Annotated in this window: 41 protein-coding genes, 9 tRNA genes, 4 rRNA genes, 1 other RNA gene, 2 pseudogenes and 1 other annotated feature (1 of these 58 running past the window's edge); of the genes and pseudogenes, 51 read left to right on the plus strand and 6 right to left on the minus strand. The window is 32.3% G+C overall.

The features are described from left to right. The 26 genes and pseudogenes from dnaA to G9F71_RS00130 form a co-directional block, all read left to right on the plus strand. On the plus strand, nucleotides 1-1,029 hold a 1,029-nt coding region (dnaA, locus tag G9F71_RS00005; protein WP_224617358.1), incomplete at its 5' end, for a chromosomal replication initiator protein DnaA. A gap of 271 nt (nucleotides 1,030-1,300) precedes the next feature. Continuing rightward, nucleotides 1,301-2,410, plus strand: coding sequence for a DNA polymerase III subunit beta (gene dnaN, locus G9F71_RS00010; protein ID WP_164949260.1), 1,110 nt, complete (start codon nucleotides 1,301-1,303; stop codon nucleotides 2,408-2,410). Nucleotides 2,411-2,448: 38 nt separating this feature from the next. Continuing rightward, complete coding sequence (locus G9F71_RS00015) at nucleotides 2,449-2,655, plus strand: RNA-binding S4 domain-containing protein (protein WP_124998850.1); 207 nt, start codon at nucleotides 2,449-2,451, stop codon at nucleotides 2,653-2,655. Nucleotides 2,656-2,797: 142 nt separating this feature from the next. Continuing rightward, nucleotides 2,798-3,889 (plus strand): DNA replication/repair protein RecF, encoded by a 1,092-nt coding sequence (recF, locus tag G9F71_RS00020; RefSeq protein WP_164949259.1) that lies wholly within the window; start codon nucleotides 2,798-2,800, stop codon nucleotides 3,887-3,889. Nucleotides 3,890-3,929: 40 nt separating this feature from the next. Then, nucleotides 3,930-4,193 carry an extracellular matrix regulator RemB gene (remB, locus tag G9F71_RS00025; protein WP_124998854.1) on the plus strand — a complete coding sequence of 88 codons (264 nt, stop codon included), beginning with the start codon at nucleotides 3,930-3,932 and terminating at the stop codon, nucleotides 4,191-4,193. A gap of 20 nt (nucleotides 4,194-4,213) precedes the next feature. Next, a complete protein-coding gene (gene gyrB / locus G9F71_RS00030; RefSeq protein WP_164949258.1) occupies nucleotides 4,214-6,118 on the plus strand; it encodes a DNA topoisomerase (ATP-hydrolyzing) subunit B in 1,905 nt (634 codons plus the stop codon). Between the two features lie 89 nt (nucleotides 6,119-6,207). Continuing rightward, on the plus strand, nucleotides 6,208-8,736 hold the full coding sequence (gyrA, locus tag G9F71_RS00035) for a DNA gyrase subunit A (RefSeq protein WP_164949257.1): 2,529 nt from the start codon (nucleotides 6,208-6,210) through the stop codon (nucleotides 8,734-8,736). 534 nt (nucleotides 8,737-9,270) lie between these two features. Further along, nucleotides 9,271-10,788, plus strand: a 16S ribosomal RNA gene (locus G9F71_RS00040). Between the two features lie 318 nt (nucleotides 10,789-11,106). After that, a 23S ribosomal RNA gene (locus G9F71_RS00045) occupies nucleotides 11,107-14,032 on the plus strand. 115 nt (nucleotides 14,033-14,147) lie between these two features. Then, nucleotides 14,148-14,264 (plus strand): 5S ribosomal RNA (gene rrf / locus G9F71_RS00050). Together the 16S, 23S and 5S rRNA genes with 2 tRNA genes alongside form the textbook arrangement of a ribosomal RNA operon. Nucleotides 14,265-14,271: 7 nt before the next feature. Then, nucleotides 14,272-14,348, plus strand: a tRNA-Ile gene (locus G9F71_RS00055). Nucleotides 14,349-14,351: 3 nt separating this feature from the next. After that, a tRNA-Ala gene (locus tag G9F71_RS00060) sits at nucleotides 14,352-14,427 on the plus strand. Between the two features lie 136 nt (nucleotides 14,428-14,563). Further along, the gene (locus G9F71_RS00065; protein WP_164952018.1) at nucleotides 14,564-15,058 is read left to right on the plus strand and encodes an HDIG domain-containing metalloprotein; all 495 of its coding nucleotides are present in this window, start codon (nucleotides 14,564-14,566) and stop codon (nucleotides 15,056-15,058) included. A 126-nt stretch (nucleotides 15,059-15,184) separates the two neighbouring features. Further along, on the plus strand, nucleotides 15,185-15,700 hold the full coding sequence (locus G9F71_RS00070) for a transcription repressor NadR (RefSeq protein ID WP_164952017.1): 516 nt from the start codon (nucleotides 15,185-15,187) through the stop codon (nucleotides 15,698-15,700). 49 nt (nucleotides 15,701-15,749) lie between these two features. After that, the gene (locus tag G9F71_RS00075) at nucleotides 15,750-16,916 is read left to right on the plus strand and encodes a DUF362 domain-containing protein (protein WP_164952016.1); all 1,167 of its coding nucleotides are present in this window, start codon (nucleotides 15,750-15,752) and stop codon (nucleotides 16,914-16,916) included. Nucleotides 16,917-16,921: 5 nt separating this feature from the next. Beyond that, nucleotides 16,922-19,633 (plus strand): UPF0182 family protein, encoded by a 2,712-nt coding sequence (locus G9F71_RS00080; protein WP_164952015.1) that lies wholly within the window; start codon nucleotides 16,922-16,924, stop codon nucleotides 19,631-19,633. Nucleotides 19,634-19,895: 262 nt separating this feature from the next. After that, on the plus strand, nucleotides 19,896-22,115 hold the full coding sequence (locus G9F71_RS00085) for a hybrid sensor histidine kinase/response regulator (RefSeq protein ID WP_164952014.1): 2,220 nt from the start codon (nucleotides 19,896-19,898) through the stop codon (nucleotides 22,113-22,115). 92 nt (nucleotides 22,116-22,207) lie between these two features. Next, nucleotides 22,208-23,605: an NAD(P)/FAD-dependent oxidoreductase gene (locus tag G9F71_RS00090; RefSeq protein WP_164952013.1), complete on the plus strand. Its 1,398-nt coding sequence runs from the start codon at nucleotides 22,208-22,210 to the stop codon at nucleotides 23,603-23,605. Nucleotides 23,606-23,651: 46 nt separating this feature from the next. Beyond that, nucleotides 23,652-23,870, plus strand: a pseudogene (locus G9F71_RS00095) (DUF1667 domain-containing protein); the annotation flags it as partial. Nucleotides 23,871-24,008: 138 nt separating this feature from the next. Continuing rightward, nucleotides 24,009-24,210, plus strand: a binding site (T-box leader). 102 nt (nucleotides 24,211-24,312) lie between these two features. Further along, a complete protein-coding gene (gene serS / locus G9F71_RS00100) occupies nucleotides 24,313-25,596 on the plus strand; it encodes a serine--tRNA ligase (RefSeq protein ID WP_164952011.1) in 1,284 nt (427 codons plus the stop codon). A gap of 217 nt (nucleotides 25,597-25,813) precedes the next feature. After that, nucleotides 25,814-25,904, plus strand: a tRNA-Ser gene (locus G9F71_RS00105). A gap of 32 nt (nucleotides 25,905-25,936) precedes the next feature. Next, nucleotides 25,937-26,027: transfer RNA gene (locus G9F71_RS00110), tRNA-Ser, on the plus strand. Nucleotides 26,028-26,143: 116 nt separating this feature from the next. After that, nucleotides 26,144-26,234: transfer RNA gene (locus G9F71_RS00115), tRNA-Ser, on the plus strand. A 32-nt stretch (nucleotides 26,235-26,266) separates the two neighbouring features. Continuing rightward, nucleotides 26,267-26,357: transfer RNA gene (locus tag G9F71_RS00120), tRNA-Ser, on the plus strand. 178 nt (nucleotides 26,358-26,535) lie between these two features. After that, nucleotides 26,536-27,081: a GNAT family N-acetyltransferase gene (locus G9F71_RS00125; RefSeq protein ID WP_164952010.1), complete on the plus strand. Its 546-nt coding sequence runs from the start codon at nucleotides 26,536-26,538 to the stop codon at nucleotides 27,079-27,081. Between the two features lie 33 nt (nucleotides 27,082-27,114). After that, a tRNA-Arg gene (locus G9F71_RS00130) sits at nucleotides 27,115-27,191 on the plus strand. A 717-nt stretch (nucleotides 27,192-27,908) separates the two neighbouring features. On the opposite strand, the gene G9F71_RS00135 is transcribed toward G9F71_RS00130, so the two are convergent. After that, on the minus strand, nucleotides 27,909-28,427 hold the full coding sequence (locus tag G9F71_RS00135; RefSeq protein WP_164952009.1) for an HTH domain-containing protein: 519 nt from the start codon (nucleotides 28,425-28,427) through the stop codon (nucleotides 27,909-27,911). Nucleotides 28,428-28,988: 561 nt separating this feature from the next. Here G9F71_RS00135 and G9F71_RS00140 point away from each other — a divergent pair. Continuing rightward, a complete protein-coding gene (locus tag G9F71_RS00140) occupies nucleotides 28,989-31,451 on the plus strand; it encodes a leucine-rich repeat domain-containing protein (protein ID WP_164952008.1) in 2,463 nt (820 codons plus the stop codon). Between the two features lie 17 nt (nucleotides 31,452-31,468). After that, nucleotides 31,469-31,600 (plus strand): hypothetical protein, encoded by a 132-nt coding sequence (locus tag G9F71_RS27100; RefSeq protein WP_263488058.1) that lies wholly within the window; start codon nucleotides 31,469-31,471, stop codon nucleotides 31,598-31,600. Nucleotides 31,601-31,644: 44 nt separating this feature from the next. On the opposite strand, the gene G9F71_RS00145 is transcribed toward G9F71_RS27100, so the two are convergent. Beyond that, nucleotides 31,645-31,812, minus strand: a complete 168-nt coding sequence (locus G9F71_RS00145) for a hypothetical protein (RefSeq protein ID WP_164952007.1) — start codon at nucleotides 31,810-31,812, stop codon at nucleotides 31,645-31,647. Between the two features lie 340 nt (nucleotides 31,813-32,152). Between G9F71_RS00145 and G9F71_RS00150 the strand changes: the two genes are divergently transcribed. Next, nucleotides 32,153-34,420, plus strand: a complete 2,268-nt coding sequence (locus G9F71_RS00150) for a methyl-accepting chemotaxis protein (RefSeq protein ID WP_164952006.1) — start codon at nucleotides 32,153-32,155, stop codon at nucleotides 34,418-34,420. 19 nt (nucleotides 34,421-34,439) lie between these two features. On the opposite strand, the gene G9F71_RS00155 is transcribed toward G9F71_RS00150, so the two are convergent. From G9F71_RS00155 to G9F71_RS00170, 4 genes and pseudogenes are all read right to left on the minus strand, one after another. Next, nucleotides 34,440-35,324, minus strand: a complete 885-nt coding sequence (locus tag G9F71_RS00155; protein WP_164952005.1) for a phosphatidylserine decarboxylase — start codon at nucleotides 35,322-35,324, stop codon at nucleotides 34,440-34,442. Between the two features lie 21 nt (nucleotides 35,325-35,345). Beyond that, nucleotides 35,346-36,947 carry an ABC1 kinase family protein gene (locus tag G9F71_RS00160; protein ID WP_164952004.1) on the minus strand — a complete coding sequence of 534 codons (1,602 nt, stop codon included), beginning with the start codon at nucleotides 36,945-36,947 and terminating at the stop codon, nucleotides 35,346-35,348. 101 nt (nucleotides 36,948-37,048) lie between these two features. After that, nucleotides 37,049-37,363 (minus strand): phasin family protein, encoded by a 315-nt coding sequence (locus G9F71_RS00165; RefSeq protein WP_164952003.1) that lies wholly within the window; start codon nucleotides 37,361-37,363, stop codon nucleotides 37,049-37,051. A gap of 115 nt (nucleotides 37,364-37,478) precedes the next feature. Next, nucleotides 37,479-38,866: pseudogene (locus tag G9F71_RS00170) on the minus strand (pyruvate carboxylase subunit B). 209 nt (nucleotides 38,867-39,075) lie between these two features. On the opposite strand from G9F71_RS00170, the gene G9F71_RS00175 reads away from it, so the two are divergent. The 22 genes from G9F71_RS00175 to G9F71_RS00280 form a co-directional block, all read left to right on the plus strand. Next, a tRNA-Arg gene (locus G9F71_RS00175) sits at nucleotides 39,076-39,152 on the plus strand. 177 nt (nucleotides 39,153-39,329) lie between these two features. After that, nucleotides 39,330-40,004 carry a response regulator transcription factor gene (locus G9F71_RS00180; protein ID WP_164952002.1) on the plus strand — a complete coding sequence of 225 codons (675 nt, stop codon included), beginning with the start codon at nucleotides 39,330-39,332 and terminating at the stop codon, nucleotides 40,002-40,004. Then, nucleotides 40,001-41,032, plus strand: coding sequence for a sensor histidine kinase (locus G9F71_RS00185; protein ID WP_224626115.1), 1,032 nt, complete (start codon nucleotides 40,001-40,003; stop codon nucleotides 41,030-41,032). Before G9F71_RS00180 ends, G9F71_RS00185 begins: the two co-directional genes overlap by 4 nt. A gap of 175 nt (nucleotides 41,033-41,207) precedes the next feature. Next, a complete protein-coding gene (locus tag G9F71_RS00190; RefSeq protein ID WP_164952000.1) occupies nucleotides 41,208-41,978 on the plus strand; it encodes an ABC transporter ATP-binding protein in 771 nt (256 codons plus the stop codon). A gap of 21 nt (nucleotides 41,979-41,999) precedes the next feature. Next, on the plus strand, nucleotides 42,000-43,925 hold the full coding sequence (locus tag G9F71_RS00195) for an FtsX-like permease family protein (protein WP_164951999.1): 1,926 nt from the start codon (nucleotides 42,000-42,002) through the stop codon (nucleotides 43,923-43,925). A gap of 92 nt (nucleotides 43,926-44,017) precedes the next feature. Next, nucleotides 44,018-44,458: a nucleoside deaminase gene (locus tag G9F71_RS00200; protein ID WP_164951998.1), complete on the plus strand. Its 441-nt coding sequence runs from the start codon at nucleotides 44,018-44,020 to the stop codon at nucleotides 44,456-44,458. 20 nt (nucleotides 44,459-44,478) lie between these two features. Further along, nucleotides 44,479-44,694, plus strand: coding sequence for a (2Fe-2S)-binding protein (locus tag G9F71_RS00205; RefSeq protein WP_164947177.1), 216 nt, complete (start codon nucleotides 44,479-44,481; stop codon nucleotides 44,692-44,694). 251 nt (nucleotides 44,695-44,945) lie between these two features. Continuing rightward, a complete protein-coding gene (locus tag G9F71_RS00210) occupies nucleotides 44,946-45,707 on the plus strand; it encodes a DeoR/GlpR family DNA-binding transcription regulator (protein ID WP_164947178.1) in 762 nt (253 codons plus the stop codon). Nucleotides 45,708-45,721: 14 nt separating this feature from the next. Next, nucleotides 45,722-46,660, plus strand: coding sequence for a 1-phosphofructokinase (pfkB, locus tag G9F71_RS00215; RefSeq protein ID WP_164951997.1), 939 nt, complete (start codon nucleotides 45,722-45,724; stop codon nucleotides 46,658-46,660). A gap of 6 nt (nucleotides 46,661-46,666) precedes the next feature. After that, entirely contained in the window at nucleotides 46,667-47,113 is a 447-nt protein-coding gene (locus G9F71_RS00220; RefSeq protein ID WP_164951996.1) for a PTS sugar transporter subunit IIA, read from the plus strand. A gap of 33 nt (nucleotides 47,114-47,146) precedes the next feature. Then, nucleotides 47,147-48,529, plus strand: a complete 1,383-nt coding sequence (locus tag G9F71_RS00225) for a PTS fructose transporter subunit IIC (RefSeq protein WP_164951995.1) — start codon at nucleotides 47,147-47,149, stop codon at nucleotides 48,527-48,529. A 127-nt stretch (nucleotides 48,530-48,656) separates the two neighbouring features. Next, nucleotides 48,657-48,923 carry an HPr family phosphocarrier protein gene (locus G9F71_RS00230; protein WP_164951994.1) on the plus strand — a complete coding sequence of 89 codons (267 nt, stop codon included), beginning with the start codon at nucleotides 48,657-48,659 and terminating at the stop codon, nucleotides 48,921-48,923. A gap of 109 nt (nucleotides 48,924-49,032) precedes the next feature. Then, a complete protein-coding gene (gene ptsP / locus G9F71_RS00235; RefSeq protein ID WP_164951993.1) occupies nucleotides 49,033-50,745 on the plus strand; it encodes a phosphoenolpyruvate--protein phosphotransferase in 1,713 nt (570 codons plus the stop codon). A gap of 109 nt (nucleotides 50,746-50,854) precedes the next feature. Then, nucleotides 50,855-51,619, plus strand: a complete 765-nt coding sequence (gene lgt / locus G9F71_RS00240; protein ID WP_164951992.1) for a prolipoprotein diacylglyceryl transferase — start codon at nucleotides 50,855-50,857, stop codon at nucleotides 51,617-51,619. 123 nt (nucleotides 51,620-51,742) lie between these two features. After that, a tRNA-Ser gene (locus tag G9F71_RS00245) sits at nucleotides 51,743-51,832 on the plus strand. A gap of 10 nt (nucleotides 51,833-51,842) precedes the next feature. After that, nucleotides 51,843-52,108: signal recognition particle sRNA large type (gene ffs, locus G9F71_RS00250), an RNA gene on the plus strand. 272 nt (nucleotides 52,109-52,380) lie between these two features. Further along, the gene (gene dnaX, locus G9F71_RS00255; protein ID WP_164951991.1) at nucleotides 52,381-53,997 is read left to right on the plus strand and encodes a DNA polymerase III subunit gamma/tau; all 1,617 of its coding nucleotides are present in this window, start codon (nucleotides 52,381-52,383) and stop codon (nucleotides 53,995-53,997) included. Between the two features lie 205 nt (nucleotides 53,998-54,202). Continuing rightward, nucleotides 54,203-54,541 (plus strand): YbaB/EbfC family nucleoid-associated protein, encoded by a 339-nt coding sequence (locus G9F71_RS00260; RefSeq protein ID WP_164947185.1) that lies wholly within the window; start codon nucleotides 54,203-54,205, stop codon nucleotides 54,539-54,541. A gap of 43 nt (nucleotides 54,542-54,584) precedes the next feature. Further along, the gene (gene recR / locus G9F71_RS00265) at nucleotides 54,585-55,181 is read left to right on the plus strand and encodes a recombination mediator RecR (RefSeq protein ID WP_125006108.1); all 597 of its coding nucleotides are present in this window, start codon (nucleotides 54,585-54,587) and stop codon (nucleotides 55,179-55,181) included. Nucleotides 55,182-55,243: 62 nt separating this feature from the next. After that, on the plus strand, nucleotides 55,244-55,522 hold the full coding sequence (locus tag G9F71_RS00270; protein ID WP_125006110.1) for a DUF2508 family protein: 279 nt from the start codon (nucleotides 55,244-55,246) through the stop codon (nucleotides 55,520-55,522). Between the two features lie 101 nt (nucleotides 55,523-55,623). Then, entirely contained in the window at nucleotides 55,624-55,878 is a 255-nt protein-coding gene (locus tag G9F71_RS00275) for a pro-sigmaK processing inhibitor BofA family protein (protein ID WP_125006112.1), read from the plus strand. 697 nt (nucleotides 55,879-56,575) lie between these two features. Then, a 16S ribosomal RNA gene (locus G9F71_RS00280) occupies nucleotides 56,576-57,671 on the plus strand; it runs 422 nt beyond the window's last position.

Below are 57,671 nucleotides of genomic sequence, written 5' to 3' on the forward strand. Positions count from 1 at the left end.
ATGTCTGCAACACTAAACCCAAAGTATACATTTGATTCTTTTGTAATTGGAAATAGTAATAGATTTGCCCATGCTGCGTCTCTTGCTGTAGCCGAATCACCTGCTAAGGCCTATAACCCGCTATTTATTTATGGAGGCGTTGGTCTTGGAAAAACACATTTAATGCATGCTATTGGTCATTATATATTATCAAATAACCCAAAATCCAAGGTTGTTTACGTTTCTTCTGAAAAATTTACAAATGAACTTATAAATTCTATTAAAGATGACAAGAACGTAGAATTTAGAAATAAGTACAGAAATGTAGATGTACTTCTAATCGATGATATTCAATTTATTGCAGGAAAAGAACGTACACAGGAGGAATTTTTTCATACATTTAACGATCTTCATGAAGCAAATAAGCAAATTATCTTATCTAGTGATAGACCTCCTAAAGAGATCCCAACCCTAGAGGATAGGCTGCGTTCTAGATTTGAATGGGGTCTTATAGCTGATATACAACCACCTGATTTTGAAACTAGAATCGCCATACTAAAGAAGAAAGCAGATGTAGAAAATTTAAATATTCCAAATGAAGTAATGGTCTATATTGCTACTAAAATAAAATCCAATATACGGGAACTAGAAGGTGCTCTTATTAGAATAGTAGCTTTTTCTTCTCTAACTAATAAAGAAATTGGAATAGATTTAGCATCCGAAGCACTTAAAGATATTATTTCTAGTAGAAATTCAAAGCAAGTAACTATTGAGCTAATCCAAGATATAGTTTCTAGCTATTTTAATTTAAAAGTTGAGGATTTTAAATCTTCAAGAAGAACTAGGAACATAACCTTCCCAAGACAAATCGCAATGTATTTATGTAGAAAGCTTACAGATATGTCACTGCCTAAAATAGGTGAGGAATTTGGAGGCCGCGATCATACAACTGTAATCCATGCCTGTGAGAAAATTTCAAAAGGTCTTAAAGAAGATGAAAATTTGCAAGATAACGTAGCAGAACTCACTAAAAAGATAAGTCAAAAATAGTAAATTTTTTTTACTAACAGGTGTTGATACTATTTATATATAATCCTGTGTATAAAATAATACATAAAACCTAGCTGTGGGTATTGTGGATAACTATGATTTTTTTTTGCATACTTATCCACAAATAGTTTTACCTAGCTTTGTTGCTGTGTAAAGCCTAAGATAGGTTCCTAACATATCAACAGGCCCTACTACTATTACTACTATTTTTAGATTATTATCTTACCTATCTTTAATAAATTTCCCATGTGGATAAGGAGGTCTTTTTTTTATGAAATTTATATGTGAAAAAAATATATTACAAGAAGCAATTTCAAATGTTCAAAAAGCTATTACTGGAAAATCAACTATGCCTGTACTTCAAGGTATCTTACTGGTTGCTAAAGACAGCGAAGTAACTCTTATAGGATCTGATATTGACTTAAGCATTGAAGCCAAGATTACTGCAGAAGTTATAGAAGAGGGAAGTGTAGTATTAGATTCAAAGCTCTTTGGTGAAATAATAAGGAAATTACCTAATAATACAATTGAGATAACAACAGACGATAATAATGCTATTAAAATAGTTTGCCAAAAATCCTATGCTACTATAATTCATATGAACAGTGAGGACTATCCTAGTTTACCTAATATAATAGAAAATATGATTTTTTCAATTTCTCAAAAAGTGTTGAAGAACATGATGAAAGGTACTATTTTTGCAGTTGCTCAAGATGAAACTAGACCAATTCTTACAGGAGTCCTATTTGAAATAAAAGATAAAAGGCTTAATCTTGTAGCACTAGATGGTTATAGAGTTGCATTTAGAAGTGAACCAGTAGATAACGATTCTTTTATAACTGCTGTAATTCCAGGCAAAACATTAAGTGAAGTATCAAAAATATTAGAAGAAACAGATGAGCCCGTTAATATAACTTTCACACCAAACCATATACTATTTAATATTGGGAAAACAAAAGTTATATCAAGATTACTAGAAGGTGAATTCATAAAATATAATTCGATAATACCTGAAGAATATAATTTAAAAATAACAGCTAAAAGATCTGAATTATTAAACTGTATAGAAAGAGCTTCTCTTATGGCAAAAGAGGGAAATACAAATTTAGTTAAATTTAACATAGAAGAAGATAATATGATAATCACTTCTAATTCTCAATTGGGAAAATCAAGAGAAGAAATTAATATAATTTTGCAAGGAGAGCCTCTTCAAATTGCATTTAATTCAAAATATCTAATAGAACTTCTTAAAATAATGGAAGAGGACGAAATACTTATGGAATTTTCTAGTGGTGTCAATCCTTGTGTAGTAAGAAATAAAGAAAAAAATAATTGTACCTATATGGTATTGCCAGTAAGAATAAGAGCTACAAATAATTAAAAAAGTTATAATAATAATTAAGAAAAGAAGGTTTTAAAATGAATGAAATAAAAATTGAAACAGATATAATAAAATTAGATTCTTTTCTAAAGTGGGCTGGAATAGCTTGTTTAGGAACAGAGGCAAAATACTATATCAAAAATCAAGATATCAAAGTTAATGGTGAAATAGAAACTCAAAGGGGTAAAAAATTAACCAAAGGCGATATAATAGAATTTAATGGTGAAGGTTATAAAATAGTTTAAAATTATATGAATGCACCGGAAAATTTTTAAATATTATCCGGTGCACAATTTATGTCTATAATTTTTTTAATTATGTGAATTTATTTATACATAATAAATAATAAAATTATATATATATGTTATAATTGTATTAGGTGATTGTATGCATATAAAATATTTACAGCTTCTAAATTTTAGAAATTTTGACGGGTTATTTATAGAATTAAATAAAGGAACTAATGTATTTGTGGGAGATAATGCCCAAGGTAAAACAAATATTCTAGAAGCAATTTATTATTGTAGTTTAGCTAAATCTCACAGAACCAATAGAGATAAAGAATTAATAAACTGGAATGGCACAGAAGCATATATAAAGCTTTATGTATGCAAAACTAGACTCGATAAAAAGATAGAAATAAAAATTTTTAAAGAAGGCAGAAAAGGCGTTAATATAAATTCTATAAAGGTTCAAAAATTGTCAGAATTGGTAGGAAGCTTCAATGTTATTATGTTTTCTCCTGAAGATTTAAGTATTGTTAAAGATTCTCCATCATATAGACGAAAATTTTTAGATATAGAACTATGTAAGTTAAGCCGCCGCTACTACCACAGCTTAACCCAATATAAAAAAGTTTTAAATGAGAGAAATCTGACTATAAAGAAATGGAACACAAACAGTGATATTATAGATGTATATGATAAACAACTTAGTGAATTTGGTGCAATCATAATAAAAGATAGAGTTAATTATATAGAGAAATTAAACCAAAAAGGAAAAATAATACATAGTGATATAACATCTAAAAGTGAAGAAATAGAAATTAAATATTTAACACCTATTAAGGATTTAGATAATATACAAGAAAATTTATATATGCTCCTATGTAAGAATAGAAAAAGAGATATAGAAACTAAAACTACATCAATAGGTCCACATAGAGAGGATTTTTCTATAGAGCTTAATGGCACCGATGCTAAGACATTTGGATCTCAAGGACAACAGAGAACTGTAGTTTTAACCATTAAATTTGCAGCTCTGGCAATAATAAAAGAACTAACTGGAGAATACCCAGTATTATTACTTGATGATGTTTTGTCTGAATTAGATACAAAAAGGCAAGAATATATATTAAATTCTATAAAAGAAGTTCAAACATTAATTACTTGTACTGGAACTTTCGATATAAGAAAATATTTAAAACCTGAAAATAAGATATTTGAGGTTATGGCGGGTAAATTAAAAGAAATTACATAGATTCAAATAAGGTACAATGTATTATTAAGGAGGATATTATATGTTTTTACATTTAGGAGAAAATGTAGTAGTACCTATAAAGGACATTATAGGTATATTTGACATGGAGACTACTATGTATAGCTCGGACACTATTCAATTTTTAAGAATGGCTGAAGAAGATGGTTTTGTAGAAAGGATAACAAAAAATACTGCTAAATCATTTGTTATTGCAGAGGTAGATAAAAAAAGTAAAATATATCTATCACCCATATCATCGCAAACGCTATGTAAGAGAACAGAAACTGTATATTATGCGCTGTAGATTAGATTAGGAGGATATACATGGAAATAAATAATATTTATGACGAGAGTCAAATACAAGTACTTGAAGGATTAGAAGCAGTAAGAAAAAGACCTGGTATGTATATAGGAAGCACCAGTATTCGTGGACTTCATCATCTAGTTTATGAAATTGTAGACAATAGTATAGATGAGGCAATGGCAGGTTTTTGTAAAAATATTGATGTATTTATACATCCAGATAATTCTATAACTGTTATAGATGATGGTCGAGGTATGCCTGTAGGAATGCATCATAAAATGAAGATACCTACTGTAGAAGTTATAATGACCGTACTTCATGCAGGGGGAAAATTTGGTGGTGGAGCGTACAAAGTATCTGGTGGTCTCCATGGTGTTGGGGCGTCTGTAGTTAATGCACTGTCTGAAACTTGTGAAGTTGAAGTTAGTGTTGATGGAGAAATATGGAAACAAACATTTTCAAAGGGAAAAACTACTAGTACACTAGTAAACATAGGAACAACGCAGGAACATGGAACAAAAATTTTCTTTATGCCTGATGCAGAAATTTTTGAGGAGATTGATTTTGATTATGAAACAGTATCTCAAAGACTTCGCGAACTCGCTTTTTTAAATAAAGGTATAAGAATAACACTTACAGATGAGAGAGAAGATAAAAAACAAGAATTTTTATATGAAGGTGGAATAAAATCCTTTGTAGATTATCTAAATAGAAATAAAGGTAAAATCCACGATACTATATACATTGAAGGACGTAAGGATGAGTATATTGTTGAAATAGCATTGCAATACAATGATACATACACTGAAAACTTATTTTCTTTTGCTAATAATATAGATACAGTAGAAGGTGGAACACACCTAGTTGGTTTTAAGTCTGCTTTAACAAGAATAGTAAATGATTATGCTAAAAAATTTGGTTTCTTAAAAGAAAATGATAAAAATCTATCTGGTGAGGATGTACGAGAAGGTCTTACTGCAGTAATATCTATAAAGCTTACAGATCCTCAATTTGAAGGTCAAACAAAAACTAAACTTGGAAATAGTGAAGTAAGAGGCATAGTTGATGGAATAGTTGGTGAGGCTATCAGTAATGTTCTAGAGGAAAATCCAGAGCTTGGTAAAAAAATAATAGATAAATCATTAAATGCAGCTAGAGCTCGTGATGCAGCAAAAAAAGCAAGAGAACTTACAAGACGAAAATCTATACTTGAAAGTACCACTCTTCCTGGAAAATTATCAGATTGTGCTTCAAAAGATCCTATGGAATGTGAAATATACTTGGTCGAAGGAGATTCCGCTGGAGGATCTGCAAAACAAGGTAGAGATAGAAAATTCCAAGCTATACTTCCTCTTAAAGGAAAAATAATGAATGTTGAAAAGCAAAGAATTGATAAGATGCTGGCATCACTGGAAATTAGAGCTATGATAACAGCGTTTGGTGCTGGTATAGGTAAGGATTTTGATGTAAAAAAAATAAGATACGATCGTATTATTATTATGACAGATGCGGATGTAGATGGAGCACATATTAGAACGCTACTACTAACATTCTTTTATAGATATATGAAAGAGCTAGTAGAAGAAGGACACGTATATGTAGCTCAACCGCCACTATATAAGGTTACTAAAGGTAAGAAAGATCATTATGTATATTCTGATCTAGAGTTAAAAAATTATCTCCTTGAAATCGGTGGAAAAGATAATAACACTGATATCCAAAGATACAAAGGTCTTGGAGAAATGGATGCACATCAACTTTGGGATACAACAATGAATCCAGAGGAGCGAGTTCTGCTTCAAGTCCATGTAGAGGATGCGATGGCAGCCGACGAAATATTTACTATTCTTATGGGTGATAAAGTAGAACCTCGTCGCGAGTTTATACAAGAAAATGCTAAGAAAGTTCTTAACTTAGATATATAGTAGGTTAGTGTAATTACCGAAACACATGGAAAAATATTTTATTATTTTTTATGTGTTGTTAAAATATATTGTTTGAAGAGGTGTAACAGATGAATAATCAGGGAAAAATTAAACCTATTGATATAAGGTCCGAAATGAAAAAATCCTATATAGATTATGCTATGAGCGTTATAGTAAGTCGTGCTCTTCCAGATGTACGAGATGGACTTAAACCTGTTCATAGAAGAATATTATTCTCTATGCATGAACTAGGGTTAACACCAGAAAAGGGATATAGAAAGTGTGCCAGAATTGTTGGAGACGTTTTAGGTAAGTATCATCCACATGGTGATACTGCAGTATATGGGGCACTCGTTAGAATGGCTCAAGACTTTTCTCAAAGGTGTATTTTGGTTGATGGTCATGGAAATTTTGGTTCTGTAGATGGTGATGGAGCAGCTGCAATGAGATATACAGAAGCTAAAATGAGTAAAATTACAACACAGATGCTTCGTGATATTAATAAAGAGACAGTAGATTTTGTCCCTAACTTTGATGAAGAAGAAAAAGAACCATCAGTTTTACCATCAAGATTCCCCAATCTTCTAGTTAATGGATCAACAGGAATAGCCGTAGGTATGGCAACCAATATACCTCCCCATAACTTAATAGAAGTTATAGATGGAGTATTAATGCTTATTGAAGATTCAGAAGTTGAAATAAGTGAGTTAATGACAAAAATAAAAGGTCCAGATTTTCCTACAGCAGGAATTATTCTAGGGAGAGCGGGAATAAAAAGTGCTTATGAAACAGGACGAGGAAGAATCCTGGTAAGGGCTAAAACAGACATTGAAGAGAATAAGGGCAGGAATTCAATAATAGTAACAGAATTACCTTATCAAGTTAATAAAGCAAGACTTATAGAAGGTATTGCAGATTTAGTAAAAGATAAGAAAATAGATGGAATATCTGACCTTCGAGATGAATCAGATAGAGAAGGTATGAGAATTGTTATAGAATTAAAAAGAGATGCAAATTCTAATATAGTATTAAATAGGCTATTTAAGCATACTAGGATGCAAGACACTTTTGGGGTTATAATGATAGCTCTTGTAAATGGAGAACCGCAAACACTAAATTTAAAACAGTGTTTAGTTTATTATTTAGAACATCAAAAAGATGTAGTAAGAAGAAGAACTCAATTTGATTTAGATAAAGCTTTAGCTAGAGCCCATATCTTAGAAGGTATGAAAATAGCACTAGACCATATTGATGAAGTAATTCGTTTGATAAGAGCATCTAAAAGCATTAGTGAAGCCAAAGAAAGTTTAATAAATGCGTTTGAACTATCAGAAAAACAAGCCACTGCCATTGTTGAAATGAGACTTGGAAGACTTACAGGTCTTGAAAGAGATAAGATTGAAGATGAGTATAACGAAATAATGAAAACTGTTAATTATTTAAAAGGAATCTTAGCAGATGAAACAGTATTACTTAACATAATAAAAGATGAGCTTATAGAGATTAGAAATAAATATGGTGATACTAGAAGAACAGCAATAGAAAAAAATCCATATAGCATAGATGAGGAAGATTTAATCCAAGAGACAGATGTTGTAATAACATTAACTCATGCAGGTTATATAAAGAGACTTCCAGCTGATACTTATAGTGCTCAAAAAAGAGGGGGTAGGGGAATACAAGGTGTTACTACAAAAGAAGATGACTTTGTAGAACATATTTTTATAACCTCCACTCATAATAATCTTTTGCTATTCACAAACAAAGGAAAAGCTTTTAGATTAAAGGCATATGAAATTCCTGAGGGTGGAAGAACGGCTAAGGGAACAAACTTAGTAAATATTATACCACTAGCAAATGACGATAAAATTCAAGCAGTTATATCTCTTAAAGAATTTACAGAGGATAATTTTCTTATAATGGGAACAAAACATGGTTTAATTAAAAAAACATCACTTGATAAATATTCTTCTATAAGGAAGAATGGTTTAAATGCAATCAATTTAAGAGAAGATGATGAACTAATCGGAGCTGCGATAACCACTGGAGATAGTGAAATGCTATTTGCTACAAAAAATGGTTATTCTATAAGATTTAGTGAAAAAGATGTAAGAGGTATGGGAAGAACTGCAACTGGAGTTAAGGCATTAACTTTGAGACAAGATGACATCGTAGTGTCTATGAATATTGTTAAGCCTGAAGAAGAACTGTTAGTTATAAGTGAAAAGGGCTTTGGAAAAAGAACCCTAGTTTCGCAATACACACTTCAACATAGAGGTGGTAAAGGCGTAATAACTTATAAGGTATCAGAGAAAACGGGAAAACTTGTAGGTGCTAGAATAGTAAAAGACGGAGATGAAATGATACTTATAAACAGTAATGGTGTTGTTATAAGGTTGAATGTATCTGGAATATCAACTACAAGTAGAAATACCATGGGAGTTACTTTAATGAAGAATGGAGAAGGAGATAATATCGTTGCTATAGCTAAAATAAATTGTAGCGATGAAATTAATTCAGAGGAGAATCCTTTACTAGAAGAAATTGAAGAAACGCCTTTTAAGGCAGAAGAAGACTTAGATATAAATGATGATACAACTTCTGAAACAGAAGATTAAAACGTAATATTATAAAATTAAAGTACTTATCTCAAAAAAATGGGATAAGTACTTTTTTTATTTATAATATAATGAACCTAGCGTATCTTAAACAGTAAAATAGAGAAAAATGAAGCTATATATAGAAAAATGAGTTTAATCTACTAAGAAATAGAGTTAATTGAAACATATGATGGGATATATTTGGTACAATACTCCTTGTCGTCACGAAGAAGAAACAATGGCGGTTTAGTTTTAAAAGTTAAGTAGTTTTCTAAAATTAAAATAATATTTTAAAAAACAGAAAAATATATTGACAAATTAAGAATTAAATAGTAGAATTGTAGAAGTCGTCACATGATGGCAAAGCAAGTTGGTCTTTGAAAATTAAACAGAGAAATAGGTAAAATAGCGAAATAATATTTCGTTAGACCAGTTAATTACTTTAGATAAAAAAGTAATTTTAGTCGTAAGACTAAAAAGTATGTAATGAGCTTGCTAACCAGCTTAACAGTTGGCGCAGATTATTCATTTCAAATAAAAAGTGTAAACTTTTAAATTGAGAGTTTGATCCTGGCTCAGGACGAACGCTGGCGGCGTGCCTAACACATGCAAGTCGAGCGATGAAACCCTTCGGGGTGGATTAGCGGCGGACGGGTGAGTAACACGTGGGTAACCTGCCTCAAAGAGGGGAATAGCCTCCCGAAAGGGAGATTAATACCGCATAATATGTTTTGATCGCATGATTGAAACATCAAAGGATTTTTCTTCGGAAAATTCCACTTTGAGATGGACCCGCGGCGCATTAGCTAGTTGGTGAGGTAACGGCCCACCAAGGCAACGATGCGTAGCCGACCTGAGAGGGTGATCGGCCACATTGGAACTGAGACACGGTCCAGACTCCTACGGGAGGCAGCAGTGGGGAATATTGCGCAATGGGGGAAACCCTGACGCAGCAACGCCGCGTGAATGATGAAGGCCTTCGGGTTGTAAAGTTCTGTCTTCTGGGACGATAATGACGGTACCAGAGGAGGAAGCCACGGCTAACTACGTGCCAGCAGCCGCGGTAATACGTAGGTGGCAAGCGTTGTCCGGATTTACTGGGCGTAAAGGATGCGTAGGCGGACATTTAAGTCAGATGTGAAATACCCGAGCTTAACTTGGGTGCTGCATTTGAAACTGGGTGTCTAGAGTGCAGGAGAGGTAAGTGGAATTCCTAGTGTAGCGGTGAAATGCGTAGAGATTAGGAAGAACACCAGTGGCGAAGGCGACTTACTGGACTGTAACTGACGCTGAGGCATGAAAGCGTGGGGAGCAAACAGGATTAGATACCCTGGTAGTCCACGCCGTAAACGATGAATACTAGGTGTCGGGGGTCGAACCTCGGTGCCGCAGTTAACACAATAAGTATTCCGCCTGGGGAGTACGATCGCAAGATTAAAACTCAAAGGAATTGACGGGGGCCCGCACAAGCAGCGGAGCATGTGGTTTAATTCGAAGCAACGCGAAGAACCTTACCTAGACTTGACATCCCCTGCATAACCCAGAGATGGGCGAAGTCCTTCGGGACAGGGTGACAGGTGGTGCATGGTTGTCGTCAGCTCGTGTCGTGAGATGTTGGGTTAAGTCCCGCAACGAGCGCAACCCTTATCATTAGTTGCTACCATTTAGTTGAGCACTCTAGTGAGACTGCCCGGGTTAACCGGGAGGAAGGTGGGGATGACGTCAAATCATCATGCCCCTTATGTCTAGGGCTACACACGTGCTACAATGGTGAGTACAAAGAGATGCAAGACCGCAAGGTGGAGCCAAACTCAAAAACTCATCCCAGTTCGGATTGTAGGCTGCAACTCGCCTACATGAAGCCGGAGTTGCTAGTAATCGCGAATCAGCATGTCGCGGTGAATACGTTCCCGGGCCTTGTACACACCGCCCGTCACACCATGAGAGTTGGTAACACCCGAAGTCCGTGAGGTAACCGTAAGGAGCCAGCGGCCGAAGGTGGGATTGATGATTGGGGTGAAGTCGTAACAAGGTAGCCGTAGGAGAACCTGCGGCTGGATCACCTCCTTTCTAGGGAGTAGATGCAAAGACTTCGGTCGATGCAACAAGAAGAATAATTAATTTTATTTTTCAAAATGTCTACTGTAATTACTCGTAACCTATTCTCTGTTTAATTTTGAGAGACTAATTTTAGTTAACTCTTTGGAGTTGACTAATAGATAGTTTTTCTAAAAATGTTCTTTGAAAATTGCACAGTGAAATTAAAGTTGTTTTAATAAGTTAAAGCCATGTAAATGGTGTATAGATGAATTTAATACAATTTCGCAAAATGAATTAAAACGTTTATGTAAATAAACGAAATTATCTATGCAAATAGATAAAGATAAAGGTTAAGCTACAAAGGGCGCATGGCGAATGCCTTGGCACTAGGAGCCGAAGAAGGACGCGTTAAGCTGCGATAAGCTTTGGGTAGGCGCAAATAGCCAGTGATCCAAAGATTTCCGAATGGGGGAACCCACATAGTAACAACTATGTACTGCATACTGAATAAATAGGTATGCAGAGGTAGACCCGGGGAACTGAAACATCTAAGTACCCGGAGGAAGAGAAAGAAACATCGATTTCCTAAGTAGCGGCGAGCGAAAGGGAAAGAGCCCAAACCTAGGTCTTTGACCTAGGGGTTGAGGATAGATCATAAATACTGCAATTCCTTAATTGAAGATAGCTGGAAAGCTGCTCCGCAGAAGGTAATAGGCCTGTAAATGAAAAGGAAAAACAGTCAGATCTAATCCAGAGTACCACGAGACACGTGAAACCTTGTGGGAAGCAGGGAGGACCACCTCCCAAGGCTAAATACTACCTAGTGACCGATAGTGAAGAAGTACCGTGAGGGAAAGGTGAAAAGAACCCCGGAAGGGGAGTGAAATAGAACCTGAAACCGTGTGCCTACAACCGGTCGGAGCACTTTTTATGTGTGACGGCGTGCTTTTTGTAGAACGAGCCAACGAGTTACGATATGTAGCAAGGTTAAGTACTTAAGGTACGGAGCCGAAGGGAAACCAAGTCTGAATAGGGCGCTATAGTTGCATGTCGTAGACCCGAAACCGGGTGACCTATCCATGGCCAGGATGAAGCGGAAGTAAAATTCCGTGGAGGTCCGAACCACGTTGGTGTTGAAAAACCATGGGATGAGCTGTGGATAGCGGAGAAATTCCAATCGAACTCGGAGATAGCTGGTTCTCCTCGAAATAGCTTTAGGGCTAGCGTCGATTAATTGAGTAATGGAGGTAGAGCACTGAATGGGCTAGGGGCTGACAACAGTTACTGAACCCTATCAAACTCCGAATGCCATATACTTTTATTTCGGCAGTCAGACTGCGAATGATAAGATCCGTAGTCAAAAGGGAAACAGCCCAGACCATCAGCTAAGGTCCCAAAGTGTAAGTTAAGTGGAAAAGGATGTGGGATTTCTAAGACAACTAGGATGTTGGCTCAGAAGCAGCCACTCATTCAAAGAGTGCGTAATAGCTCACTAGTCAAGAGATCCTGCGCCGAAGATGTCCGGGGCTAAAACTTACCACCGAAGCTATGGGTGTACACTATGTGTACGCGGTAGAGGAGCTTTCTGTACTGGCTGAAGTCATACCGTAAGGAGTGGTGGACGGTACAGAAGTGAGAATGTTGGCATAAGTAGCGAGAGTTAAGTGAGAATCTTAACGGTCGAAAACCTAAGGTTTCCTGAGGAAGGCTCGTCCTCTCAGGGTTAGTCGGGACCTAAGCCGAGGCCGAAAGGCGTAGGTGATGGACAATCGGTTGATATTCCGATACCACCAATGGACGTTATTAGAAATGGGATGACGCAGGAGGATAAGATGTGCACACTATTGGATGTGTGTCTAAGCATTTAGGCGGAGCAAGCAGGCAAATCCGTTTGCTCTTAACGCTGAGATGTTATGGGGAAGGGAATTTATTCCTGAAGTATCTGATTCCACGCTGCCAAGAAAAGTCTCTATCGAGGATATTGGTGCCCGTACCGCAAACCGACACAGGTAGGTGAGGAGAGAATCCTAAGACCATCGGAAGAATTGCTGTTAAGGAACTCGGCAAATTGACCCCGTAACTTCGGGAGAAGGGGTGCCTACGAAAGTAGGTCGCAGAGAATAGGCCCAAGCAACTGTTTAGCAAAAACACAGGTCTCTGCTAAAGCGAAAGCTGATGTATAGGGGCTGACGCCTGCCCGGTGCTGGAAGGTTAAGGGGATTACTTAGCGCAAGCGAAGGTATGAACTTAAGCCCCAGTAAACGGCGGCCGTAACTATAACGGTCCTAAGGTAGCGAAATTCCTTGTCGGGTAAGTTCCGACCCGCACGAATGGCGTAATGATTTGGGCACTGTCTCAACAGCACATCCGGCGAAATTGTAGTGCCAGTGAAGATGCTGGCTACCCGCGATTGGACGGAAAGACCCCGTAGAGCTTTACTGTAGCTTAGCATTGAATTTCGGTATTGTCTGTACAGGATAGGTGGGAGACTGAGAAACATGGGCGTCAGCCTGTGTGGAGTCATCCTTGGGATACCACCCTGACAGTACTGAGGTTCTAACTGGAGGCCATGAATCTGGTCACAGGACATTGTTAGGTGGGCAGTTTGACTGGGGCGGTCGCCTCCAAAAAAGTAACGGAGGCGCTCAAAGGTTCCCTCAGCGCGGTTGGAAATCGCGCGAAGAGTGCAAAGGCAGAAGGGAGCCTGACTGCGACACCTACAAGTGGAGCAGGGACGAAAGTCGGACTTAGTGATCCGGTGGTACCTCGTGGGAGGGCCATCGCTCAACGGATAAAAGCTACCTCGGGGATAACAGGCTGATCTCCCCCAAGAGTCCACATCGACGGGGAGGTTTGGCACCTCGATGTCGGCTCGTCGCATCCTGGGGCTGAAGTAGGTCCCAAGGGTTGGGCTGTTCGCCCATTAAAGCGGCACGCGAGCTGGGTTCAGAACGTCGTGAGACAGTTCGGTCCCTATCCGTCGCGGGCGTAGGAAATTTGAAGGGAGCTGTCCTTAGTACGAGAGGACCGGGATGGACAAACCTCTGGTGCACCAGTTGTCACGCCAGTGGCATCGCTGGGTAGCTATGTTTGGAAGGGATAAACGCTGAAAGCATCTAAGCGTGAAGCCCACCCTGAGATGAGATTTCCCATAACTCGCACGTAAGTGCGGTGTTAGTAAGACTCCTGGAAGAACACCAGGTTGATAGGTTAGAGGTGTAAGCATGGTAACATGTTCAGCTGACTAATACTAATAAGTCGAGGGCTTGACCTTAATATATATAAAGCGAAAATTTCACTGTGCAATTTTGAGAGAATATCTCATAAAGTGTATTGACAAGTTAGCAATAACTTGATATACTCTTAATGTAAGGATTATACCTTATAAATCTGGTGATTATGGCATGAAGGTAACACCCCTTCCCATACCGAACAGGTAGGTTAAGCTTCAATGCGCTAATGGTACTGCAGGGGCAACCTTGTGGGAGAGTAAGTCATCGCCAGGTCATGTATGGATCTTTAGCTCAGTTGGTTAGAGCTACCGGCTCATAACCGGTCGGTCCGGGGTTCGAATCCCTGAAGGTCCACCATACGGGGATATAGCTCAGCTGGGAGAGCACCTGCCTTGCACGCAGGGGGTCAAGGGTTCGATTCCCTTTATCTCCACCAAAAAAACAGTCCAATATGGACTGTTTTTTATTTTGTTTAAAATTAATCTGAAATTTAATTTTTTATAGATTTATAACAAAAAAAGTATTACAATATAACAGTAATAATATAATTTATTTGTGAAAGGGGTTTGATGATGTCGCTATATAGATTAAAGCAGTTTTACTGGTCAATGGTTTCTAGGATTAATGATGAAGATATAGATTTTCTTAAAATGCATTTAGAAACTTATGAATTGCAATTATTCCATCAATTACCTATTCATGAGCAAAAACACTCTATAAATGTAGCTAGGGATGTAAAATTAACTTGTAATCAAAGAGTATTACAATCAGAAAATTTGATAAAAGTTGCGCTGTTACATGATATAGGTAAAATATATAGTAATATGAATCCAATAGACAAATCTATAATGGTTATAGTAGATAATATAACAAATGGAAAAATTAAATTACATAAGAAGAGTAAAAATGTTAATATGTACTATAATCATGGAGATATAGGATATAATTTATTAAGAAAATATGGTTATGATGATAGGTTTTTGTTTTTAGTAAAAAATCATCATAACAATAATATAACGCAAGATATAGAATTAAACTTATTAAAAGAATGTGATGATAGAAATTAAGAAGCTAGCGAATAGTTTCTTTTTTATTACCATAATTTAGTGGTATAATTTAGTACTATAAGAAATTATTTCTAAAATATATAAAAAGTGATAGAATGTAATTAATACAAAAAATAGGAGGGGAAAATGAATTCAAAGCAAAGAAGAGAATATATTAAAAATTTATTAATTAAAAATAATGCTACATATAAAGGTCAGTTTTTAGCAGAGGAATTAGGCGTTACAAGACAAGTTATAGTAAAAGATATTGCAATTACAAGAGCAGAGGGAGTAAATATAATTGCAACTCCGGAAGGGTATTTAATACCCAATGAGGAAAGTAATTATGTGAAAAGAGTAATAGCTGTGGCGCATAGCCGAGATGACATATATAATGAGCTTGAATGCATTGTTAAGTTTGGTGGAATAGTAGAGGATGTAACCGTAGAACACTCTTTATATGGTGAAATAAGAGCAATGCTTATGATAAAAACATTAATGGATATTGAAAGATTTACAAAAAAATTTAAAGAGTTTAATGCACAGCCCTTATCTGCGCTAACTAAAGGAGTACATTTGCATACTATAAGAGCCGATAATGAGGAAATTATAGAAAGTATTATAAAAGAGCTAAAAGATAAAAATTATTTGATTTCTGATTAGTGTACCTTTAGATAATATTATTTAAATTAATCACAAAGGAGTGAAACTAATGGAAAATGTTGCGCTTTTAAAATGTATGGAATATGATGTTGATTTAGTAGAAAAAAAACTGCGACAAGGCTTTGAACTACTGGGTGGAAATGATTTTTTAACGAAATTAATACCAAAGGATAGTAAGGTGCTTTTAAAGCCTAATATGTTAAGTATTGAGAATAAAGAATCACCGGTAGTAACTCATTATGTTGTTTTTGAAGCAGTTATTAGAATTATTATGGAATATTCTAATGATATTAGCTTTGGTGATTCACCTGGCTTTGGAGATTCAAGAAAAGCAGCAGAGCGTTGTGGACTTATGGAAGTTGCAAATAGATATGGAGTTAAATTTGAAGACTTTAAAGAATCAGTGCATGTTAAATTAGATAATTCTATTTTATGTAAATCTTGGGATATAGCTAAAGCAGCTTTTGAGGCAGACGTTGTAATATCATTACCAAAGCTTAAAACACATGCTATGGCATATTATACTGGTGCTGTAAAAAATCAGTTCGGATGTATACCAGGAACTCAAAAGGCAACTTGGCATACAAGAATGCCTGATGCAAATAATTTTTGTAAGATGCTACTAGATTTGAATACTGCTGTTGGAACTAATTTTGCTATTTTAGACGGCATAATAGCGATGGAAGGTAATGGGCCTAAAAGTGGAAATCCATATAAAATGAATACTTTAATTATGGGAAAATCTTTAACTGCGGTGGATTCTACTGCTGTTAGACTTATAGGTTATGACAACCCTCTAGATACACCTGTTTTAAAAGAGGCATATGATAGCAAATGGGGAGTAGTACTTCCAGAGGATATAAATATACTTGGTGAAAAATTGGAATCTATGAAAGCTAAGAATTTTAAACTTTGTAGAAAAGGAGGTAATTTCTATTTTATAAATCCAAAAGTAACTAATTTTCTAAGAGGAATGATAGCTCCAAATCCAACACTTATAATAGATAAATGTATAGGGTGTGGAAGGTGCAAGGAGGTTTGCCCAGAGAAACCATCGGCAATTGATATGGTAACACAAGGACACATATCAAATCCTAAATGGAACATGAATCAATGTATAAGATGTTTCTGCTGTCAGGAATTATGCCCAGTAGGTGCAATTGAAACTAAATATTCAAATTTAGGTAAATTATTATCAAAATTAGATAAGAGGTGATTGTTATGAAAAAAAACACGACGATAGCTATAATAATAGGAATTATATTAATAGGAATAGCTTTTTTAGGTAATATAGTTAATTTAGCTATAAATATACAGTGGTTTAGGGAAGTAGGATATTTATCAGTATACTTTACTAAATTAACATGGATTTTAAAAATAATGGTTCCAGTATTTATAGTGTCTTATATTGCAATATGGACATATTATAAAGCTTTTAAAGTTAGTATTTTAAGATTCAAAAAAGTTGTTGAAGTAAATAAGAACAAAGAAAAATTGGAATATAAAATCAGTATTTTAATAAACATTATAATTTCTTGTATAATATCCATAAGCTTTTCATCTAACTATTGGTATAAAATACTTCAGTTTTCAAATGCTACAAGTTTTAACACCTTAGATCCATTATTTAAAAAAGATATTTCTTTTTTTATTTTTAAACTTCCATTAATTGAATCATTATATCAAATGTTCATAATTTTGCTAGGCGTGATTGTAATTATTACGGTAGTAACATATCTTATACTAAATGCAAAGGATCATATATTAAGCATAAATAAAGGAACTACATTTTCTAGATTTAAAAACTTTAATAACGGAATAACTAAATTTGCAGGAAGACAACTTGCTATAGTATCTTCACTAATATTATTGATGCTATCTTTGGGATATATAATAAAAGCATGGCAGTTAGTATATTCGCCAAGAGGAATAGTTTTTGGAGCAAGCTATACAGATGTACATGTAACATTAAGGTTTTATCAAATAATAGCAGTAGCATCTTTTATCGCAGCCGTAATTACGTTTATAAGCCTTATATCACATAAATCAAAACCAATGGTTATATCTATTATTGTGATTGCACTACTAATATTTGGAGAAAATTTAGCATCAACTGGAGTTCAGAAATTTGCGGTTCAGTCAAATGAAAAAACTTTAGAAAAACCATATATTCAATATAATATAGATAATACAAGAAAAGCTTTTAACATTGATAACATAAAAGAAGTGCCTTTTGAAATAAAAAATGATTTAACTAAAGAGGATATTAATTCAAATAAAGATACTATTGATAATATAAAAATCAATTCTTTTAAACCAGCACTAGAGTTTTATAATCAATTTCAATATATGAGATTTTATTATGGTTTTAATGATATAGATATTGATAGATATAATATCAATGGGAAGTACACTCAAGTGTTTATTGCACCAAGAGAAATTAATTTAAACTCACTAAAAGATAATGCGAACACTTGGCAAAATAGACATTTAGTCTATACTCATGGATATGGAGTGGTTATGAGTAAAGTGAATTCCGTAACAAGTGAGGGACAACCGGATTTTGTTATTAATAATATCCCCTTAGAGAATAAAACGGGTTTAAAATTAGATAATCCTAGAATATATTTTGGTGAAAGCACCAATGATTATAGTGTAGTCAATACAAAGATTGGAGAGCTAGATTACCCTAAAGGCGGAGAAAACCAGATGAACAACTATGCGGGGAAGGCTGGTATAGAGATGAATATGGCAAATAGAATTTTGTTTGCTATAAATAAAAAAAGCACTAAGTTTTTATTGTCTAACGATATAACCTCTAATAGTAAAATATTAATTAATAGAAATATAGTTGAAAGAGTAAATAAAATTGCTCCATTTTTAACATATGATAGCGATCCATACACTGTAATAAATGAAGGGAGATTATATTGGGTTATAGATGCATATACAACTTCTAATAAATATCCTTTTTCACAGCCGGAGAGCGGCGTGAATTATATTAGGAACTCAATTAAGGTTGTTATTGATGCAGTAGATGGAACCCCTAAATTTTATATAGTTGATAAAAACGATCCTATAGCAAATGCTTATTCAAATATATTTCCAAAACTATTTTCGGATTCAGAGTCAATTCCTAGTGGCATAAAAGAACACTTTAGATATCCAGAAGACATATATAATTTACAATCTAATGTACTCGGAAGATACCACGTAACAGATCCAGGAGTATTTTATAATGGAGATGATGTATGGTCTATAGCAACTAACCAAGTGAAGGTTGAGGGTAAAAAGGAGAAAAATGAGGCCTCTTACCTAATAATGAAATTACCAAAGGAAAACAAAGAAGAAATGGTTTTACTTGAATATTTCAACACAAAAGGCAGAGACAACATGGTAGCTTTACTGGGAGCAAGGATGGATGCTGATAATTACGGAAAAATGGTTTTATATAAATTTCCACCAAAGGAAACAGTATATAGCCCAGTACTATTTAAACAAAGGATGAATCAGGACACAATAATATCGAAAGAACTATCACTTTGGAATACCCAAGGTTCAGAAGTTCAATTTGGAGAAACCACAATTATACCAATTAAAAATTCACTACTTTATATAGAACCTATGTATTTGAGGGCTAAAGGGGAAAAAAGTATCCCAGAGATGAAAAAAATTGTAGTGTCTTATGGTGGTAAAATAATTTTAGCTAATAACATAGAGTCAGCACTCCAGCAGATATTTGATTATACTGATAAAAATAATGCATCAAAAGTTGAAGTTAACTCAAATGTAGATACAAAAGTATTAGAAAATATAAAAATTGCTAAAGATTTATATAACAAGGCAATAGAATCTCAGAAGAAGGGAAATTGGACTGAATATGGTACATTTATAAAACAATTAGGTGATATATTAGATAAAATAAGTAAGTAAAATATATCTAAATTTATTTAACATAATGTAACTATATTAAAAAATTTATGTGTTTTATAAGTGATTTATATTACATTGTATCAGCATAAAATGATAACTTAGGGCATATATACTTATATGCCCTTATTTTTATGTTATAATTTCATTTAATTTATATAAAAATGAATAGAATAGAACGGATAAAGTATAAAACAAAGGAATTTGAAATAAAATGTCGAATATAATTATGTATACGAGAGTATGGGAGTATGAGGGGTATATTATGAAATATATAAACAATAATTTGTATAAAGATGGTAAAAATTCATTATGTATAGGTACAGATGTTTTAAATATAAATAATTTACCTAAGATAATAAAAAAATACATTTATGATGCTCTTATAAACGGAGAAAAAATTATATTTTTTACAGATGATATATTCTATAAAAATATTGGAAAGAATTTTAACAGCGATGAAGAATTCATAAGGCATAATATAAATATAGGTAAATTCAAAATAAAAACATATAATATTACTGCATTTCATTATGAATATAAAGAATTTATAGATATTATAGATATTATTTCTGTTGCTAAACAAAAATTGAAAATAATATGGGATTTTAAAAATGTAATTAAAAGAGCTTATAAATTAGAAACTGTAATTAAATGTGTTGAAAAAATAATAGAGTGTTCAAAAGATAATGTTTCTAATATGGTTTATATTGAAAACAGTGGTTACAGTTTTAATAGGTTATATAGATTTACTGATTTATTTGAAAAATTAATTATTATAGACAGAAATAAAGAAATGGAATTTAGAAGCAAAGATGAAATAGAAAAAGCAATATGGATGCTTCAGTCTAATTCACAGTTAAAATATCAAAATAAAAATTTAGTTTTATTTAATGATGTTTTTTCTAATATACCTAAAAGTACGGATGAAAATGAATTCAAAAAAATTATAATGAGTAAAATTAAGGACGTATGTGATGTGGATTTTTGTATTTTAAGCAGTTCGCTTAAAGAACAAGAAAATATAATAGCTATGGATAGCTATTATGGAATAAGTAAGAAGCATAAGTACTACTTAGTTAATGACGCAGAAATAATTAAGTATATTAATGAATCCAATCAAATTATATCTAGGGATAATGTAGATATATTATTGAATTTAAGTGAAGTAGTGGATTCAAAATTAGTAGATAAATTCAAATTAATGGGCATAGTAAGCTATATGGCTATTGCTGTAGAATATTATGATATCGCTAAAGGAGTAATATGGATAGGTAGATATGAAAATAATAGAGAGCTTTCTAAAAATAATATAGAACACTTAAAATCAATATGTAAAACAGCTTTTTATTTAATTCAAGAGCAAAAAAGATTTTGTGATATGCAAAATAGACTAATACAAAACGAAAAACTAAAAGCTATGGGTGAAATGGCTGCGGGAATAACTCATGACATTAATAATATACTTACGCCAATTTTAGGATCTGTTCAACTTTTAAAGGATACAGTTCAGGAAAAAGAAAATTTAAAATTACTTAGTGTTATCGAAATTTGTGCTTATGATGGAATGAATATAACTAATAAAGTTAAAAAATTAACAAAGAAATATAATGATGATGATTTTCAGACATTTAGTATAGATGGTGCAATAACAGATGCAATAGATTTAACTAAAAGTAAGTGGCTAACTGAAAGTGTTTTTAAAGGCATAAAAATAGACATAATCAAATTATTAAAATCTAATGAAATAGTAAAAGGAAATATAACAGAAATAAGAGAGGTATTTATAAACATAATAACAAATGCCGTAGATGCTATGCCAAAAGGTGGCACAATTGAGGTTATTACAAAAAACAAAGATAATAGGGTTATTATAGAAATAAAAGATAATGGAATGGGAATGAATATAGATATTCAAAAGCGGATATTTGAACCATTCTTCACAACCAAAGGTAATAATGGTTCAGGGCTTGGATTAAGTATTTCTTATAATATAATACTTTCACATAGTGGAAGCATGAAAATTGAAAGCGAAGAAAATGTAGGAACCTCTTTTATTGTTAAACTACCTATATGTGAAAACATGGTTAAAAATTATGATGAAATATCAAGAAATGTAATAGAGTTTGAGGGGAATGTTCTAATTATTGATGATCAAGAGCAAGTAAGAAATGTTGTTGCTAGTATGATAAAGTCAATTGCAAAATGTAAAATAAAAACCTGTGGATGTGAAGATTTAGATTCAGAGTTAAATAGAAGAAAATATGATATAATAGTTTGTGATTTTACTATGCCAATTATTAATGGATTACAAGTGGCGCAAAAAATTAAAGAGATAAATAAGCATATATATTTTTGTCTTATGACAGGTTGGGTGGGCTCTTTTGACGATCAAGAAATGGATAATGTTGATTTTATTTTAAATAAGCCTATAAATAAAGACAGTTTAAAGCAAATGTTTTTTGATTATAAGGCTAGCTTTTAATTTTTTTGCACAAATCGTGCCTCTTTTTTTAAAGAAGGATATAATAATAAAGCATAAGTAAAAAAACTTTTGTTTTATAGTGGAGGGTTACAATGGATTATGATGTACTTATTTTGGGTGGAGGTATTATAGGTTGCGCTGTGGCTTATGAAATCTCAAAATATAATCTTAATATAGCTGTAATTGAGAAAGATTATGATATAGCTGATGATGTAGCATTAATAAATACTGCTATGATATATGATGGCGTTGAAAGTGAAGATACTTTAACTGCTAGGCTTGAACGTATGGGAAATAAAATGATGGATACGATAACTGCTAAATTTAATGTTCCTTTTAAAAGATGTGGTTCCCTAATAATTGCTCAAACCGATGAAGAAGCTGCCATGATTGAAAAAACATATAATAGAGCAATAGATAGAGGTACCAAGGATGTGTTAATTTTAGAATCTAAATATATATATGAAATGGAACCGAATTTAAACGTTCATATAAAAAAAGGACTATATTCTAAAAATACAGGTGTAATTTGCCCATTTGACTTAGCTCTAGCTTATGGCGAAGTAGCTTTTGATAATGGTGTAAAATTTAGGTTAGAAGAAGAAGTAATAGACATTCAACCTATATCAAAAGGGTTCAGAGTTGTTACTAATAAAAATAAATTTACTTGTAAAATGGTAATAAATACAACTCCTTCAGAAAATTATAGTATAGTAAATGAAAAAAAACTTGAAGTAAATAATAATGAAGGAATATTAAAATATATACTCTTAGATAATAATGATAAACAAAAATTTTCTCATGCATTGTTTATGTTTAATGCTAAGGGCGAGCGCATTTACACACTTCCAACTATTGAGGGAGATACTGTTGCCGCTGTTAGTACAAAAGAGAATGTTAGTTATAATGAAGTAGTAGATAGAATATCTAAAATAACAAATGGTGTAGATAATATGGATGTTAAAATGTTTTTGGATTGGCCTTTCTTTGATCAACCTATGGTAATCGATGATAGTGGTATTGATGATGGACTTATTCAAATTAAGGGAAAACATTATGGACAGATAACAATGACTCCTGCTATAGCAAATATTGTATGTGAGAGTGTAGTTAGTAAGATGCAATGTAATCTTAAAAAAGATTTTAATGATAAGAGAAGAGAGTCTTATAAATTTAGAGAAATGTCTGATGAAGAAAGAAAAAGTATTATTAGTGTTGATGAAAAATATGGCAAAATAATATGTGCATGTGAAAAAGTAACTGAAGGGGAAATAGTGGACGCTATACGGAGACCTTTAGGTGCAAGAACAGTAGAGGGAGTTAAAAGGAGAACTGGTGCTGCCTTCGGAAATTGTCAAGGGGCGCATTGTTTAAATAAAATTGTTTCTATTTTAGCAAGAGAAACAAATAAGAAAATGACGGAAATAGTTAAGGACTCAAAAAATTCTAATATTGTACTATATAGAATAAAAGAATTTGATAGTATGTAGGAGATGAGTTTATTTGATAGAACAACCTGATTGTAATTTAAATGAAAATGAAGCAATTTTAACAACTTTAGTTAGGGTAAAAGGTTCTAATTTGTGCAATGTGGTTTCAGTAAAAACTAGTAAGCCCATTGATAGGAAGTTATGGATTGAATGCTCAAAAGCATTAAGTAGAATACATGTAGGCCCACCTTTAAGAATAGGGGATGTAGTATGTAAGAATATACTTAATACTGGAGTTGATATTATCTGTACAAAGAATATTTAAGTAATTAACATTGAAGAGAATAATTAGTAATGTGGCTTTAGTAATGGGCTGCACTAAATATATATATATTGACTTTGTAAAAAGTGTGATGTAAAATTATTCTTAAAATAATAGCATAAAATTAAAACATAATAATGTATAAAACCTATGATGAGAATAGTAACGAAATATAGAGGTTAAGAGAGTCAGTGTTTGGTGTAAACTGATACCTTTTATTTTGTGAATCCACCTTCGAGGGACTGTGAAAAGCAGTACGGTATAACCGTTATATTTGTTAAAGAGGATTAAATATTTATTTTTAATCAAGTAGGGTGGCAACGCGGAGTCTTTCGTCCCTTTTTCATGGGGATGAAGACTCTTTTTTTATATTCAAAAATAACTAAAGTATGACAATTAACACTTGTGAATAAAAAATTAATAATATATTTAAGGAGGAATATTTATGTTAGATTTAAAAAGAATAAGAAATAATCCAGAAGAGATAAAAGCATTAATGGCAGATAGAGGTGAAAATTTTGATATATCAATAATTGATGAGGTTGTAGCTCTTGATAAAAGAAGAAGAGATGTGTTAATGGAGGTTGAAGAATTAAAAAATAGAAGAAACACTCAATCTGCACTTATACCAAAGCTTAAAAAAAGCGGAGAAAATGTAGATGAAATTATGGGGCAAATGAAAAAACTTTCAGATGAAATTAAAAATTTCGATGTTGAATTGTCTGGTGTGGATGAAAAAATTAAAAATATTATGCTAAGAATACCCAATATACCGAATGTAAATGTGCCACAAGGTGATACAGAGGAGGATAATGTTGAAGTAAGAAGATGGGGACAGCCCAAAAACTTCAATTTTGAAACTAAAGCTCATTGGGATTTAGGAATAGACAATGATATTTTAGATTTTGAAAGAGGTGGAAAGATTACAGGTTCAAGATTTACAGTATATAAAGGCCAGGGTGCAAGACTTGAAAGAGCACTAATAAGTTATTTTTTAGATTGTCATGTAGATATAAATGGATATACAGAAATATTGCCTCCCTATATGGTTAATAGACAAAGTATGGTAGGAACGGGTCAATTACCTAAATTCGAAGAAGATGCCTTTAAAGTGGCTAATACAGACTATTTTTTAATACCTACAGCTGAAGTACCCGTTACAAATATTTATAGAGATGAAATATTAAATGGTGAGGATTTGCCTATAAGACATGTTGCTTATAGTGCGTGTTTTAGATCAGAAGCAGGATCTGCAGGAAGAGATACTAGAGGACTTATAAGACAACACCAATTTAATAAGGTAGAACTACTTAAATTTACAAAACCTGAGGATTCTTATGCAGAACTTGAAAAATTACTTGTAGATGCAGAGTCAGTATTACAAGGACTTGGACTACCTTATAGAATAGTTAAGATATGTAAGGGCGATTTAGGATTTACAGCATCATTTAAGTATGATATTGAAGTTTGGATGCCAAGTTATAATAAGTATGTTGAAATATCAAGCTGTAGTAATTTTGAGGACTATCAAGCAAGGCGTGCAAATATAAGGTATAAAGATGATAAAAAAGATAAACCTAAGTATATTCATACACTAAATGGATCAGGAGTAGCAGTAGGAAGGGCATTAGCCGCAGTACTTGAAAATTATCAAAACGCAGATGGATCAGTAACTATTCCAGAGGCATTAGTGAGATATATGGGTGGTAAAAATATAATTTCAAAATAAATGGTTAATTTGATATATACCATAATAAGTATAAACAAATAACTTTAATATTTATAATTTAGGTACCTTTAAGAAGTGTATATTATATTTTTTAAAGGTACCTAAGTTGTTTATTTATCATAAATTAGAAGATTTTAAATAGTATATTGTAAAAAAACAAAAATTATGTTGACAGAGTATATTTATGCTGATATAATAAATATTGTTGTTAGTATTTGGAGGAATGGTCGAGTTGGTTTAAGGCACCAGTCTTGAAAACTGGCGTACGTGTGAGCGTACCGTGGGTTCGAACCCCACTTCCTCCTCCATTTTTTTTTATAAGCATATAAAATTAAGCCATGGAGAAGTACTCAAGTGGCTGAAGAGGCGCCCCTGCTAAGGGTGTAGACCGGGTAACCGGTGCGAGGGTTCAAATCCCTCCTTCTCCGCCAAAAACATCTAACATTTGTTAGGTGTTTTTTATTTTTGGATGTAAAAATAAATAAATTTTAACAAATACATTGACAGAGTATATTTATGCTGATATAATAAATCTTGTCGTGGACATGGAGGAATGGTCGAGTTGGTTTAAGGCACCAGTCTTGAAAACTGGCGTACGTGTGAGCGTACCGTGGGTTCGAACCCCACTTCCTCCTCCATTTTTTTTTATAAGCATATAAAATTAAGCCATGGAGAAGTACTCAAGTGGCTGAAGAGGCGCCCCTGCTAAGGGTGTAGACCGGGTAACCGGTGCGAGGGTTCAAATCCCTCCTTCTCCGCCAGAAACATCTAACATTTGTTAGGTGTTTTTTTATATTTATTTTTAATCAATTATCCAAATAAATTACAAAATAAATTAACAATTTATTGAAATAGGGCTAAAAAAAAGGTATAATTATAATAGTTAAATAATAATATTGAAATAATAAATAAATTTAAAATTATTAATAAGGAGAAAATATGCTAAAAGGTAATAAAGTATTATTGAGAAGTGTTGAGAGACGGGATTTGAATATATTTTATGATATTTGGTGTGATGAAGAGGTTAGAAAGCTTGATGGTAATTTTATATTACCTCCATCTAAAGAGGACGTATTAAATAATTTTAATAAATTTGTTAATATTGATAAAAAATATGTAAGCATTGTTAATGAAAAAGGTGTAGTTGTAGGATATATAACTTATAAAGAAAGTAGTGTATGCAAGAATGTATACGTGTTAGGTATAGCTATAGGTCGAAACTTCTGGAATAGAGGATATGGACAAGACGCTATAAAGGCATTGCTTAAATATTTATTCATGGATATGGCTGCCCATAGAGTAGAACTCGAAGTACTAGATTTTAATTTAAGAGCAATTCAGTGTTATAAAAAATGTGGATTTTTAGAAGAAGGAAAGAAGAGAAAAGCTTGTTTTTCTTATGGGGATTATAGGGATGTAATTACTATGGGAATCCTTAGAGATGAATTTATAAAAGGAATTTTGCAAATAAACCTTTACTCCTAGCGTATAATATGTTAGTATTGTAATGAAGTTTATGCGTTGGTAGCTCAGTTGGATAGAGTAGCTGGCTACGAACCAGTTGGTCGCAGGTTCGACTCCTGTCCGACGCACCACTCAAGCCTTACAAACACTAAGTTTGTAGGGCTTTTATTTTGACCTAAAATTGAGATTTGCCACGTTTAAGTTTTTATACATAAAAAATGAGGGGTGTTTTACCCCCATTGATAGATATAAATCATTTAATTTTTGTGTAGCTTTTTTCTTCATACTATCCAATACATGGGTGTAAGTGTCTAGGGTAATAGAGATATTTAGAAACAAAAAGATAGATAAAAATACATTTAGGGTACTAGTAGTTTTATATATTTCAATAATGATTATATTATTATTTGGTAGACAAGTCATGGAAGTTTCAATAAATTTAAATCCTATTAATTCAATTAGTAACTAAGAGGGGATTTTTTGATATAAATGATATTATTCTTAATATGATAGGAATAGGTATATCTTATTATTTAAGCAAAAAATTTAAGTTGGAATTAGTAGCAAAATGATAATTTTATTTTTAGATAAAGTTAAGTTTAGCAAGTATAAAAAGGAGTAGCGTAATAATATTGCGCTACTCCTTTTTATACAAATATATTATATGCCGTTGTAGGGATTACCTCAATGACACTTAGATAGGGATGTAAAAATGCCGTAAAATTCAGTTATGTAAAGTGTACCCTATAAGAAAGTTACGAAGTAATACTAGTGTTGCTAATATAAATTTAAGGCTTACTTTACCATATATTTTTCTTATTATTGGATTTTTCATTCTTAGTAGCTTTCTATTTAAATTTCTCTGGTTGTTTAAATGAATAATGTAAAAATAGACTTGCTACTGCTAACTTATATTTTTTCTCAATGGAAATGGAATTCGTATCATTCATAAAACTCAGCACATCTTCTACCACAAGTCCTGTATATATGGCTAAAGTTTCATAGTTAATTTCAAACTCAGCTATTAATACATTTATTACGGCCTTAACTCGTTCATCTTCATTTATTCCCCCATGAGATAGCACAGAAACCATACTTGATAAAGATATAGGGTTGGGCATATTTGGATTATTTACGTTCTCTCTATTATTCTCAGTAAAATTCTTTAAGTTAGTAAAAAAATCAAGGAAAATATTTTTTCCATCCATAAAATCTTTTAACAATGCATAATCTATTCCAGTTATTCTACTCAAAGATTTCAGTTCAATTTTATAATTTTTAATTAGGTTTTGTATATCTTCCCTAAGAATACAATCATTCTGATTTACATTTTTACTTACACTTTGTCTTATAATCTCAATCTCCATATATTTTCACCTTAACTTTCATAATATTTTACGGTGTCGTCTTAACTAATGGTAATTATAGCATATTTTTATATGGATAATTACTATTTTTGTAAAACATATCAATTATTATTATTTTTCAATACGTATTATTCAATTTTCAAAGACAATTGCTCGTACTTTCAATTTCAATAGTTACGTCGTCCAATTTTCACACTGCGTAGTAAAAATTGCGAAATAAGTGTTGCAGAAAACTATAGTTTTGTGAAGTATGAATAAGCCATAATAATGGAGGTAACAAAGTTTTGATAATGTGTTAAGTTAGTGTAACATCCATGTTCTCTGCTTTCCATTTTATATAAAATGAATTTATAATATGTAATTTTAGGTATATATTATACTAATAAAATGGAAAAGTGAAACTATATTGTAAAAATAACGTATTTAACTATGAGGTATAAAAAACTATCAATTCATAATAACTTTCAAAGCAGCTTATAATCTTAATTAATATCTGATTATATTAGGGATAGTTAATAAAAACGTTAAATGGAACGCAAAAAATTAGGGGGCAAAAAAAACATGAGACAAATCAAAAACACACTAATGATATTTATAGCAGCAATTTTTGTAATGGCTGGAGTTTTAGGCAATGTCGCAGCAAAAGCTGAAGTGGTTAATCCAGTTACTCCAATAATAAATTATGTTGGAGTAGACCATTCACCACTAGTAGTAGGAGATACTGAAACTTTTACAGTAACTTCATCAAAGTTTGTAGGTAAAGTACAATACAGAGCATTCCTTTTCGACGGCAAAACATGGAATGAATTAACCAGCGGATATAGCGTTGCAGTAGATGCTAAAACTCCGTATGTATTACCAGAAACACCAGCATTTAAATCAGGAAAATACAAGTTATCAATTTGGGTAAAAAGAGAAGGAACAACAGGCAGCAATAAAAAAAGTTATGATACTTACTATGCCGAAGAATTAAATTGTGTAACTAAAGATAATGCAATCAGAGTATATGCAAATGGTGCACCTAAAGTTGAGACTAATGGTTTAGCATTTAAATTCAATGGAATCGAAAATATAGGTGGAATTAAAGGGCCATATCTTTATAAATTACATATATATAATCCAAGAACTGGAGTATGGACAAGTGCATCCAGTAAATATACAGAAACTCCATCATACATATTTAAAGAAGCGGGAACTTATATGGTTATTGTACACGCAAACACAGTCAATTCACCAACTTGGAAAAATTATATAGCTGGCAAAACAACGGGAGCCTATGAAGCTTTTAAAACAATTACGGTAACTGTTAATGATTCATCAGTAGAAATAATTAAATCTACTATTAAACCAACTGATACTGGGGTTGGAGCCATAGGAAGTGTAACTTTAACAGCTGATGGCGTTAAAAACTACCCTACGGCTAAAAAATACCAAATATTTGAGGGCGCAACTCCTATATCAGATATTGTTGACTTAGGGACAGCTACAACAGTTTTCCCTGCAAAAGTTGCAGGCAATATGGTAAATGTTAAATTACTTGATGCTAGTGCAACGGCAGTTAAAGAAATATCAGTAGCTTTAGGAAAAACCGGAACAATAAGTGCTATTAGTGATGGCACAGATATAACCAGTAAATTTACTGATAAATATTTTAAGAGTTATGTATATTCTCTGATAGGAAAGACTAGTCCGAGTCCAATACTTTATTCTGATGTGAAAAATATAAAAGTCTTAGACGTGAATAGTGGCCAGCCTAGAATAGAATTAAGCGGACCATATAGTTATAATATAAGTAGTTTAGATGGAATTCAGTATTTTACAGCATTAACTGGGTTAAGTTGTTCTAGTAATAAACTTACAATGTTAGATCTAAGTAAGAATACAGCATTAACCGAGTTGAGTTGTTATAATAATAAACTAACAACGTTAGATCTAAGTAACAATACAAAATTAACTTTGTTAGATTGTGCTAATCCACTAAAAACCTTAGATGTAAGTAAAAATACAGCATTAATCGAGTTAACCTGTTTCAATAGTCAACTGACAACCTTAGATTTAAGTAAGAATACAGCGTTAACTAAGTTAAATTGTGTTAATAATGAATTAACGACCTTGGATTTAAGTAAGAACATAGCATTAACTTTGGTAGAATGTGGTGCTAATAAACTAAGAACCTTAAATGTAAATAATAATATAGCATTAACTGAGTTAAATTGTGGTAGTAATCAATTAACAACCTTAGATGTAAGTAAGGATACTGCACTAACGCTGTTAAATTGTAATGATAATAAACTAACAACTATAGATACAAACACAGCATTAACTGAGTTACGTTGTGAGAATAATCAACTAGCTACCTTAGATGTAAGTAAGGATACTGCATTAACTGAGTTATATTGTGTTAGTAATAAGTTAACATCCTTAGATGTAAGTAAGAATATAGCATTAACTTTGTTAGACTGCAGACATAATGAATTAACAACTCTAGATATAAGTAAAAATTCAGCATTAACTAAATACTTAGAATGTAGCTATAATAAACTAACAACCTTAGTTATAAACCCAGGATTAGGGATATTACATTGTAATAATAATCAACTAGAAACCTTAGATGTAAGCAAGTATACAGGATTATTTTGGTTAGATTGTTCTAATAATAAACTAACGACCTTAAATACAAACACAGCATTAACTGAGTTACGTTGCAAAAATAATTCACTATCAACCATAGATTTAAGTAAGAATACAGCAATAGGGTTTTTAGAGTGTCCTAATAATAAACTAACAACCTTAGATGTAAGTAAAAATACAGCAATAACTTTGTTATATTGTGACAATAATTCGCTAAAAACCTTAGATATAAGTAAGAATACAGCATTAATTAATCTAAATTGTAATTATAATCAACTAACATCACTGTTATCTATTAAAGATACTTGGTATACGCAATGGTATAGACCTCAATACACAGATTCGAGTCATATTGCGACTACTGAAAGTTTAGGTATAACAATTAAAAACTAAACCATATTTAGTATCCGATGAACCAATTTTATGGGTATACAGAATATAAGATTGACCAATCAGCTACTGATTATTTAATTGGTGTAGATAAGAAAACAGGAGAAATGTATGCAATAAACGGATACATGCCTATAAGAAAGCTAAATTAAAATGTAAATAAGAAACCCAGTAACTACAATGGTTACTGGGTTTCTTATTTTTTAATTTCATTTTCTTCTAAAGTAAGATCACGAATATCACTAGTCATATTGGACAGCTTATACATAATAGCCATCTCCGTATTTGAAACGCCACTATTACTTTTATTAGCATCTAATTGATTAATTGAATTTTTTGATTTTCCTAACTTATTTTTATTCATATTTATGTGCTCCCTTCAAAACAAAAATCACATTACATATATCAGGTGCATTATATAGTTTAACCATTTTCTTAGAAAGTATGACTTAATACTTCATTTAAAAATATAAGAAGAAGTCAGGTATATATAAAATAGAAGTTTATAATTCAAATAAAAAGTAAATACACTAATATAGAAAAAATAATATATATTATACTCATAATAGGAAAATATATAATATTATGTAATTACAAATTACAGATTTTATGTTAATATATATGAAGAAATATTTTTTCGATTATTCGAAATATTTATACAATATTGTAAGAGTTTTTATTAAAGATGAATTAGGGGGGACTTTATGAGTTTTAAAAATTGGAATTTTACAAAAAAACATGAAAGTAAAGACATTGTGCAAAAGAAAAATAAAACTTCTAAACTATTAAAGACAATTAAAAGTATGAATATTAAGAAAGATTCTTTGGAATTACCAAACAATGATAAAAATGAAAACAAAGCAGTAAAATCATTTAAAAGTGGAACATCCAAAACATCTATAAAAAACAATAATAAAAAAGGTATTTCCATTAAAAAGAAAATACCACTTCTTATTGGTACATTAATAATTATATCCATGGTGGCGACCTCTGTTTTTACTTATATAAGGTCATCAAGTATAATATTTGATCAAAGTAAAGCAGAAATGATGTCTGTTAATAAAGGAGCAATAGAAACTATTTCCGTTATGATAGAAAAGCAGCAAGCTCAAGTACAGGCCATATGCAATACTAAGCAAATAATGGAGATTATGAAATTAAAGGGTAAACCTGATGCAATTTCATTGGGACAATATAAAAATGTGGTTAATGAAAATAATGACAAGTTTTCTGCATATATTTCTAATAATACAAATGTTGAAAGAGTTTTTTTAGTTGATGTAAATGGGAATATAATATCAGATAGTAATAAGGCGGCTATAGGAAAAAATGTAGCAGACCAAAGTTATCATTCCATTAGCGCAAGTGGTGGACTAGCTGTAAGTGAGACTATGAAATCTGAAATATCAGGAAATGCGGTTATGGTTTTTACAAGCCCCGTGATAACTGAGGATAAATATGGGCAACCATTAGGTTACGTAGCAGTATCTGTATATGCGGAGAGTTTTTCAAAGTATATGAAAAATATAGGTGTATCTAATAGTAAATCAAGCTATGCTTTTTTAGTTGATGAAAAAGGCAAAATGTTATACCACAAAACTAAAGAAAAGATAGGAAAAGATGTTGAAAATGTAGTTATAAAGGCTATAGTGGATAAAGTTGTAAAGGGACAAAAGGTTGTAGCTGGAACGGATCAGTATACTTTTGAGGGAGTTAAAAAGTTCTCCTCTTATGGAATTGTTCCAATTACAAATTGGACATTGGTTGTTACTGGAGATATGAATGAGATTAGACAACCGGTGAATAAAATGACAGAGGGAATTTTAATAATAGCAGCGATTATAGGTATATTTTCCATATTAATTGGATTGGTTGTATCGAATATTATAGTAAATCCATTAACAAAGGTAACACTACTAGTAGATAAAACTTCTAAATTGGATTTAAGTGAGGACAAGGGTATAGAGGATTTAATTAAAACTAATGATGAAATTGGGACTATATCTAGAGCTATAGTTAATATGAGAAAGACATTAAAAGATGTCGTACTTGATTTAATTGAGGCTTCAGAAAATATAACTAATAATGCGCTTACCGTTGAAGATCTTACGGATATATTAAAAGTGAAAGCAGAAGAAAGCTCTATTGAAACTGAAAGCTTGTCAGCTGGAATGGAACAAACAGCAGCTACAGCGCAGGAAATTACTGCTACTTCAGGAGAGATGGAAAGCATGGTTAATACAATAGCCCAGAAAGCTTCAGAAGGATCTAATATAGCAGAAGTTATTGTTCAAAAAGCAATGGGAATTACTATTTCTACTAAGGAATCTAAAAAAGATACAGATAAGATTTATAATGATGTAAAGAAGCAATTAGAAGTTGCAATAGCTGGTTCAAGAGCAGTTGAGGAAATACATGGACTAGCAACCTCTATATTGCATATAACTAGTCAAACTAATTTATTAGCATTAAATGCTGCCATTGAAGCAGCCAGGGCAGGAGAAGCAGGGAGAGGTTTTGCAGTAGTAGCAGATGAGGTTAGAAAGTTAGCAGAACAATCTGGAGCTACAGCAGCTAACATCCAAAATGTAGTTAAAGCTGTAAATGATTCTGTAAAAAATTTATCTAATAGTTCTACTAAAATGTTGAATTTTATGGATGAAGAGGTATCTCTAAATTATGAGATTATTATGGGTACGGGAAAAGAATATATGGATGATGCAGAGAATTTTAATAAATTCATGAAAGAATTTAATGAAACGGCACAACATTTGAATATATCCATAAACGGAGTTACTACTGCAATAGATCAAGTAGCAGGTACTGTTAATGAAGGTGCAGAGGGTATATCTAGTATATCCAGCAAGAGCATTGACATAGTAAGTAAAATGGAAGAAATAAAAAGCACTACTAGTGGAAACAAAATTAGTGCGGAAAAATTAAAGGATATAACCTCAAAATTTAAAATATAATAAAAATAGGACTGAAAGATTATTTCAGTCCTATTTTTTCGCCTAATGTTACAGAAGTTTCAAAACCTAATTTTGTTTGGGTGAGTATTTCTTCATTTATTTTTACAACACCTTTTTTAAAGAATAGGATAACGGTGGAACCACCAAATTTGAAATAACCTTTTTCCTCTCCCTTTGTAATTCGCACATTTGGAGTATAACCTTGAATAATTGAGCCCACGCAAGTAGCGCCAACCTCCATATAAATAACATCTGAAAAATTATCTGAGTGAAATATACTCCATTCTCTTTTATTCTGACAAAATAGTTTTTTTACACTTTTTAAGGCTATAGGATTTACAGAATAATAATGGCCCTTAATTTTAGTTGTCTCGCCACATACGCCACTGTCAATAAAATGAAACCTATGATAATCAGTGGGGCACAATCTAAAAATTAAGCAAGTACCACCATAATATAAATTGTATATTTCGTTATCTTCCACTAGTTCTTTAAGAGAATAAGTAAATCCTTTTATTTGGACTAAACCATCTAGGTCAATATTCTCATAAGCAGAAATTTTGCCGTCACAAGGCGAAATTAAAGCATTATCATCCTTAAGGATTATCCGACCATCTGGATTTAATTCTCTTATAAAGAATTCATTAAAAGAGGAATATTGATCAGGCGTCTTTTGGTACAATGACATATCAATATTGAAATCTTCAATAAAACTCTCAATTTTTTTACAACTTATTTTTGTGTCACAGTAATAACCATATAATTTTGAAAATAGCTTTTTCTTGAGTAATAACTCAACTAGTCCAATTCCTACAGGAGAGCAGTAAGACCAATTCAAATATTTTTCACCAGCTACCTTTTCGATTTCATATTTATTTTCTTTTCTATTGTAATATTTAATCATAAAATACCTCGTTCTTATAGTTTATAGTTTTCCGGATTTTATTATAGAGATTAATAGGCAAAAGGCCATAAATGCTGCAGTTACAAAACCAGTTATACCAATAAGGGATATATTATATATTTTAGGGCCTATATTGGAATTTAAAATTGTAGAAGAACCTATAATCATAGAAGAAATAATAAGTCCAAAAACTAATCTGTTTATACCTTTATTTAACTCATTTATAGGAGTGTTTAGATTCTTATGCTCTAGTTGTAACTTAGCTCTTCCACTTATTAGACTATCAGATAGTTCTATGATTTTTGATGGAAGTCTAAAGGAGTCTTTTATAAATGCATATGAACGGATAAGCAAAGTGTTAAGGTCTAAATCGGCTAATAGTGAAAATTTACTATTAGCTTTAACATAAGGTATAGCTATATCTATTATTTTTATATCTGGAGCAATACTTGCAATTACACCTTCTAAAATTACAAGACCGCGTATTAGGAGTGTTAAATCACGGGGCAAACGGATATTGTTTTGTTTTGCTATATCAAAAATTTCAGAGAGCATAACTGAAACTTGGATATTGCTTAGCGATACTGAAAGGTAATTAATAAGAAGATAATCTAAATCTTCATAGAGTTTATTTCTATCTACATATCCTTTTTTTATCCCTATAGATAAAAGAGCAGAAATCATTTTGTTTATATCATTAAAAGCAACTGCAGATATCATATCGTTTAGCGTAGATTTTATAGAATTTGAGAGACTTCCCATAATTCCAAAATCGATAAAGCAAATTTTGCCTTCACATACAAAAATATTTCCAGGATGTGGATCTCCGTGAAAAAAACCATCTTCTAGCACTTGTTTCAAATAAGACAAAGCTAATTTTTTACCTAAATCATCAAGATCATAGTGACCGCTTTTGAGTTTATTCATATCATCTACTTTAAAGCCATAAACTCGTTCCATAGTTAGAACCCTGGTACTACATAATTCGCAAACTACGTAAGGTACATATAAAAATGCAACATCCTTATTGAAAGCTTTAAAAGTATTTATGTTTTTTGCTTCATTATTAAAATCAAGTTCAAGCTCCGTAATTAAAAGTATTTCATGTAAGGCTTCTTCTGGATCAATAAGTGCATCAGAAAATCTTGCCTTTGTAAGCTTTACTATGCGAACAAGTATAGAGATATCCAGTTTCATCTTTTCTGCAATATCTGGTCTTTGCACCTTTACTACAACTTCTCTACCGTCTTTTAATATAGCTTTATGTACTTGAGAGATAGATGCTGAGGCTAGTGGTTTTTCATTAAACCTTTCAAAACACTCAGTTGTTGATATTTTAAATTCATCAAAAAATACTTTGTTTATGGTTTCAATATTTTCTGGAGCAACATTATCTTGAAGCTTTGAAAGTTCTGCTATATATTCTGGGGATAACAAATCTGGCCTTGTACTAAGTATTTGGCCAATTTTTATAAAAGTAGGGCCAAGCTCTTCAAAGGCTTTCCTTAAATTTTCAGGGAGTTTATTTTTTTTATTAAAATTATAGTCTACAATATAGCCAAAGCCATAGGAACCAAGAACTTTAACAATTTCTCTAAATCTATTAACAGATTTTCGTCGCATTTTATACCTCACTTAAATCATCACCTGTAGTGCTGAAATGTTGTTAAAGTGAAAAGCCCTAGAGTTAATAGTAGGACTTTCATTTTAATTACAATATTTATTTATGGTAGGGTTATCTCTAAATGTGCTAACCTTTTATCTAGTTTATCAATATCTTCTTTAGTTGCAAAGTTCATTTCTTTTAGGAGTAAAACCATATCTTCTTTTGTAAGCGGGGTGTGCTCTTTTTTGAAAGTGGGACTTCCATCTTTTTTTTCTTTTACAGTTCTTTTTAGTTCTTCAGATAAATCTTTGCCCTCTTCCAAGGTTATCTTACCCTTTTTTACAAAATCATCTATTAGACTTGTAGCTTTTTCATAAGTGTAAGCTGCAGATCCAAGGCCGGCTAGGAAAAAATTCTTGATATCGTTATTCAATCAAAACACCTCCAATTAATAGTATATAATGTACATTATATACTATTTCATATATTAAAATACTAACAATAAATTAACACCCTCAATTTTTAATATTAAGGGCGTTAGTTCACTGTTATATAGGCTCACTTTTAGTTTCAATTCTTACTTGATCCACAGAGGGCTTTTGTTTTTTGTTTTTAATAAATTCTTCTGCTATTTGAGGAAAAGCTAAGTAGGATAAAATGTCCTCCTCGCTAGTAGTTAAATCCTTTAGATACTCCTTTGCATTTTCAAAAGCTGGTGCTAAGGTATCTGCGTATCTTCCAACTATAGGTTCTTCACTACCTAGTGCTTTTTTTAAAAGAATCGCATTAATTGGTCCAGGAGCTAGTCCATATTCACCCTTGCAATAGGCTTTAACTTCTTTTAATATCATTTTATATCTTTCTCCAGTTAAAACATTCATTGTAGCTTGGGTGCCAACCATTTGACTCATAGGAGTTACTAGTGGTGGGAATCCTAAATCTTCTCGTACCCTAGGTACTTCGGTTAGGACATCATCTAGTTTATCAATAGAGTTTTGTGCCTTAAGTTGTGAAATCATATTAGAAAGCATTCCACCAGGAACTTGATTAGTTAAACCTTCTGGCTGAGGAGTTAAGACTAGTGGGTCTAATAATCCAGAGGCTAAAACTTCTTTTTTTATTGGTTTAAAAAAATCATTTATGTATTTAAGCTTTGCATTATCTAGACCTGTATCATAACCCGCAGTAATTAGTGCTTGATGCATACTTTCTGTAGGTGGCTGAGAAGTTCCACTAGAGAAACTTGAAATAGCACAATCAATACCAGTAGCACCTGCCTCTATTGCCTTATAATAAGACATTTCAGCTAGGCCATTTGTACAATGAGAATGAAGATATATAGGTATCTTTACAGTCTCCACCATTCCCTTAACTACATCATAGGCAATGCTTGGCATAATAAGGCCCGCCATATCTTTAATACATATAGAATCAGCACCCATTTCTTCTAGCTGCTTTGCAAGTTTTGTATAATTGCTAACATCATGAATTGGGCTTACAGTATAAACTATAGCACCTTGTGCATGTGCTCCTTGTTTTTTAGTTTCGTCCATAGCAACTTTTATATTTGATAAATCATTTAGAGCATCAAATATCCTTACTATATCTATACCATTATATACAGATATTTTAATAAATCTTCTTACTACATCATCAGGATAATGTTTATAACCTAATATATTTTGACCACGAAGAAGCATTTGTAGTGGAGTTTTCTTAGCTATACTTTTTATTTTTTGGAGCCTTTCCCAGGGATCTTCATTCAAATATCTTAAACAAGAATCAAAGGTGCCCCTCCGAAGCATTCTAATGAATGATAACCTGCATTATCTAAAGCTGGAAGGATAGTTGCAAAATCTTCGAATTTTAGTCTTGTAGCAATCAAGGATTGGTTGGCATCCCTAAGGATTGTCTCTGTTATATGGATTTTTTTCATTTGATCACCTCATAATTTAATATCATTTATTGATAGTTTAGCATATAAACTTACAAAAATCATGCAATAAATCATTTATTTTTCAGAAAACATGGATTTGTCTTGCAATTTACATTTCAGATTAATAATATTAAAAATTTAAGTTTTAAACATCCATAGGTTGACATATTTATAAAAGTGTAATACTATAATATAGTACGAATAAATATGCACCCGTAGCTCAGTAGGATAGAGCGTCCCCCTCCTAAGGGGAAGGCCGGAGGTTCGACTCCTCTCGTGTGCACCAGAAAAAGCTAGCAAAGTAATACTTTGCTAGCTTTTTTTTATTTCCTTGGAAATTAAAAATCACATAAAACTTTTGAAAGAACATAAGTTAAACTATTTTATAACCCTTTTATACAATATTTACATTTTATAGTACAATAGAAATAACCAAAGTCCAAATTTAAAGTGAGGTTTTCACATGTTTAAAATAATGATAGTAGAAGATGATGTTCGGATAAAAGAAATATTGCTTGAAAATATAGTAAGATGGGGCTTTGATGGAAAAGCCGTTGAGAACTTTAATGAGGTGTTTGTAGAGTTTTCAAAATATTCTCCGCATTTAATTCTTATGGATATAAACCTGCCATTTTTTGATGGCTATTACTGGTGTGGTAAAATCAGAGAAATATCAAAGGTTCCTATTATATTTGTTTCTTCAAGAAATAATAATATGGATGTAATAATGGCGATTAATATGGGTGGGGATGATTTTATTCAAAAGCCTTTTTCCTTAGAAATATTGATGGCCAAAATAAACGCATTGATAAGAAGAACATATTCCTATGCAGATGCGCAGACTAATGTGCTCCAGTATAAAAATATTGTTTTAAATATGAAGGATAACAGCGTATTTTTTAAAGATAAGAGGGTAGAACTTAGCAGAAATGAATTTAGCATTCTATACTTACTTATGAAAAACAATGGCAATTTAATAAGCAGAGATAAAATTATGCGAAGCCTCTGGGAGGATGAAAGTTTTGTTGATGATAATACCCTTACAGTAAACATTAATAGATTGCGTAAAAAATTAGAGAATATTGAACTGGAAGACCTAATTAAAACAAAAAAAAGGCAAGGGTATATAATACTATGAAATTTAGAAATTTTTTAAGGGACAGGATATTTTTAATTTTGTTTTATTTTATGTTGATGATATTTATTTCATCTGTAGTGTATTTTAATAATGTAGTAAAAATAAGTATTGAAAATATAGCCTATATTAATATAGTAGGTTTTATTATGTTTATACTTTACTTAATATTTGAGTATATAAAAAATAAAAGATATTATGATGTTATTAAATATATTATAGAAAACCAGGAAGAAAATATTATTAATTCTTTGCCTAAATCATTAAATTATGAACAAAAGCTATATGGAGAACTTCTTATGAAGGTTAATGAAGAATTTAATTTAAAAATCAATGAATTATATGAAGCAAAAAAAGAAAATGTAGACTTTATAAATTCCTGGGTTCATGAGATAAAAACACCTATTTCTGCATGCAGATTGGTTATAGAAAATAGTGTATATAAGTCTAAGGAGGAAACCTTAAGTAACCTAGAAGATGAAATAGATCACATAGAGAATTATGTTGAACAAGCATTATATTATTCACGATTAGACAGCTTCTCAAAGGACTATTTAATAAATGAAATAAATATGCATAGTCTAATTATGGGGGTTGTAAAAAAACATGCAAAGGAGTTTATAGGTAAAAAAATAAAGATAGAAATAAATGACTTAGAATTTACTATAGACTCAGATAAAAAGTGGCTTTTCTTTATTCTAGATCAGATTTTATCAAATTCATTAAAATATACAGGTAGCAATGGACTTATAAAAATCAGTGGAATATTAAATTTGAGTGGAAAGCAGCTTATTATTGAAGATAATGGTATTGGAATAAAAGCTGAGGATATTCAAAGGGTTTTTGATAAAGGATTTACTGGATATAACGGACGAGAGGATTTTAAAGCCACAGGCATGGGACTCTATTTATCAAAAAGTCTTTCCACAAAGCTTGGCCATCACATAACTATTGAATCTAAACCTTTTGAATTTACTAGGGTAACAGTTCATTTTCCAAAGCTTATAGATTATTACAGGGTTACAAGCTGAAAATATGGTTTGTAGCCTTATTTTTTTAAACTTACAACAATGTAAGTTTAAAGGTCACTTTGTAACATTATACAATGGATTGAATACTTGATTTGTTATAAGATTTAATTGTAATAAGCGAAAGGTCTTAACGACATTTCAGCACCGCAGGTGATGATTTAAGGAGGAAATATAAATGGAAAATGTATTAGTTGCCAGAAATTTAAAAAAGGTATATGGCTCAAGGGGTAATGTTTATACTGCTTTAAATGATATAAACCTTGAAATAAAAGAGGGAGAGTTTATTGGAATAATGGGTCCCTCAGGTGCAGGAAAAACTACATTGTTAAACATTATATCAACTATAGATAAGCCAACTTCAGGAGTAGTAACTATTGATAAGGAAGATTTAGCAAAAATGAATGAAGATAAGTTAGCTTCTTTTAGAAGAGATAAATTAGGTTTTATATTTCAAGATTTTAATTTGCTTGATACTTTAACTTTAAAAGAGAATGTGGTACTTCCTTTAGCGCTTTCTAGAGTAAACATAAAAGATATTGAAGAACGGGCTAGTATTATAGGAACTACTTTAGGTATAAGGGATATATTTAATAAATATCCTTATGAGGTATCTGGTGGACAAAAGCAAAGAGCGGCTGCTGCTAGAGCTATTATTACTAAACCAAAACTTATATTAGCGGATGAACCTACAGGGGCATTGGATTCTAAATCTTCCACTGAGCTTTTGCAGGCTTTAAGTGATTTAAACCAGGTTCAGAGAGCTACTATTATGATGGTAACTCATGATGCCTTTGCTGCCAGCTATTGCAAACGAATAATATTTATAAAAGATGGTTCCTTATTTACGGAGCTTGTCAAAGGTACGACAACACGAAAAGAATTTTTTAAAAAAATACTAGATGTGTTGGCTGCCTTAGGTGGTAACTTCGATGAAGTAACAATTTAACTTAGAGAGGATGTGACAAAGATGACTTTATTTAATATTACTTTTAGAAACATAAAAAGAAATTTTCATAACTATTTAATATATTTTGTATCCATGGTATTTTGTATAATGATTTATTATACTTTTACATCTATAGAATATAATAAACAGGTTGCGGACTTAGCAGCGGATTCTATGAAAGTAAGTACAGCTTTTAATGCAGCTTCCATTGTCATAGCAGTTTTTGTAGCTATGTTTATATGGTATTCAAACTCCTTCTTTACTAAAAAGAGAAAAAAGGAAGTAGCTTTATACTCCATGCTGGGAGTTAAGAAAAAGCAGATAGGAAGAATGTTGTTTTATGAGAATCTAGTAATGGGAGCACTGGCCCTTGCCTTCGGCATATTAATAGGAACTTTATTTTCAAAGCTATTTGTAATGATTTTAATTCATATTATGAGCTTTGATGTAAATGTTAAATTTGCTATATCCTTAAAGGCTATTATTAGCACAATTGAAGTATTTTTAGTAATATTTATTATAGCATCGGTGCATTCCTATACACTAATTTATAGATTTCAGCTTATAGAATTGTTTAAATCAGAAAAGGTGGCACAGAATCAACCAAAGGCTTCACTAGTATTAGCTCTACTTTCAATAATTTTTATTGGAACAGGTTATTACATGGCATTAACTTATAAATTTGATAACTTGGCTATATTGATAGTTATACTAGTTAGTACAGTAATTGGAACTTACATGTTCTTCTCTTCCTTAATAGTATTTATAGTTAAGCTTTCTAAGAAAAATAAGGTTAAATATTTTAGAGGCTTAAACATGATAGGTACTTCTCAACTTTTATATAGAATAAAAGCGAATGGAAGATCTTTAGCTACTATTGCGGTGCTTAGTGCTACCACTATTACTGCAATGGGAACTGCAACATCGCTTTATTATGATCAAATAAATAGTATTAATAAAGTAGCCCCTTTTAGTTGTTACTATAGAGGTAATAACAAAAGTGTAGATGAACAAGTTAAACAAATCATAAATAAGTATCCTAGTAATAAGATTAAAAGTTTTACTAATAGTGAATTTATGATTATAGATAGTAAATGGCCAGAGATATCGAAGATGAAGCTGCATCCATTAACAAATTCAAAATCCTTTGTTATATCAGAAAGTACCATGAAAGAATTATCAAGAGCAAGAGGACTAGATTATAATGTATCTTTAAAGTCAGATGAAGTACTCTTTTTTATGAGTATGTATTCAGATAAGATAATGGAAAACCCTGTTGGCAAGAATATAGAACTTAAAATAAAGGAAAAAGGAGTAAACTTAAAAATAAAAGCTTTTAAAGAGGAGCTATTAACTAGTCAACTTTGTATAGGAAATACATATATGCAGGATACTGTAGTTGTAACAGATGAGGTTTACAGTAAATTATATGATAAAAATAAGGTTGAACAAATCACTTTCATAAATATTGAAAATCAAAAAGAAAGCAAAGGACTTACAGCAGAAATAGAAAAAACTTTAGGTGGCAATGCCCTATCAACATATTATGAAGTTTACAGAGATACTATGACTAACATGGGTATTATAATATTTTTAGCTTCCTTTATAGGTTTTGTATTTTTGATTTGCACAGGAAGTATAATATTTTTCAAACAACTGTCAGAGGCTGGCGAGGATAAAGAAAGATACGACATACTAAAGAAAATCGGTGTAAAAAAATCAGAGATAAGAATTTCTATAGCAAGGCAGATGGCCTTTATATTTGCGCTACCCTTAATCATTGGAATAACACATAGTATTATTGCATTAACAATTCTGCAAATTGTACTTAGTTCAAGCTTAGTATATCCAGTATTTATAACTGTAGGACTATATACTCTAATTTATTTAATATATTATATACTAACAGTTAATTCTTATTGCAAAATAGTAGATGCAAAAGCATAGATGTAAATGCTAAAATAAATGTATTGAAAGTCTGACAGTTTAAAAGTATAATAATTACTAAAGAATAATCATTAAACAATAAAGGGGTTAACATGATAAAAGATTTTATGCATGAATCATTAGAAGAAGCGAAAAGATCATTATTTTTAAATGAAGTACCTGTAGGTGCAGTTATAGTTAAAGATAACAAAATAATTGCTAGAGCACACAACCTCCGCGAAACCCTTCAAGATGCAACTGCTCATGCGGAGATTTTAGCTATAAAAAAAGCCTGTGACGTCTTAGGCACTTGGAGATTAACAGGATGTGATATGTACGTAACCCTAGAACCTTGTCCTATGTGTGCAGGAGCTATATTACAGTCTAGGATAAGTAGATTATACATAGGAATCTTTGATCCTAGCGTAGGGGCTTGTGGTTCAGTTATAAATCTTATTCAAAATGATGCATTAAATCACTGGACAGAAATAAATTGGTTATATAACGCGGAATGTGGAAATTTATTGACTGATTTTTTTAAAGATAAAAGATAAAGTGAAAGGAGATAAATATAATGGATGGGAATATAAATAATGAAATAATGGATAAACTTACAAAGGTATGTTTATGTAAGGCTATACCAAGATCTACAATAAAAAAGGCTATTCAAAATGGCGCAACAACGCTAGAAGAGGTTCAAAAAGCTACAGGAGCTGGGTCAGGCGGATGCAAAGGCCATAGGTGTACTCCTAAGATAGAGGAACTCTTAAAAAGTCAATTGGAGAACTAGTCACATAGGTTAAGAAATATATATTAAAAGCGAAGCCAAGTGGTTTCGTTTTTGTTTTTTGAAGATTATTTATTGTAATATGGCTTAAACTATAAAATAAAAGTAGAATTAGCATAAAAAAATATTTTTTATGTATTGACAACGATATCATAATATACTAAAATGAACACAAGCGAAAGCAAATGAAACTAAAACAAATACAAACGAACATTAATGTTATTCCAAATATGATAAAAGGAAGTTTTTAAATTATGTTTGCCGAGGAAAGAAAATCGAAAATATTAGATATTTTAAATAAAGATGGGAAGGTAAAAGTATGTGAGTTATCCCAGATATACGAAGTGTCAGAAGTTACCATTAGACGTGATCTTCAAGAATTAGAAGAGGCAGAACTTATAAAAAGAGTACATGGTGGAGCGGTATTAAATGATAATACTAAATTTGAACCTACTTTTTCAGAAAAGATAGATAAGTTTTATGATGAGAAAGAATCTGTAGGAAAGCTTGCAGCATCCATGATAGTAGATGGGGAGACAATAGTTTTAGATGCAGGTACAACTACTCTTAACATTGCCAGGCATATAGCAGCTAAAAATGTAACGATTTTAACAAATTCTGTGGATATAGCTTTTGAACTTGCTAAAAAACAGAATGTGGAAGTAATTGTTACTGGTGGTACATTGCGATGGGAAACTAGAGCACTGGTAGGACCTGTAGCAGATAATACATTTAAAAATTTCAAGGTAGACAAAGCATTTATAGGCGTTAATGGTGTATGCATTATTAATGGACTTACCACACCAAATGTTATAGAAGCTAGCACTAAAAGAGAAATGATAAAAATAGCCAGGAAAATTATAGTAGTATGTGATCATACTAAGTTTAACAAAGTTTCCTTTGCTAAAATTGTTGACCTAGATAGTATTGATACAATTATTACAGACAATCAATTAGATGACGAATTAATAGAAAAGTTTGAAGAAAAAGATGTAAAAGTAATCAAAGCAAAATAAATTGGGGTGATAAAATGATAATAACAGTTACTCTGAACCCAGCTTTAGACAAAACTATTGAGATAGACGGATTTAAAATTGATACTGTCAATAGAATTGTGTCTACAAGAGTTGATGCTGGAGGTAAAGGCATCAATGTATCTAAAGTTATTAAGGAGTTAAAGCATAAAAGTATAGCTTTAGGTTTTTTAGGGGGAAGCAGTGGAAATCAAATAAAAAATTATTTGGATGATTTAAATATTGACAATAATTTTTTAACTGTAAAAGGAGAAACTAGAACTAATTTAAAAATTTTTGATAAGGTTAATAATACACATACAGATATAAACGAAAATGGACCTAGTTTAGGAGAAAAAGATATCACTAATATAAAACAGGAAATTATGGAACATTGTAAAGATGATTCTATAGTAGTTCTTTCAGGTAGTGTGCCAAGTGGAGTCAGTACATCCATATATGCTGACATAATTAAAAGCATAAAAACAAAGGGTGGTAAGGTTATATTAGATGCAGAAGGACAGCTGCTAATGCAAGGAATTAAAGCTGGTCCATATATGGTAAAACCAAATATAGACGAACTTGAAAAAGCCTTTGATATAAGCATTAATAGCGAAGATGAAGTTATTGAAACTGCAAAAAAAATATTAGAGTATGGAGTAAAATATGTAGTGATTTCACTAGGCTCTAAGGGCTCCATATTCATAAGTGACCATAAAGTAGCAAAAGTAACAGGTATAAAGGTAGAGGTTAAAAGTACAGTAGGTGCTGGTGATTCTATGGTTGCAGCAATGGCTGTAGCAGTTCAGGAAGACTACAGTTTTGAGCAAGCTATAAAGCTAGCTTGTGCAACAAGCACAGCTAATGTAATGACGAAAGGAACGCAAACAGGAAGATTTGTTGACATAGAGAAATTGAAAAAGGAAATAGATATAAAATATATAACGAAAGGATGATAATATATGAATATAACTGAATTATTAAATGTAAATCTAATTAAACTAGAGCTAAACAGTAAGACAAAAGAGGATGTAATAAAAGAGATGGTAACCATTTTAGATAGAGATGGTAAATTACTAGATGTGGATAAATATTTACAAGCGGTATTAGATAGAGAAGCTGAATTTTCAACAGGAATTGGTATGGGAATAGCTATTCCACATGGCAAAAGTAGCGGAGTTAAAGAACCTGCATTAGTATTTGGTAGAAGCGTGGACGGAATTGACTATCAGTCTATGGATGATGAACTTGCTCATATATTCTTTTTAATAGCTGTACCAGAAGAATCAAGTGATGAGCATTTAAAAATATTAGGTCAAATTTCTAGAAAATTAATGCATAGTGAGTTAAGAGATAGCTTAATGAAAGCTAGCAGTGCTGAAGAAATAATTACACTATTAGAACAATAGATAACACATATTAAATAAGAAGGGGGAAGGTTTATGAAATTTGTAGCAATAACTTCATGTCCGACAGGGATAGCGCATACCTATATGGCAGCTGAGGCTCTTGAAATGACTGCAAAGGAAATGGGCATAAACATTAAAGTAGAAACTCAAGGGTCGGTGGGGGCAGAAAATCAATTGACGCAGGAAGATATAAGGGAAGCTAGAGTAGTAATAATTGCAGCAGATACTAATGTTTCAAAGGAACGTTTTGCAGGAAAGACTATAATTGAAGTTGGCGTAAAAGATGCAATTAAAGATCCAAAAGGGCTTATTCAAAAGGCAATAGATATAAAAGTAGAGAATATAAATATTTCAGAGCAAGTGAGTGAAATTAAAGAAGAAAAAAAGGCTGAGAAAAAAGGCCCTTATAAGCACCTTATGACAGGTGTATCTTATATGATTCCTTTTGTAGCAGCAGGGGGTATTTTAATTGCAATTTCTTTTGCTTTTGGAATACTAGCGTTTAAAGAGCCGGGTACCATAGCAGCAGCTTTAATGCAAATTGGTGGAGGTTCAGCCTTTGCACTGATGTATCCTATACTGGCAGGGTTTATAGCGTTCTCTATAGCAGATAGACCAGGGCTTGTACCAGGTATGGTTGGTGGTATGCTTGCTACATCTTTAAGCGCAGGCTTTTTAGGTGCAATGGCAGCAGGTTTCTTAGCCGGTTATACTATTGTTTTCTTAAAGAAAATAATAAAAATGCCAAAATCCTTAGCAGGGTTAATGCCAGTTATAATATTACCGGTTTTATCCTCATTAATAGTTGGACTAGTAATGATATTTGTTATAGGAAAGCCTGTAGGTGCAATAAACGTAGCAATGGCAAAATATTTAACTAATTTAAGTGGAGCAAATTCCGCACTACTTGGAATAATTATTGGTTTAATGATGGCGTTTGATATGGGTGGTCCAGTTAATAAAGCAGCCTATGCTTTTGGAGTAGGAACTCTAGTTGCAGGTCAAACATCTATGGTAATGGCAGCTGTAATGGCAGCAGGAATTACTCCTCCCCTTGGAATAGCTCTTGCAACGGTTATAGCTAAAAAGAAATTTACATCAGAACAAAGAGAAGCAGGAAAAGCTGTTTGGGCACTTGGGGCTGCATTTATAACAGAAGGTGCAATACCATTTGCAGCAGCGGATCCACTTAAAATAATACCTTCAGTAATGGTGGGTGCTGCAGTAACAGGGTCATTATCTATGGTGTTTAAAGCAGCTATAGCAGTTCCACATGGTGGTATATTTATATTATTGATTCCAAATGCAGTTACTAATGTGGGTGCGTATATATTATCCATAGTAGTTGGTACAGTAATAACCGCTCTTATGATTTTATTATTGAAAAAAGATATTATTATTAAAGAAGTAAATTAATAATTAATTTAATAACTGTTAATAAATTTAATCATTGTTTATACATGTGCAATAGGGTAAAATATATATATAATTTTAAAAATAACTTAGTTTTAGGAAGAATCTAAGATGAAAAGGAGATGTCTTTATGTACGAAGCAGAAATTGTGTTAATGAATGAGCAAGGTTTGCATGCAAGACCAGCAAGTATTGTGGCTAAAAAAGCATCTAAATTTACTTCACATATAACTTTAATCAAAGACGATAAAGAGTATAATGCAAAAAGTATAATAAATATATTAAGTATGGCAGCTTCAAAGGGTGATAAAATTAAGATTGTAGCGTCTGGAGACGATGAAAAAAAGGCAGTAGAAGAATTAAAAGTAGTAATTGAAAAAGAAATCGTAGAACTTTAAAAAATAATGGTTTATAAAGAATCATATATAAAGTAATATTCACTCCTAGGCTAGTAAAATACTTAAATTTACTGCAAGGAGTGAATTTCGCTTATAAGGAGGTTATTTAATGAAAGGCATTGGAGTTTCACCTGGAATAGTAATAGGAAAAGTACTATTAAAAGAAGAAAAGAAGATTATTATAGAAAAAAAAGATATTATAAATTATGAAGATGAAGTTAAAAGATATAAGGTGGCTATGGAAAATAGCAAGAGTGAAATTCAGGACATATATAATAATGTGTTAAAAAGTATGGGTGAAAAAGAAGCTACCATATTTGAAGCTCATTTAATGATCCTAGAAGATCCAGAAATGCTTCAGCAGATCGAGAAAAAAATTCAAGATGATAAAGTTAATGCTGAGTGGGCACTAAAAGAGATTTCAGAAATGTTTATAGCTATGTTTGATGCTATGGATAATGAATATATGAAAGAAAGAGCAGCAGACATAAAAGATGTAACAGCAAGACTTATGAAAAAATTATTAGATATAGAGGATGTTAACTTTGCACAATTAGCTAATGAAGTTGTAATTGTGGCGCGTGACTTAACTCCATCTGATACATCACAAATAGATAAAAAAAAGGTTTTAGGTTTTATAACGGAAATTGGTGGAAGAACTTCACATTCGGCTATAATGGCTAGAAATTTAGAAATACCAGCAATAGTTGCAGTGAAGGATATAGCGAGTATTGTTAAAAATGGAGATTTAATTGTTTTCGATGGTGAAGAAGGGTTAATATACATTAATCCAGAAGAAAAAATAGTAAAGCTTTATGAAGAAAAAAAAGAAGAATACAATAAATCTCAAAAAGAGCTAGATTTATTAATAGGAAAAGAAAGCATCACCACTGATGGAATAAAAGTAGAATTATCTGCAAATATTGGAACACCAAAAGATTTAGAGAGTGTTTTAAATAATGATGGTGAAGGTATAGGATTATATAGGTCTGAGTTTTTATATATGGATAGGACATCAGCACCAACAGAGCAGGAACAATATGAAGCCTACAAGGAAGTTGCGCAGAAGATGAAAAATAAACCTGTGGTTATTAGAACACTAGATGTTGGTGGCGATAAAGAATTAGATTATTTAAATCTTCCCAGCGAGATGAATCCTTTTTTAGGATATAGAGCTATAAGAGTTTGTTTAGATAAAGTTGATATATTTAAAACTCAATTAAGAGCTATACTAAGAGCTAGTGCCTATGGAAATATTAAAATAATGTTCCCAATGATTTCAAGTATTGAAGAATTAAGAGCAGCAAAGGCAATTTTAGAGGGAGTAAAAAATGATTTACATAAAGAAAATATAGCATTTAATGAAAAGTTAGAAGTAGGAATTATGATAGAGATACCTGCAGCGGCTATTATTTCTGATTTGTTTGCCAGGGAGGTAGACTTTTTTAGTATAGGAACCAATGACCTTATTCAATACACAACTGCAGTAGATAGAATGAATGAAAAAATATCTCATTTGTATAACCCATTTCATCCTGCATTACTAAGACTAGTAAAAATGGTTATAGATAATGCTCATAAGGAAAATAAATGGGTGGGTATGTGTGGAGAAGTAGCGGGAGATCCTAAACTAATTCCAGTATTAATTGGAATGGGACTTGATGAATTCAGCATGAGTCCTATATCCATCTTAAGAGCAAGAGGGATTATTAGAAATATATCTCAGGAAAAAATGAGAGATTTAGCACAGCAAGTTGTTAATCTTCCTACAGCCACGGAAGTTGAGAAATTCATAGAAAAAAATATAAATCTAAAAAATTAATACAAAAAAACAAAAATGAAATTCTAAGATTTTAGAATTTTGTTTTTGTTTGCTTGTATTTAGTAGTTTGAGCAAAGCATAAATAGTGGTATAAAAGGAGAGAACAATTATGGAGCCAATAGCATTCAATATATTTGGATTATCCGTTGCATGGTATGGTGTTTTTATTGCAACAGGAATGATGGTTGGAATTTTATTAGCTAATTTTACGTCTAAGTTAAAAGGTATCGATTATGATGAACTTTTAAATATTATATTAATATCTTTTCCTATAGCTATTATTGGAGCTAGAGCTTATTATGTAATATTTCAGTTTGATCAATATAAGGATAATCTAATAGAAGTATTCTATATACGCCAAGGTGGGCTTGCTATACATGGGGGAATTATATTTGGTATGTTAGCTGCAATAATATATACGAGACATAAAAAAGAAAATTTTTTACAATTTGCAGATGTAGCAGCACCATCTATAATTATTGCACAGGCTATAGGCAGATGGGGAAACTTCTTCAATAGTGAGGCTCATGGTGGACCAGTTACTAAGGGATTTATAAGTAAATTTCCGGAGTTTATACAAAATGGAATGCTAATAGATGGAGTTTATTATCATCCAACCTTTCTCTATGAATCAATATGGAATATTATAGTATGCTTATTATTAATTTATTTATTGAAAAAGACATTTAAACATGGAACTGTGTTTTTTACCTATATAGGATTATATTCCTTAGGAAGATTTTTTATAGAAGGACTCCGAACTGATAGTTTAATGTTTGGAAGTATAAGGGTGGCACAATTAATAAGTTTAGCGGGAATTGCACTATGGATTATATTCCTTGCAATTAATTATAAAAGGAAGACATTAAAATAATTTCAATGGTTGGGATAAGTTTCAAAAATATTTAAATAAAAAACTATTGAAATAACTACTTATTAATAGTATAATTGTTTTTGTTGCACTACTTTGGTGTAAGCAAAGCAAGAAGTACTTTATGGAGAGATGTCCGAGTGGCTTAAGGAGCACGCCTGGAAAGCGTGTGTAGGGGCAACTCTACCGAGGGTTCGAATCCCTCTCTTTCCGCCAGTTTATATTTCCGTACTAGCCGGGGAGTTAGCGGTGCCCTGTAACCTGCAACCCGCTACAGCAGGGGTGAATTCCTCGCCTAGGTTATAAAATGTGTGGTCTGACCTATATAAGTGGCGTTGAGAACTGGGCCCCACGCAATGGAAACTCATGAACCCCGTCAGGTCCGGAAGGAAGCAGCGGTAAGTGAATCTTTCCATGTGCCGTGGATCAACCTGGTTTGAGTTAACTGTATAGGTAACGCGCATAGTTTATTCATCGAAGCGAGGTGTACGGTCTACATAAGAATTATAAGATACCTACAAAGGTGTCTTTTTTTTATTTACCCATAAACTATAAAGTTTTAATAAAAACAAACTAATAATTTGATTTAAATGATATAATTATTTAATGACATTTCAGAAGGAAAGTCTCCCACGGCTATAGGCGGGAATCCAATACTATAACAAAAATAAAACTTTAGTGGGAGTCTAAATCTCCTTCTGAAGTCATTAATTACAGCTCCGCAGGAGATGATTTAATGATTAATTTTAAAAGAGGTGAAATTTGTGGCATATAAGGCTTTATATAGAGAATGGAGACCAAAAACTTTTCATGATGTAGTAGGTCAGGAGCATGTTACTATAACCTTAAAAAATCAAATAAATAACCAGCGAATAGCTCATGCATATCTTTTATGCGGTACAAGAGGAACTGGAAAAACCTCCACAGCTAAGATACTGGCGAAAGCGGTTAACTGCACAAATTCGGATCATGGAGAGCCTTGTAATGAATGCGAAATGTGTATCAATATAAATTCAGGAACGGCAATAGATGTTACTGAGATAGATGCAGCATCCCATAATGGAGTAGATAATATCCGGGATATAATTGAAGATGTTCAGTATCCACCACAAGAAGCTAAGTATAAAGTTTATATCATAGATGAGGTTCATATGTTATCTATAGGGGCAGTTAATGCTTTCTTAAAAACACTAGAGGAACCACCAAGTAATATAATATTTATATTAGCCACAACGGATCCTCAAAAATTGCCAGTAACAATATTATCTAGATGCCAAAGATTTGACTTTAAAAGAATAAAAAGTTCAGATATATTTGAAAGACTTAGAAAGATTGTTACAGAGCAAGGTGTTCTTGTGGAAGATAATAGTTTGAAATTAATATCAAGAGTTTCTGATGGAGCAATGAGAGATGCGTTAAGTATTTTAGATCAAGCAATATCAATGAATGAAGGTAAGGTAGAATATGACAGTGTTATAGACATGTTAGGTCTTGTAACTTCTGAGAGTATTACAATACTTTCAGACAGTGTAATAGACAGAAACGTTGAAAGGTCAATAAAGACTATAAATGAAATAGTTATGAGTGGTAAGGATATATATGTATTTATAAAAGATATGACTACTCATATGAGAAATCTACTTATGGCTAAAGTAAGTGAAGATGTAGGAGAAATTTTAGATATGTCTAGTGAAAATATAGGCATTTTAAAGCAGCAAGCAGCGAAGATAAGAGTAGAAGAAATTATGAGGAATATAAAGATACTACAAGATGCAGAGGAACAAGCTAAATGGAGCAAACAAAATAGAATTTATTTAGAACTTGCAGTTATCAAAATGTGCAAAATAGAATATGATACTTCAAAAGAAGTTCTATTATCTAGAATAAACAAATTAGAAGAAATAATAAAACAAGGGAAGATAACTGTAGCTTGCGAAAGTATAACTCCTGGGGCTACCAAAAAGAATGATGGGAAAAAAGAAATTAGGGCAAATAAAAAAACGCAAGTAAGGCCAGTGCAAACTCACAATCCCAATTCTACTTTAACCGTAGAAACGGTTAAAAAGTCCTTTAAGGATATTTTAGATATGTTTAAAGCACGAAGACACATGGTTATCTATGCTTCTTTACTTACAGGGGAAATTGTATCTTGTCATGGGGGCGTAATAGAGCTAAGTTACGAAAAACAATATGCCTTTAATAAAATTAGATTAAATAAAGAAGAAAATAGAAATATAATAGAAGAAATATTTTCCGAATCATTAAAAGAACCAGTAAAAATAAAATATACTGTAGAATCCGATGAAAAAGAGGTTAGATCACCAGAGGATATACTAATAGAAACATTTGGAGAAGATCTTGTAGAAATACTAGATGAATAGATTTTATAAAAAATATTTACTGTTTTAATGGAAATTATTATAGGTATTAGTATATAATAATATAGAAAAGTTATAGTTGAGTAGCAATATATATATCCTTTTAGATTATAAATATCTAAATTAGATTTAAGTTTTTGTTATGAATCTAGAAGATATAAATATAATAATATTAAGATGAATAACTAATAAATAGGAGGTAACTATTATGGCAAAAGGTGGATTTCCAGGTATGGGTGGAAATATGAATAGTCTAATGAAACAAGCTCAAAAATTTCAACAACAAATGGAAGAAATGCAAAAAGATTTAGGTGATAAAAGATTTGAAGCATCTGTTGGTGGTGGAGCAGTAACTGCAATAGCTAATGGAAAGAGGCAACTTGTTGACGTAAAGATAAAACCAGAAGTAGTAGATCCAGATGATGTTGAAATGCTTCAAGATTTAATTATGAGTGCTTGCAATGAAGCACTAAAAAAGGCAGAAGATGAAACAAGTAATGAAATGGGTAAATTAACAGGCGGACTTAATATGCCAGGAATGTTTTAATAAACGCTAGAGTTAAAAGCTACATTGTTATGAGGTGAATGAATTGGATTTTTATCCAGTGGCAATAGAAAAACTTATAGAAGAATTTGCAAAGCTCCCTGGTATAGGACGAAAAACAGCTCAGAGACTTGCATTATTTGTACTAAACCTTCCGAAGGAAGAAGTAGAGGAGTTTGCGGGTGCACTGGTTAAAGCTCGTGGAACATTGAAATTTTGCTGTATATGTGGATGTTTTACAGATACAGACCCCTGCGCAATTTGTTCGAATCCAAATAGGGATAAAAGCATGATATGCGTAGTTGAAAACCCAAAAGATATTATTACCATGGAAAGAGTAAGAGAATTTAATGGGGTTTACCATGTTCTTCATGGAACAATATCACCAATGTCTGGGAGAGGTCCTGAAGATATAAAGTTAAGAGAACTTATAAGAAGGATTAATGGGGAAGTTCATGAAGTGATAGTAGCAACTAATCCAAACATAGAGGGAGAAGCTACAGCTATGTATATATCTAAAATATTAAAACCACTAGGCACGAAAGTTACAAGAATTGCACATGGCATCCCAGTTGGTGGAGATTTAGAATATACAGATGAAGTAACACTTTCTAAAGCTATGGAAGGAAGAAAAGAAATATAGAATAATACTCCTATTTTATGTCAAGAATTTAGAAAAGATATAAAATAGGAGGTTTTTTTATTATGAATAGAAAAAAAATAATTGAAATAATGTTTTCAAACATAAAATATACCCAGGAAGAGAAAGATATTATTATGCAATTGGAAGAAGCCAAGATGCAGTGGGAAATTGCAAAAAAATACTTTGCAGTGGTAGATGATCCTAAACTTGTAGATTATGCGATTTATAGTGAAGATCAATGTAAAGCTAAATACATATATTTTTTATTAGAAGCTAGAAGAAAAGGCGTTACTATTGATGCCAGTTATATGATAGAAGAGTTAGACTCTATTAATGCATAAAAAAAAATTAAGAAAGTTAATAATATATTGGAGAGTTGTGAAATATATTATTAATAAAACATAACAAATAAGAGTTGAGATTAACATAGGGGGAGTTGGATATGGAAGTTATATTATATTTTTTAATTGCTATAGTGGGCATGGTAATTGTGGTAAAGCTCTTTTCTTGGCCATTAAAGATATTAGGTAAGTTAATATTGAATGGAGCTTTGGGTGTCTTACTTTTATTACTTGTTAATTTTGTAGGAGAATACGTGGGAATAAGTATAGCAATAAATGCTGTAACTGCGCTTATAGCAGGATTTTTAGGAGTGCCAGGAGTAATATTTTTAATCATTTTCAATAAATTAATGTAATATTACCTATAGTAGAAGCTATTTATATTAATTATGAATTTACAATAGATCAAGGCAGTTTCAGATAAATAACTAGTATGCTGACTAGTTATTTATCTGAAACTGTCTTATATTTTTGTTTTCCATAAAAAAAGGCTTAGAAATAGTATATTTTTAAGCTGTTAAGGTGAATACTTAATATATATAATAACTGCTGAAGCTATTATATTTAGTAGATAGTCATAGGAAGGTAGCAAGTAGAGAAAATAACTATCCTGGTGTATCAATATAAGCTACAGTTAGATAAAGTTTAAAAATTCAAGAATACGCCACCTGTTTTATTTTAATTACTCTAAACTAAACTATATGATAAATATTATATGATAAGATATTACATGTTGCTGATGACAAGTAACGACATATTAAAAGTAGAGTTAACAAGTTTGCGAAAGTTATTAAAAAACATTTAAAAACAAGTTGACAAAATGAAAGTAAGCTGATAAAATAGTAGAAGTCGTCACATGATGACATGTAAATTGGTCTTTGAAAATTAAACAGAGAAATAGGTAAAATAGCGAAATAACATTTCGTTAGACCAGTTAATTACTTTAGATAAAAAAGTAATTTTAGTCGTAAGACTAAAAAGTATGTAATGAGCTTGCTAACCAGCTTAACAGTTGGCGCAGATTATTCATTTCAAATAAAAAGTGTAAACTTTTAAATTGAGAGTTTGATCCTGGCTCAGGACGAACGCTGGCGGCGTGCCTAACACATGCAAGTCGAGCGATGAAACCCTTCGGGGTGGATTAGCGGCGGACGGGTGAGTAACACGTGGGTAACCTGCCTCAAAGAGGGGAATAGCCTCCCGAAAGGGAGATTAATACCGCATAATATGTTTTGATCGCATGATTGAAACATCAAAGGATTTTTCTTCGGAAAATTCCACTTTGAGATGGACCCGCGGCGCATTAGCTAGTTGGTGAGGTAACGGCCCACCAAGGCAACGATGCGTAGCCGACCTGAGAGGGTGATCGGCCACATTGGAACTGAGACACGGTCCAGACTCCTACGGGAGGCAGCAGTGGGGAATATTGCGCAATGGGGGAAACCCTGACGCAGCAACGCCGCGTGAATGATGAAGGCCTTCGGGTTGTAAAGTTCTGTCTTCTGGGACGATAATGACGGTACCAGAGGAGGAAGCCACGGCTAACTACGTGCCAGCAGCCGCGGTAATACGTAGGTGGCAAGCGTTGTCCGGATTTACTGGGCGTAAAGGATGCGTAGGCGGACATTTAAGTCAGATGTGAAATACCCGAGCTTAACTTGGGTGCTGCATTTGAAACTGGGTGTCTAGAGTGCAGGAGAGGTAAGTGGAATTCCTAGTGTAGCGGTGAAATGCGTAGAGATTAGGAAGAACACCAGTGGCGAAGGCGACTTACTGGACTGTAACTGACGCTGAGGCATGAAAGCGTGGGGAGCAAACAGGATTAGATACCCTGGTAGTCCACGCCGTAAACGATGAATACTAGGTGTCGGGGGTCGAACCTCGGTGCCGCAGTTAACACAATAAGTATTCCGCCTGGGGAGTACGATCGCAAGATTAAAACTCAAAGGAATTGACGGGGGCCCGCACAAGCAGCGGAGCATGTGGTTTAATTCGAAGCAACGCGAAGAACCTTACCTAGACTTGACATCCCCTGCATAACCCAGAGATGGGCGAAGTCCTTCGGGACAGGGTGACAGGTGGTGCATGGTTGTCGTCAGCTCGTGTCGTGAGATGTTGGGTTAAGTCCCGCAACGAGCGCAACCCTTAT

This window comes from Clostridium sp. FP2, assembly GCF_011065955.2.
GTDB classification, from domain to species: domain Bacteria; phylum Bacillota; class Clostridia; order Clostridiales; family Clostridiaceae; genus Clostridium_AD; species Clostridium_AD tagluense.

Coding starts and splice junctions, on each gene's coding strand:
- G9F71_RS00065 (WP_164952018.1), top strand. CDS start 14,564: ATGTCGCTATATAGATTAAAGCAGTTTTACTGGTCAATGGTTTCTAGG.
- recF (WP_164949259.1), top strand. CDS start 2,798: ATGCATATAAAATATTTACAGCTTCTAAATTTTAGAAATTTTGACGGG.
- gyrA (WP_164949257.1), top strand. CDS start 6,208: ATGAATAATCAGGGAAAAATTAAACCTATTGATATAAGGTCCGAAATG.
- G9F71_RS00200 (WP_164951998.1), top strand. CDS start 44,018: ATGATAAAAGATTTTATGCATGAATCATTAGAAGAAGCGAAAAGATCA.
- G9F71_RS00195 (WP_164951999.1), top strand. CDS start 42,000: ATGACTTTATTTAATATTACTTTTAGAAACATAAAAAGAAATTTTCAT.
- G9F71_RS00275 (WP_125006112.1), top strand. CDS start 55,624: ATGGAAGTTATATTATATTTTTTAATTGCTATAGTGGGCATGGTAATT.
- lgt (WP_164951992.1), top strand. CDS start 50,855: ATGGAGCCAATAGCATTCAATATATTTGGATTATCCGTTGCATGGTAT.
- G9F71_RS00270 (WP_125006110.1), top strand. CDS start 55,244: ATGAATAGAAAAAAAATAATTGAAATAATGTTTTCAAACATAAAATAT.
- G9F71_RS00150 (WP_164952006.1), top strand. CDS start 32,153: ATGAGTTTTAAAAATTGGAATTTTACAAAAAAACATGAAAGTAAAGAC.
- G9F71_RS00125 (WP_164952010.1), top strand. CDS start 26,536: ATGCTAAAAGGTAATAAAGTATTATTGAGAAGTGTTGAGAGACGGGAT.
- G9F71_RS00155 (WP_164952005.1), bottom strand. CDS start 35,324: ATGATTAAATATTACAATAGAAAAGAAAATAAATATGAAATCGAAAAG.
- G9F71_RS00070 (WP_164952017.1), top strand. CDS start 15,185: ATGAATTCAAAGCAAAGAAGAGAATATATTAAAAATTTATTAATTAAA.
- G9F71_RS00135 (WP_164952009.1), bottom strand. CDS start 28,427: ATGGAGATTGAGATTATAAGACAAAGTGTAAGTAAAAATGTAAATCAG.
- pfkB (WP_164951997.1), top strand. CDS start 45,722: ATGATAATAACAGTTACTCTGAACCCAGCTTTAGACAAAACTATTGAG.
- gyrB (WP_164949258.1), top strand. CDS start 4,214: ATGGAAATAAATAATATTTATGACGAGAGTCAAATACAAGTACTTGAA.
- G9F71_RS00160 (WP_164952004.1), bottom strand. CDS start 36,947: ATGCGACGAAAATCTGTTAATAGATTTAGAGAAATTGTTAAAGTTCTT.
- G9F71_RS00260 (WP_164947185.1), top strand. CDS start 54,203: ATGGCAAAAGGTGGATTTCCAGGTATGGGTGGAAATATGAATAGTCTA.
- G9F71_RS00075 (WP_164952016.1), top strand. CDS start 15,750: ATGGAAAATGTTGCGCTTTTAAAATGTATGGAATATGATGTTGATTTA.
- G9F71_RS00190 (WP_164952000.1), top strand. CDS start 41,208: ATGGAAAATGTATTAGTTGCCAGAAATTTAAAAAAGGTATATGGCTCA.
- G9F71_RS27100 (WP_263488058.1), top strand. CDS start 31,469: ATGAACCAATTTTATGGGTATACAGAATATAAGATTGACCAATCAGCT.
- G9F71_RS00185 (WP_224626115.1), top strand. CDS start 40,001: ATGAAATTTAGAAATTTTTTAAGGGACAGGATATTTTTAATTTTGTTT.
- G9F71_RS00230 (WP_164951994.1), top strand. CDS start 48,657: ATGTACGAAGCAGAAATTGTGTTAATGAATGAGCAAGGTTTGCATGCA.
- G9F71_RS00085 (WP_164952014.1), top strand. CDS start 19,896: ATGAAATATATAAACAATAATTTGTATAAAGATGGTAAAAATTCATTA.
- serS (WP_164952011.1), top strand. CDS start 24,313: ATGTTAGATTTAAAAAGAATAAGAAATAATCCAGAAGAGATAAAAGCA.
- G9F71_RS00145 (WP_164952007.1), bottom strand. CDS start 31,812: ATGAATAAAAATAAGTTAGGAAAATCAAAAAATTCAATTAATCAATTA.
- G9F71_RS00090 (WP_164952013.1), top strand. CDS start 22,208: ATGGATTATGATGTACTTATTTTGGGTGGAGGTATTATAGGTTGCGCT.
- dnaN (WP_164949260.1), top strand. CDS start 1,301: ATGAAATTTATATGTGAAAAAAATATATTACAAGAAGCAATTTCAAAT.
- ptsP (WP_164951993.1), top strand. CDS start 49,033: ATGAAAGGCATTGGAGTTTCACCTGGAATAGTAATAGGAAAAGTACTA.
- G9F71_RS00180 (WP_164952002.1), top strand. CDS start 39,330: ATGTTTAAAATAATGATAGTAGAAGATGATGTTCGGATAAAAGAAATA.
- G9F71_RS00205 (WP_164947177.1), top strand. CDS start 44,479: ATGGATGGGAATATAAATAATGAAATAATGGATAAACTTACAAAGGTA.
- remB (WP_124998854.1), top strand. CDS start 3,930: ATGTTTTTACATTTAGGAGAAAATGTAGTAGTACCTATAAAGGACATT.
- G9F71_RS00015 (WP_124998850.1), top strand. CDS start 2,449: ATGAATGAAATAAAAATTGAAACAGATATAATAAAATTAGATTCTTTT.
- G9F71_RS00225 (WP_164951995.1), top strand. CDS start 47,147: ATGAAATTTGTAGCAATAACTTCATGTCCGACAGGGATAGCGCATACC.
- G9F71_RS00080 (WP_164952015.1), top strand. CDS start 16,922: ATGAAAAAAAACACGACGATAGCTATAATAATAGGAATTATATTAATA.
- G9F71_RS00220 (WP_164951996.1), top strand. CDS start 46,667: ATGAATATAACTGAATTATTAAATGTAAATCTAATTAAACTAGAGCTA.
- G9F71_RS00210 (WP_164947178.1), top strand. CDS start 44,946: ATGTTTGCCGAGGAAAGAAAATCGAAAATATTAGATATTTTAAATAAA.
- G9F71_RS00140 (WP_164952008.1), top strand. CDS start 28,989: ATGAGACAAATCAAAAACACACTAATGATATTTATAGCAGCAATTTTT.